Origin of the sequence: Amycolatopsis sp. NPDC004169, from assembly GCF_040610315.1 — a bacterium.
GTDB lineage: Bacteria > Actinomycetota > Actinomycetes > Mycobacteriales > Pseudonocardiaceae > Amycolatopsis.
The window spans coordinates 1-57,034 of sequence record NZ_JBEXMD010000042.1; the positions used below are offsets into that span (position 1 = coordinate 1).

The following is a 57,034-nucleotide window of genomic DNA, read 5'->3' on the forward strand; positions in this document are numbered from 1 at the left end:
CGCCTTAGTGTCTGGTGTTCAGTCGTGTGCTGTTCCGTTCTCTTGACAACGTGCCGCCGGCCGTGTTGGGGCTTCGGATCGGGGTTGCGGGGGGTCTGGGCTCCGTGTTGCCGCTTTGGGGTGCTTCGGCTGCCGGTTTTTGTGTTGGTTCGGCCGCCGGTTTGTGGGTGGTCTTCTGCTACTGAACTGGTGCCGGGGTTGTTGCCCGTACGCCCAGTAGTTCCTCTATTGCCGCCACTGCCAGCGTTGCCGCGTTTCCTTCGCCGTACGGGTTTCCCACGTGGGCTGGGCGCAACTCGCCGCTCAGCAGCCTTGCTGCCAGGTCCACTATTCGCGCGGTGTCGGTTCCTGCCAGCCATGCGCAGCCCGCCTCCACCACCTCTGCGCGCTCCGTCACGTCCCTCAGGACCACCACCGGTGTTCCGAACGTCGGTGCTTCCTCCTGGATGCCGCCCGAATCCGTCAGCACCAGCGCCGCCAGGCGCAGGGCCCTCACCAGGTCCGGGTACTCCAGCGGGTCCGTCACCGTCACCCTGGGCAGGCCACTCAGCGCCGCCTCCACCTGGGCGCGGACCTGCGGGTTCGGGTGCGCCGGGAACAGCACTTGCACGTCCGGGTGCTCGGCCACGATCAGCTGCACCGCCGCCAGTGTTCGCTCCAGCGGCTCGCCCCAGGACTCTCGGCGGTGGGACGTCACCAGCACCAGCCGCTCGCCTGCCTCGGCCAGCTCCATCTCCAGCAACGCCAACGCCGTGTCGCGGGCCGGGACGTCGCGGGCCGCTATCTCCAGCACCGCGTCGACCACCGTGTTGCCCGTGACCGCGATTCGTTGCCTTGCCACGCCTTCCTCGCGCAACGCCGCCGCCGCTCCGAGGGTCGGGGCCAGGTGCAGGGCCGCGATGCGGGACACCATCTGCCTCGCGCCCTCCTCCGGGAACGGTGCCGCGAGGTCGTGGGTGCGCAGCCCGGCCTCCAGGTGGACCACCGGGATGCCCAGCCAGAACGCGGCCAGCGCGCCCGCGAGCGTCGTCGTCGTGTCGCCCTGGACGACCAGTGCCGCCGGTGCGGTGCGGCGCAGCACGTCGTCGAGGGCCGGGAGCAGGCCCGCCACCAGCTCGGCCTGGCCGCCGGTCACGCGCGGGGGTACGGCGAGCCATTCGTCCACCGTCAGCCCGAACGGCTCCAGCGCCTGCTCGACCATGCCCGGGTGCTGGCCGCTGTGGACCACGACCGGGCGCAGCACCGGGTGCGCCGCCAGCGCCAGGGCCAGCGGCGCGAGCTTGACGGCCTCCGGCCGCGTCCCGGCCAGCAACATCACGTCCACCCCGTGCCGCCCCTTCTCCACATCGTCCAGTCTCCGGCAAATTCCCGGCAATGGGTGCCGCCGGCGGGGGCCGCCGGCGTGCGAGGGGCACACGCCGGCGGCCCGCTTCTCATTCCCGCGCCCGGGAAAGACGGCGGTTGCGGCGGTGGACGGCGATCAGCGCGACGGTCCCGAGCAGGACCAGGAGCACGCCCAGCGCGAGCCACCACCCGATGTCGGCACCGGTGGCGGCGAGGGTGCCCACCCCGCCACCGGCCACGCCGACCCCGGCGCCCGGCATCCTGTACATCCGGACCTCACTCAGGCTCGAGCGGAACGGCGGCGGGAGATGCGGGTGCCGACCGGCACCGCGATGGCGCCGAGCAGGCCGAGCCCGATCCACAGCCCGGGGCCGGACGCCAGCGGCATCGGCGGTGCGGCCGGGCCGCAGGTCGCCGACGACACGATCACGTCACCCGAGCCGAGCGCCTGCAGCCCTTCGCCGAGCAGCTTCACGTGGACGGCGTTGACCGTGAGGCTGCCGTCGGCGTTCTTGACCTGCTCGTTCAGGGTGATCGTCGCGACGTTGAGCGCGCCGAGGCCGACCTTGATCTGCGTGTTCGCCGCCGGGGTGGCGTCGACCGCGCCGACGCTGCCGAGGTCGGCGCCGACCAGTTTCGTGCTGCCTTCGACGCCCTTCTGGGTCGCGGTGCAGACGGCCTCGACGAGCTTGATGCCGACGTTGCCGAGCGCCGCCTTCAGCAGCGGCAGCCCGACGTCGGCGGTGCTCGCCTTCGCCGTCACCGCACCGGAGTTCTCGTCGCGCTTGGCTTCGGTGTTGATCGCGCCGGCGGTGAGGATGCCCTTCAGGTCGACCTTCGCCAGGCTGCTGCTGGTCGGCCCCGCGGTGTTCGCGGCCGCGAACGGGCCCGCCTTCACCGCGTCCTGGCCGAGCAGCTTGACGTCGACCTTGACGCCGTACGCGGACCCGTCGCCGGGGGCCGCCGAGGCGGGGGCCGCGCCGGCGAGCACGACGCTCGCCACGACCGCGGCGAGCAGTCCGCCGCGGCGCACGAGGGAGCTCTTCATCAAGTGGTCCTCCGAATTCGCTGGATTGATCGGGGGTGCGTGACGGCGGCGCGGATCGAACCGGCTTGCCTCGACTCGGCACGCGGATCGACTATCGCGAAGACCGGCCGGAATAGCACACAAAATTTCCCGAATCACCGGATCGGGTAAGGCTGGACGTCGTTTTCGCTGGTCATTTCGACATCACTCGGATGGCGTAACAAGTTCGCCACAGGTCCAGCCGATTGGGGCGGCTTTTCCACCCCTCCGAGTGGAAAGGCGTGGCACACATGTCCTACGCTCGCCCGGGGTCCGCAGCTTGGTCGGAAAATCGACACCGAGAGGAACGTCGTGGCGGTAGCGAGCGCTCCGAACTCAGGGATGACACGGTTTCCGCTGGTAGTGGCGCTGAGTGCGCTGGCCGCCGCGGGGGTCGTGGTGGTGCTGGCCGAGCGGTTCTACCGCGAGCTGGAAGTGCGTCTCGCCGGCGCGATCCTCGATCTGTTCACTGCATCGGGTGTCTATGTGGCACCCGATCGGGAGTCCGTTTACTTTGGGTTGACCAGTGCTACTCCGTTCGGGTTGAGAATGACGCCGGAATGCTCTTCGGCGTTCCTTTTGCTCCCGCTGCTCGTTGTGACGATGGCCATGGTGTACTTCCGCCCGTCGAATGCGCGGCGGTTGTTCTTTTCGCTCGGCATTTCGGCGGTCGTCGTCGTGCTGGTGAACCAGCTGCGCATTCTGACGATCGTCGGGCTCGTGCACTCCCTCGGCACCGACGAGGGCTACTACTGGGGTCACACGCTGCTCGGTTCGATGGTGAGCGTGTTCGGCGGCGCCGTCTCGATCGTCCTGTTCGTCTGGCTGGCCACCCGGAAGAAGAAGGCATGAGCGTCAAGGTCCTGCTGGCCATCACGCAGGCGTTCGCGCTGACGATGAGCGTGGCGTTCCTCGTCTACGTCGTGGTGATCGTGGTGCCGTACCTGCGCCGCAAACCCGGCCCGGTCGGCGATCCGGCGGACTTCACGTGGCACTTCTTCGTGCCGTGCCGCGACGAGCAGACGGTGATCCGCGAGACCATCCGCTACCTGCGGACCACGTTCCGCCGGGCGCACGTCTGGGTCGTCGACGACGACTCGGAGGACCGCACCGCCCGCGTCGTCCGGATGCTCTGGCGGCGGCACGGCGGCTACGACCCGTACCTGCACCTGGTGCCGCGCGTGCGCCCCGAGGCCCGCACCGGCAAGGGGGACGCGCTGAACGCGGCCTACCGCGCTCTCGACGACTGGATGGGCCCGGACGCGCGCCGCGACGACGTCGTCGTGGTGGTCGTCGACGCCGACGGCCGCCCGGCGCCGAACTGCCTCGAGGTCTGCGCGGCGGACCACCTCTTCGGCGACCCGGAGGTCGGCGCGGTCCAGCTCGACGTGTGGATGGGCAACGCGGGCACGCCACCGCCGAGCCGCCACCCCCTCGGCCGCTGGTTCGGCCTCAAGCTCGCCCAGCTGCAGGACCTGGAGTTCCGCACGGCGATCGCGGCGATCCAGACGTCCCGCGGGTTCACCGGCACGATCTCCATGGGCGGCAACGGCCAGTTCACCCGCCTCACCGCGCTGGACTCGATCGCGGGCGACGCCGAAGAGCCGTGGCGCGGCTCGCTGCTGGAGGACTTCGAGCTCGGCGTCCACCTGCTCACCGCGGGCTGGCGCACCGCGTTCACCCCGGATTCCCACGTGTCGCAGGAAGGTCTGTACAGCCTGCGCCGGTTCCTCGTGCAGCGCACGCGGTGGGGCCAGGGCACCATGCAGTGCGCCCGGTACCTCCGGCGGATCTGGGATTCCCCGCACGTCAGCACGCTCGGCGCGGCGGAGATGATGTACTACCTGGCCCAGCCGTGGCTGCAGCTGCTCGGCTCACTGCTCTACCCGATCCCGTTCATCCTGCTGGTGATCGGCACGACGGGCGACCCGGCACAGATGTGGACGTGGTTCACCGGCGGCGCCTGGATCCTCTTCGCCATCTACGGCTCGTTCGGGCTGCTGCCGTTCCTCGTCTGGGGCCCGATCTACCAGCTGAAGTGCTTGCGCAGCAAGAACATCCTGCGCGGGCTGGGCATGGGCTTCGCCTACGCGCTGTACATCTACACGTTCTACGTGACGTCGTGGCGCGCGCTGTTCCGGCTGGTCCGCGGGCGCAACGGCTGGGCGAAGACGCGCCGCAACACCGAGCAGGCGGCCGGGGTGAAGGTCGCGCTCGACGCGTGAGCGCGACCTCCACCGCCGCGGGTCAGAACGCCGGGACGATCCGGACGTCGTCGGCCTTGACGAAGGCGATCCGGTGCCCGAACTGGATCTGGACGTACTTGAGCTTGCCCTTCACCACCACGTGGTCGGCCGGGTCGAAGGTGGTCGCCCAGTAGTACTCCGAGCCGACCGTGCCGCCCGAGGAGTACTTCTGACCGGCGGCGAGGGTGTACGGCAGCGGCGTGATGGCCTGCACGGTCACGCCGGCCGGGTAGGCCTCCGGCTCGGGGTAGGCGCGGCCGTACACCGGCACGGTCGCCAGGCCGGGCTTCGGCGTCGCGACCCAGCCGATCGCGGGCTTCGCCACCCGGGCACCGCGCGGGTTGTGGAACCAGCCCTTCTGGCCGAGGTACCAGATCGCCGTCCAGTCCCCGCGCACCTCGGCGACGGCGTACCGCTGCCCGGTCGCGGCCCGGCTGCCGACGTCCGAAACGTCCATCGTGGACGGTGAGCCGTCGGTGTGCAGGCCGATGTCCTTCAGCAGCGGCGAAGCCTCACTCGGCTCCGAGTGCAGCACGACGGCTTCCGAGCCGCGCGGGGCGCACGGCGTCCCTGGGCTGTCGCAGCCGGTGAACGCGGGCTGGTTCTTCGCGAAGTCCGGGTCGATGGTGACCAGCGACGAGCCGGGCAGGCCGAACCCGCCGAGCGGCGCGCCCAGCAGGTCGAAGTAGTGCGACCAGTCCCAGTAGGGGCCCGGGTCCCAGTGCATGCCCTTGATGGTCGACGGGACGGTGCCCGGCACGTTGTCGTGGCCGATGATGTGCGCGCGGTCGAGCGGGATGTCGTACTTGCGCGCGAGGTAGCCGACGAGCTTCGCGCTCGAGCGGTACATGGCTTCGGTGTACCAGGTGCCCTTCGCGGCGAAGCCCTCGTGCTCGATGCCGACGGACTTCGCGTTGACGTACCAGTTGCCGGCGTGCCAGGCGACGTCCTTGGTCGGCACGTGCTGCGCGATCAGGCCGTCGTTGGAGCGGATCGTGTAGTGCCAGCTGACGTACGTCGGGTCCTGGGCGAGCTTGAGGACGCTGTCCCAGTAGCCCTCGGTGTCGTGGATGACGATGTGGTCGATCTTCTGGCTGTTCGGCCGGTCGGCCAGGTCGTGGTTGCCGTAGTCGTCGTTCGGCAGCTCCTGGTAGGGGGCCGGGACCGACTCGCACGTCACCCGGCGCGGGCATTCGACGCCCGGCGGGTTCGTCTCGGGGTGCTGGGGGACGACCAGGTCCGGGGCGGCGGCGAGGGTGACCTGCTGGCCGTCGTCGGTGGTCCGGGCGGTGCCGGTCTTGATCGTGTCGAAGACCTCGTCGGCGAAGGTCCGTGCCGCGTCTCCGGTGGACCCGCTGTACTTCGCGACGGCGTCGTACCAGTCGTGGCCGGTGTGGTACTTCGCCAGGAGTGCGGCACCGCCGCGGATGTTCTGGGCCGGGTCGGTGCGCAGCGTCCGCGCGTCGGTCTCGAGGAGCTGGGCGGCCTCGTCGACGGTCTGCAGCGCGGGCGGCGGCACGTCGGGGCCGGCCTGCGGGTGCCGGGCCGGGCGGGCGTCGTCGCCGCGGGGGTCCTCGGTGCCTTCGTCGTGGTGGGTGCCCGTGACACCGGCTTCGCGCAGGTCGGTGAGGTGCATCGGCCCGTAGCCCGCCGACGTGCTCGGCGTGCCGGCGTTGCTGTCCCAGCGCGACTCCAGGTAGGAGACGCCGAGGAGGACGTTCTCCGGGACGCCGAACTCGGCCGCGGCGGCGGCGAAGTCGCGTTGGCGCTGGCCGGTGGGGTCGGCGTGGGCCGGGGCTGCGGCCAGGCCGCTGAGCAGGGCGACGGCGGCCGCGACGGCCGCGGTTCTCGGGATCGGGTGGGACATGGGCGATGAACCCCCAGGGTGCGGGTACCAGAGGTGAGAACCTAACCAGAAACTCACGCCGGAGGTAAGCGGCCGACGGGTGATGGCGGGTCGCGGGTGATGGCCCGCCGGGCGTCCGCCGCGGAGCCGGCGCAGGCTGAAAGAAGCCGGTCAGGCCCGCTGTCCCACGTCGGGTGGACCCTCCTTGCACGACTGGCACTCACGTGGCTAGAGTGCTAATCGCACGGCCCGAACAGCCCCGGCACCCGCGACGGCGGGGGTGGTAGAGCCGTAACCACATCCTGCCAACGCTTTCGACGACCGTGGAGGTCAACCCGGTGAGCGTGAACATCAAGCCGCTCGAGGACAAGATCGTCGTCCAGACGAGCGAGGCCGAGGAGACGACCGCTTCCGGCCTCGTCATCCCCGACACCGCCAAGGAGAAGCCCCAGGAGGGCAAGGTTCTGGCCGTGGGCCCGGGCCGGATCGACGACAAGGGCAACCGCGTCCCGCTCGACGTGAACGTCGGCGACGTCGTCATCTACTCCAAGTACGGCGGCACCGAAGTCAAGTACAACGGCGAGGACTACCTCATCCTCTCCGCCCGCGACGTGCTGGCCGTCATCAACTGACGTCCGCTCCCAGCGCATGACGCCCCGGGCCCCGCACAAGCCGGGGGACGGGGCGTTCTTGCGTTCAAAAGACACCGAAAGGTAAGCGGAACACGCTATGCCCAAGCAGATCAGTTTCGACGAGGACGCTCGTCGCGCGCTGGAGCGCGGGGTGAACAAGCTCGCCGACGCCGTCAAGGTCACCCTCGGCCCGCGCGGCCGCCACGTCGTGCTCGACAAGAAGTTCGGCGGCCCGACCATCACCCTCGACGGTGTCACCGTCGCCCGTGAGATCGAGCTCGACGACCCGTTCGAGAACCTCGGCGCGCAGCTCGCCAAGAGCGTCGCCACCAAGACCAACGACGTCGCGGGCGACGGCACCACCACCGCGACCGTGCTCGCGCAGTCGCTGGTGAAGGTCGGCCTGCGCAACGTCGCGGCCGGCGCGAACCCGACCTCGATCGGCCGCGGCATCGAGGCCGCCGCGGAGAAGGTCATCGAGGTCCTCAAGGCCAAGGCCACCCCGGTCAAGGGCCGCGAGAACATCGCCCAGGTCGGCACCGTGACCTCCCGCGACGCCAACATCGGCGCCCTGCTCGGCGAAGCCGTCGAGAAGGTCGGCGAGGACGGCGTCATCACCATCGAGGAGTCGTCGACCCTGGCGACCGAGCTGGTGATCACCGAGGGCGTCCAGTTCGACAAGGGCTTCCTCTCGGCGCACTTCGCGACCAACCCGGAGGAGCAGAAGGCGATCCTCGAGGACGCCTACGTGCTGCTGCACCGCGAGAAGATCTCGGCGCTGGCCGACCTGCTGCCGGTGCTGGAGAAGGTCGTCGAGGCCAAGAAGCCGCTGCTGATCATCGCCGAGGACGTCGACGGCGAGGCGCTGTCCACCCTCGTGGTGAACTCGCTGCGCAAGACGATCACCGCCGTCGCGGTCAAGGCGCCGTTCTTCGGCGACCGCCGCAAGGCGTTCCTGGACGACCTCGCGGTCGTCACCGGCGGCGAGGTCATCTCCGCGGAGATCGGCCGCAAGCTGTCCGACGTCGACCTCGGCGCGCTGGGCAAGGCCCGCCGGATCGTCGTCACCAAGGACGACACCACGATCGTCGACGGTGCCGGCTCCAAGGACGCCATCGCCGGGCGGGTCGCGCAGATCCGCAAGGAGATCGAGACGACCGACTCCGACTGGGACCGCGAGAAGCTGCAGGAGCGGCTCGCGAAGCTCGGCGGCGGCGTCGCGGTCATCAAGGTCGGCGCGGCCACCGAGACCGAGCTGAACGAGCGCAAGCACCGCATCGAGGACGCCGTGGCTTCGACCAAGGCGGCCGTCGAGGAGGGCATCCTGCCCGGTGGCGGGTCGGCGCTGGTCCACGCGGTCAAGGAGCTCGAGGGCGGCCTTGGCCTCACCGGTGACGAAGCCACCGGCGTCCGGATCGTGAAGGACGCGCTGACGGCGCCGCTGTTCTGGATCGCGACCAACGCGGGCCACGAGGGCGCGGTCATCGTCAACAAGGTGCAGGAGCAGGGCTGGGGCCAGGGCTTCAACGCCGCCACCGGCGAGCTGACCGACCTGCTGGCCGCCGGCATCGTCGACCCGGTCAAGGTGACCCGGTCCGCGGTGGCGAACGCCGCTTCGATCGCGCGGCTCGTGCTGACGACGGAGTCGTCGGTCGTCGAGAAGCCGGCCGAGGAAGAGCCCGCCGCGGCGGGCCACGGCCACTCGCACTGACGCGGTTCCACGGGAACGGGGCGGTACCTCTCGCGAGGTGCCGCCCCGTTTTCGTCTGCCACGCCGACCGGCATGACGACACCAGCGTGGGACGAGGTGGCCGCCGCGATCGCTGCGGCGCCCTACCCGGTGACCGTGCTCGAAACCGACGGCGGCCGCGCGGCCCACTGCCTGCGTGAACTGCGGATCACGACAACGTCGTGGCTGGGCGCCGTCGTCGGCCACACCGGCGGCCTGCTGATCGACCACGGGTGGCTGCGGGTACTCGGCAGCGGTGCGGGCGCGCTGCCCGGCATCCTCGAGCGCGCCGAACCCGGGTCCGGCATCCTGCCGGTGGCTTACGACGTCCTCGGCGGCTCCTACGTCTGGGCCGCGAACCCGGAGGGCCGGCCGACCGTCCACTACTTCGGGCCGGACGTCCTCGAGTGGCAGGACCTCGGCCAGGGCTACGCCGCCTGGCTGCACGCGGTGCTGGCCGGCTCGCTCGACCGGTTCTACGAAACCTTGCGCTGGCCCGGCTGGCCGGACGAGGTCGGCGCGGTCGCCGCCGACCAGGGCATCCACACTTTCCCGCCACCGTGGACAGTCGAAGGCAAGGACCTTGCGACGGTGTCTCGGGCCGTCGTCCCGCTGCCGGAGCTGGTCTCCGTGCACCAGCACGCCGCCCGGCAGCTCTGACCCCTGAACGGCACGGAGGGCGGCACCCCACCCGGTGCCGCCCTCCGATGTCTGTGTTGTGTCCAGCCCGTGGCGCGCTCAGCCGCCGGACATGCTGAGAGCGCGTTTGTCCGACTTGATGATGTGTTCCCGCTCGGACTCCGAGAGCCCGCCCCAGATGCCGTACGGCTCGTGCACGGCCAGCGCGTGGCTGCGGCACATCTCGAGAACCGGGCAGCTCAGGCAGACGGCCTTCGCTCTGGCTTCCCGCCGTGCCCGCGCCGGGCCGCGCTCGCCGTCCGGGTGAAAGAAGGACGCGCTGTCCATCCCCCGGCACGACCCTTCGAGCTGCCAGTCCCACATGTCGGCGTTGGGTCCTGGGAGCCTGCGCGTGTCTGCCATCCTGACCGCCTCCGTCATTCGGTCGATGCCGCTAGCTGCTCTGCTGTGGAGTCGATACTCCATTCGGTGCAACGGCGGTAACGTTAGAAGCGCGCCAATAGTTGTTCAAGCGATTCGGTTCGATTCAGCCGTTAGGCATCCCCCGGATGTGTGAGCAGGGCTTTCGCCTCCGGTTGCCGACGGCGCTGGGTGCCTGGATATTGAGGCTCGTGGGAGCTGGGTCGGGCACCGAAGAACCCACCCTGCCGGTGGCCTCGGTCGCCCGCCGGCTCGGGGTCGCGCCGTCCACCCTCCGAACCTGGGACCGCCGCTACGGACTGGGGCCCAGCCGCCACACGGACGGCCGTCACCGCCGCTACGGCACCTCCGACATCGGCCGCCTCGAACTGATGCAGCGTGCGTTGCTGAGCGGCGCGTCGACGGCCGAGGCGGCGCGCTACGCCCTGGAGCAGATCCCGCGTTCCGGGCCGCCCCAGCCGGAGGAGCCCGCCTCGCCGTCGGAGTCCGCGGTCGGGGACGACGGTCACGAGGTCCGCTCCCGCCTGGCCCGCCGCCTGAGCACGGCGGCACTGGCGATGGACGTCGGCGCGGTCCAGCGGATGCTCGCCGACACCATCGCCGAGCTGGGGGTGCTCCCGGCGTGGACGGGCGTGATCGAGCCGGTCCTGTCGGCGCTCGGAGCCCGGTGGCGCGGCGCGAGCGCGGGGGCGGAGGTGGAGTACCTGCTCGCGGAGTGCGTGTTCGCGGCACTGGTCCGCGCGACCCCGGTGCTCGACGAGCCCCGCAACACCCGCCCGGTCCTCCTCGGCTGCGTCCCGGACGAGCGCGACTCGATGCCGATGTACGCGCTGGCGGCCTCCCTGGCCGGCCGGCGCATCGGCGCGCAGCTGTTCGGGGTGCCGCTGCCGGCGGAGGTGCTGGCGGTGGCGGTCCGCCGCAGCGCACCGGCGGCGGTGGTGCTGTGGGCCAACGGCCGCGGGGTGGCGGACGCACGGCTGTTCGCGAGGGTCTCGCGGGGGAGGCAGCGCAGCCGGTTGTTCGCGTGCGGCCCGGGCTGGGACGCGGGGTCGCTGCCGGACAAGGTGGAGCTGCTCACGGACCTGCCGGCCGCCGCGGACCGCATCGAGCACGTCCTGGTCGGCGCCCGACGGTAGATCGATCATGTTTTTGTCGGTGTGAACCGCTAGAAAGGACGGGTGCACGAACCCGCCCTGAGGGCCGCCGCGTTCGGGAGTGGCCCGCTGCCCGGTCCCGCGGTCGCGCGCGGCTCCGGCCGCCCGCGGGAACGGCTGCTCGCCGCCGTCGTCCTCGGCGCGCAAGGCCGCTACGCCGCCGCGGCCACGCTCCTGGACTCCCTCCGGCGCGGGCGCGACCCGGTGACCGCCTCCCTCGCCGCGAGCACCCTCGCCTCCCACCGGCGGCAGCTGGGCGGGCACCGCCGCGCCCGCGCTCTCGACGGCGAGGCCTTCGCCAAGGTCGCCCACCTGGCCACCAAGCCCGACCCCGACGGCCCCGAGCCGAAGGCGGCCACTCCCCGCCCGCGGACCGCCGCCGGCCGCGAGCCGGTTGCATCCAGTGCGGAAGCAGCCGCGACCGGCCGTGACCCCGACGGTCTCGACGCCCCGGGCGCCCAGGCTGACGCCCTCCTCGGCCTCGCTGCCGACAACCTCGCCTTGGGCCGCCTCACCGCCGCCCGTCGCCTCGCCGAACGGGCCGCCGCCGCCGACCACGGCTGGCGGGCCACCGTGCGCCGCGGCTGGGTGGGCGCCGAAATCGAGCTCGCCGCAGGTCAGGGCGCCGCCGCCGTGCCGCACGCCCGGCTCGCTTTCGAAACCGCGCGCGCCCGGGGTGCCCGGCGGCACACCGTGAAATCCGGGATTGTGCTGGCCGTCGCGCTGAGCGCGGCCGGGGATCCCGATCACCGGAAGATTTCGGACGAGCTTGTCGGAAATGCAATGGCCACCGCGGAGGAATGCGAACTCCTTTCACTTTCGTGGCCGGCGGCGCTCGTCGCGGCCGACCTGCGCCCAGGACACGCCGAGGAGTATCGATTCAGAGTGGCGCAGGTGTTGCACGCAGTGTTACGAAGCGCAGATCCTTGCGGGAGGAGGGTTGCGGGGGAATCACCATGGGTCCCCGTCCCGGGTGGTTGAGCCGTCGGAATGGGGTGTTCCGGCATCCGGGCTAAGAAAGTTCAAAAAAAGCCACCGGATCGTGTCAAGGTTCGGGCTAAAGCGTCCGATAGGGGAAGTGGAATGTCACCCGGCTGCAGGAAGGAAACCCCGTGACGACGGTCTTGATCTGCGACGACCGACGCAGTGTCCGCGAAGGGCTCACCCGAGTGATGTCCGCGGTCCCTGGGGTCAGTCGCATCGACTGCGTAGCGCACGGTGACGAGCTGCTGGCCCGGTACTCCCGTCAGCCCGTCGACGTCGTGCTTGTCGGGACGCAGCGCGCGGTCCCGACGGGTGTCGAAGCCACCCGGCGGCTCGTCTCGGCCAACCCCCAGGCGAACGTCATCGTCTTCGGCGCCCCGGACGACGCGGGCAGCATCGCCGCCGCGATCGCCGGCGGTGCCCGCGGCTACCTCCGCTGGGACGCGTCCCGGCCGGAGCTGGTCGCCGCGCTGGCCCACACCCTGGCGAGCACCTCGGTGCCCGCGCCCCGTCAGCCGTCCGACCCGGGCGTCCAGCTGACCGAGCGCGAGCTTCAGGTGCTCCGCGGGATGAGCCAGGGCAAGAGCAACGGCCAGATCGGCCGCGAGCTCTACCTGTCCGAGGACACGGTCAAGACGCACGCCCGGCGGCTGTTCCGCAAGCTCGGCGTGCGCGACCGCGCGCAGGCCGTCGCGCACGGCTTCCGCCGCGGCCTGGTCAGCTGACCTGCCGCTCTCCCCGTTCCTGACACGGCCGGTTCCCAGGTGACGACGGGCCAGGGCGTTCCGCCCTGGCCCGCACCCGTGTGGTCCCCATCACGGTCCGGCGTTCGACGTGGCGGATCCCCGCCTCACCACCCCGCCCCTCCGGCGGATCTCGTACCCGCAACCGGGCTCGCTCGTTGAAACGGCGACCCGGACCGCGGGTCTGCAGAGTGAACCGTATTTTCGCGGCCCCCGCCGCCGCGGCGCGCCCGGGTGCACCGCGCGCGCCGGTCCGGTGGGAGCCGACGGTACGGTAACGGTCACCGGTGCGCGGTGGAGGCGACCACGGGCCGGGTTCTCTGCACACCTACACGTAACACTGGGACTGTTGTCTGCGATGGCCAATGTGGGGGATGGACTGGATGAGCCGGTCGCCGCTGCTGTCGAGGGAGATCCCCAGGCAGTGGAGCGGCTGCTGGCGGCTATCCGTCCACTGGTAGTGCGGTATTGCCGCGCCCGGGTTGGCAGGCAGGAGCGATCGTTCGCTTCGGCGGACGACGTTGCGCAGGAGGTGTGTCTCGCGGTGCTAACGGCATTGCCCTCGTACCGCGATCAAGGCCGCCCTTTTCTGGCCTTCGTCTACGGGATCGCCCAGCACAAGGTCGCCGACGCGCACCGCGCGGCGGCGCGCAACCGAGCCGAACCGGTGGCCGAGATCCCTGACGAGGTCGAGGGCGGGGTCGGTCCCGAGCAGCGGGCGCTGCAAGGTGAGCTGAACGAGCGGATGTCCCAGTTGTTGCAGGTGCTGCCGGACAAGCAGCGGGAGATCGTGGTGCTGCGCGTGGTCGTCGGCCTGTCGGCGGAGGAGACCGCGGATGCGGTCGGCTCCACCCCCGGCGCCGTCCGCGTCGCCCAGCACCGCGCCCTCGCGCGGCTGAGAAAGGTCCTGGCCGCGGAGGAGGTGATCTGAGTGACCGGTCACGAGAGATTCGATCCGGACGACGTCTTCGGCAGTGGCCTGACGGCGTCGGAGGCGGAGTTCGCCGCCGACCTGTCGGCCGTCCAAGCCGATGACGCGCTGCTCGACGCGCTGGGCGGATCCGACCCGGCGCTGGCCGACGGTCTCGGCGACCAGGAGCTCAACGCGTTGCTGGTGGCGTGGCGAAGAGACATCGACAGCGAGCCGCTGGCCGAGCTCGTCGACGTCGACACCGCCGTGCGCACCGTCAGTACCGCCGCCATGGCCAAGCGGCACGCTTCGAGCGGACGCCGCCGCAGGCTGCTCGTCCCGGTCGCCGTCGCCGCCGCCGTGCTGGCGATCGCGTTCACCGGCACCGGGCTGGCCGCGCGCTCCGCGCAACCCGGCGACACGCTGTGGGGCCTCGCGAAGGTCCTGTACGCCGACCACACCCGTTCCGTCGAGGCGGCTGCCACGGCGAAGCTCGACCTCGAAAAAGCCAACCTCGCCATCGCCGGCGGCAACCTCGACGCCGCCCGCCAGGCCCTCCAGGACGCCCAGGCCGCCCTGTCGCAGGTGACCGACGAGGAGAACCGCGACCAGCTGATGGAGCAGCACCGGCAGCTCGCCGCGCAGCTGCAGAACCCGGAGGCACCGGTACAGGGCCCGATCCAGACCTCGATTCCGACGCCGTCGCCGGGCGCCCCGTCGAGCCAGGTGCCGCCGGCCGGTTCGGCGTCGTCGCTCCCGGGCAGCGGCAGCGGCACCACGAGCCTGCCGGGCAGCGCGAGCGCGACCCCGACGCCCCCGCCGCCGACCACCACGCCGCCCCCGACCACGAGCCCGGCACCGCCGACCACCACCGGCGCCACCGGGAACGAGCCGGGCACGCCGCGCAGCGAGTCCTCGGGTGGCCAGTCGCAGGGCGTCGGCGAGACGCCGTAGGACGGACAGCGAAAAGCCCTGGTGGGGAAACTCACCAGGGCTTTTCTTCGTCTTGTGGGGAGGCGCTCAGTAGGCGCTCTCGTTGGCCGTTACGCCGTCGGCGAACCCGCGGCAGTAGTCCCAGCTGACGTAGTCGCCGGGGTTCGGGTCGTAGGCGGGCTCGTGCGGCCGCATCCGGCCGTCGGCCAGCAGCTGCTCCAGGCTGGCGCGCAGCAGGTGCCAGTCGTGGTAGTGCGGTTCGTCGCATTCACCGCAGTCGACGACGATCCCGCGGACACCGCGGGGTTCGAGCAGGGCCTGGTAGACGGCCAGATCCGAGAGATCGGCCAGCAGTTCGGTGCGTTCGGAGTCGCTGATCGGCTCGTCCAGCCGGTCCTCGGGGTCTCCGAATGCGCGGGCCGGGTCGTCCGGGTCGTCCGCGAACGGGTCTGGAGGCAGGACATCGTGCGCCACGGCCTGCACGGTACCCGGCGGCCCCGCCGGCCCGCCCACCGCCCGGGGCGGGCGGCGAGCGGCGGATATCATGAGGGGAAGGCTCCGAGTCGCCGTTGATCGAACACAGCGACACGCTCATCCCGCGCCAGGAAGGCCCTTCACCCGCTATGACCAGCGACGGCATCTCCGCCCCCGTTCCGGCCAAGTTCGCCATGCTCGGCCTGACCTTCGACGACGTGCTGCTGCTGCCGGCCGAATCGGACGTCGTGCCGAGCACCGTCGACACGAGCTCCCGGCTGACCCGGAACATCACCCTCGGCATCCCGCTGGTGTCCGCGGCGATGGACACCGTCACCGAGGCGCGGATGGCCATCGCGATGGCCCGCCAGGGCGGCATCGGCGTCCTCCAGCGCAACCTGCCGATCGACGAGCAGGCCGCCGCGGTCGAGGTCGTCAAGCGGTCCGAGGCCGGCATGGTCACCGACCCGGTCACCTGCTCGCCGGACGCGACGCTGGCCGAGGTCGACGCCCTGTGCGCGAAGTTCCGCATCTCCGGCGTGCCGGTGACCGACGCGGCCGGGACGCTGGTGGGCATCATCACCAACCGCGACATGCGGTTCGAGGTCGACCACAGCCGCCCGGTGTCCGAGGTGATGACGAAGGCGCCGCTGGTCACCGCCCAGGTCGGGGTGTCGGCGGACGCCGCGCTCGGCCTGCTGCGCCGGCACAAGATCGAAAAGCTGCCGATCGTCGACGGCGCGGGCAAGCTCCGCGGCCTGATCACGGTCAAGGACTTCGTGAAGACCGAGCAGTACCCGAAGGCGACGAAGGACCCGGACGGCCGGCTCATCGTCGGCGCCGCGGTCGGCGTCGGCGTCGACGGGCACAAGCGCGCGATGACGCTCGCCGAAGCCGGCGTCGACGTGCTGATGGTCGACACCGCGCACGGCCACTCCCGCTCGGTCGTCGAAACGGTCTCGCTGCTGAAGAAGGAGCTGGGCGAGTCGGTCGACATCGTCGGCGGCAACGTCGCGACCCGGGCCGGCGCGCAGGCGCTGGTCGACGCGGGCGCGGACGGCATCAAGGTCGGCGTCGGCCCCGGCTCCATCTGCACCACCCGGATCGTGGCGGGCGTCGGCGTCCCGCAGATCTCGGCCATCTACGAGGCCGACCAGGCCGCGCGCCCGGCAGGCATCCCGGTGATCGGCGACGGCGGCATCCAGTACTCGGGCGACATCGCGAAGGCCATCGCGGCCGGCGCGTCCACGGTGATGCTGGGCAGCCTGCTCGCCGGCACCGCCGAGTCGCCGGGCGACCTGATCCTGGTCAACGGCAAGCAGTTCAAGGTCTACCGCGGCATGGGCTCGCTGGGCGCGATGCAGTCCCGCGGCCAGGGCAAGTCCTACTCGAAGGACCGCTACGCCCAGGACGACGTGCTCAACGAGGACAAGCTGGTCCCCGAGGGCATCGAGGGCCGGATCCCGTTCCGCGGCCCGCTGGCCAACGTCGTCCACCAGCTGGTCGGCGGCCTGCGCGCGGGCATGGGGTACGCGGGTGCCGAGACGATCGCGCAGCTGCAGGAGGCGCAGCTGGTCCGGATCACCGCGGCCGGGCTCAAGGAGAGCCACCCGCACGACATCACGATGACCGTGGAAGCGCCCAACTACACGACCCGCTAGGTCTTGGGGGAAGCGCCCACTGTGACACCCACCTGCTGAGACAGCCCGATCGGACATTCCGCCGGCCCTCCTCGATCGCGAAACTGGGTTTCCAGCGATCGAGGAGGGCAGCGGAATGGCGGTTTCGCGACGGGTGGTGGCGGTGGCGGCCGCGTCGGCGGTTCTGGGGCTCGGCGGCGGCGTAGCGGCGTCGGCGGCTCCGAGCACCGCGCAGACGGTCCAGGTGTCGTCTCCCGGGGAGATCTGGAAGCGCACCGAGCTGTTCTTCGGCACCGCCAAGCCGGACGGCACCGAGGTGACCGACAAGGAGTTCGCGGAGTTCTCCGACCGCGAGATCACCCCGGCGTTCCCGGACGGCTTCACCCGCCTCGACGGCAGCGGCCAGTGGCGCGGCGGGTCGGGGACGATCGTGCGGGAGCACACGCACGTGATCGTGCTGCTCTACCCGTTCGCGAACCGGGACGCCGAACGGCAGATCGAAGAGGTCCGCGCCGACTACAAGAAGCAGTTCCGGCAGGAGTCGGTACTGCGTTCGGATTCCGTGGAGAAGGTCTCGTTCTGAGTTCCGGTGACCTAGCGTGCTTACGGTAATCGGCCTATCGCCTTGCGTGGCAGTCGTGGTGTGCACTAGGACACATGACGGTCCTGCGCAGAGGGTTCTTCACGGCCGTCGCCCTGGTGTCCCTCTTCCTCGGCGGCGTGGTGTGCCTGATGTGCCAGGTCCTGGCCGGGCGCGACGCGCCGACCTACCGCGTCGAGGGGCACGTGGTGTCCCACACGCGCGGCGAGCTCCCGGTGGGCGGCTACCAGGACGCGGAGAGCCACACCGTCGAGGTCGACGCCGCGGGCGGCCGGAACTACCGCGTCACGGCGGTGGATTCCGGCCTTGACCTCCCGGTCGGCCAGCCGGTGACGCTCGACGTCTCGACGGCTGACGGCAGCATCGCCTACCTGCGCGCGGGCGGCAGCGTGGTCGACCTGCGCCCGGGCGTGGTCCGCCCGGTCCTGCTGATCGTCGCCAGCCTGCTGGCGCTCGGCGCGGTGTACTTCGGCGCGGTCCGGCTCAACGTGTACCCGCCGGTGGCGACCTGGCTGGCCCTCGCGCTGGGCGCGCTGCTGGCGCCGGTCGCGGTGTTCGTGCGGGTGTAGCCGTGGACAGGGGACTGCCGGCCGCGCTGTGCGGGCTGGCCGCCGGGGCCGTGCTGACCACCGCGACGTGCTGGCTGCTCGAGGCGGCCGGGCCGGTCGAGCGCGAAGAGGCTGTCGTGGTGACGCGGCACCGGGCGCCGCCGGGTGAGCCGGCCGCCTACCGCCTCGTCCTGCGGACGGCCTCCGGCGAGCGCCTCGAGGCCTCGGGCCACGACAAGAACTTCGACCTGCGGCCGGCGCAGCCGGTCCTGCTGGAAATCTCCGAAGTCGGACGGGCGGTGCGGGCGATCGAGGTCGACCGGCACCGCGTGCCGGTCGACGCCGAGGTCCTCCGGATCCTCCTGGCCGCGCTGTTCGGGGCCGGGCTGCTGGCCGGTGCGCTGGTCCTCGTCGCCGACAGCGGCCGTCGAGTGGTCGCGGCGGTGAGCACGGCGGTGGCCCTGGGGGCGGGCGCACTGCCCGTGTTGCTGCTGTTGTAACCCCCGTGCGCGGGTCACCCACGCGGCCTAGCGACAATGGGGCACGGCAGATTGTCGTCGGCGGAGGAGGCTTCACGTGCGGGACCTGGTCGAGATCGGGATGGGCCGCACCGCGCGGCGGGCGTATGACCTCGACGACGTCGAGATCGTGCCGTCGCGGCGGACTCGCTCGTCCTCGGTGGTGTCCACCTCCTGGCAGATCGACGCCTACCGCTTCGACCTGCCGCTCGTCACGCACCCGACCGACGCGATCGTCTCGCCCGGCACCGCGGTCGCCGTCGGCGAGCTCGGCGGCCTGGGCGTGCTCAACGCCGAGGGTCTCTGGGCGCGGCACGCGAACGTCGAGGACGCCATCTTCCAGCTGGTCCGCGCGGCCGAGGACCTCGAGGACCCGACCGCGGTCGGCCGCGTGCTGCAGGAGCTGCACGCCGCGCCGATCCGGCTCGACCTGCTCACCGAGGCGATCAAGACGGTCCGCGAGTCCGGCGTCACGGTGGCCGCGCGGGTCAGCCCGCAGCACGCCGCCGAGCTGACCCCGGACCTGATCGCGGCCGGCGTCGAGATCCTGGTCGTGCAGGGCACGATCATCTCCGCCGAGCACGTCCAGCGCGACGCCGAGCCGCTGAACCTCAAGGAGTTCATCGGCCGCCTCGACGTGCCGGTCATCGCCGGCGGCGTCAGCGACTACCGCACCGCGATGCACCTCATGCGCACCGGCGCGGCCGGTGTCATCGTCGGCCACGGCTACACACCGGGCGTGACGAGCACCGACCGCGTGCTCGGCATCGGCGTCCCGATGGCCACCGCGATCATCGACGCCGCGGCCGCCCGCCGCGACTACCTCGACGAGACCGGCGGCCGGTACGTGCACGTGCTCGCCGACGGCGGCATGACGGTGTCGGGCGACATCGCCAAGGCCATCGCGTGCGGCGCGGACGCCGTCATGCTCGGTTCACCGCTGGCCGCCGCCTCCGACGCGCCCGGGCAGGGCCTGTACTGGACGGCGGCCGCGGCGCACCCGTCCCTGCCGCGCTCCCGCGTGGCGGCGGGCCCCGACTACGCCGTGGACCTCAAAACCCTGCTGTTCGGGCCGTCGTCCGACGCGGAAGGCGTGGTGAACCTGTTCGGGGCGCTCCGCCGCGCGATGGCGAAGACGGGTTACTCGGACCTCAAGGAGTTCCAGCGGGTGGGCCTCACCGTCCGGCGGTGAGGTGGCGGAGGAACGCGGCGAAGGCGGCCGTGGAGTAGACGAGGACCGGCCGGGGCACCGCCTGTTTGGTGTCCCGGACCCCGACCACGCCGGGACCGCCGCCGATCTCGACGCAGGCGTTCTCTTCGAAGTGGCTGTGGCTCGACTTGCGCCAACCGGTGAGCGTTCGTGGGCTCATCTGGTGACTCCCGCCCTTGTGCCCCGACCGGCGGTGATTCGCCGACGTGGACATCGACCACCATTGAGATTACCCACTGTTGTCGTCCGACAACCATAACCGGCGAGTAACTTACCTCTGGTCAGAACGCGGAGCCGGGGTTACGCTCCAGGTGTGACTGCCAGTAACACCACCACCAGTGCGGGTGGCCCCGACTACGACGTCGTCGTGGTGGGGTCGGGGTTCGGCGGCAGCGTCGCGGCGCTGCGGCTCACCGAAAAGGGCTACCGGGTAGCCGTCGTCGAGGCGGGCCGGCGGTTCGCCGACGACGAGTTCGCGAAGACCTCGTGGGACCTCAAGCGCTACCTGTGGGCGCCGCAGGTCGGCTGCTACGGGATCCAGCGCATCCACATGCTCAACGACGTGATGGTGCTGGCCGGCGCCGGCGTCGGCGGTGGTTCGCTGGTCTACGCGAACACGCTGTACCGGCCGCTCAAGCCGTTCTACCGCGACCGGCAGTGGGCGCACATCACCGACTGGGAGGCCGAGCTCGCCCCGCACTACGACCAGGCGAGCCGGATGCTGGGCGTGGTCACGAACCCGACGATCACACCGTCGGACGTCGTGATGCGCGAGGTCGCGAAGGACATGGGGGTCGCGGATTCGTTCCACCCGACGCCGGTCGGGGTGTACTTCGGCAAGCCGGGGGAGCGGGGCGCGGACCCGTACTTCGGCGGCGCCGGCCCCCAGCGCGTGGGCTGCACCGAGTGCGGCTCGTGCATGACCGGCTGCCGCGTCGGGGCGAAGAACACGCTGGTCAAGAACTACCTGTACCTGGCGGAGCAGGACGGCGCCCACGTCATCCCGCTGACCACGGTGACTTCGGTGCGGCCGATCGACGGCGGTTACGAGGTCTCGTTGAAGAAGACGGGGACGACGTCCCGCCGCTTCCGGACGACGATCACGGCCGAGAAGGTCGTCTTCGCCGCGGGGACGTGGGGCACCCAGAACCTGCTGCACAAGCTGAAGGACACGGGCACGCTGCCGCGGTTGTCCCGCAGGCTCGGCGAGCTCACCCGCACGAACTCCGAGGCGATCATCGGCGCGGCCCGGACCGACGTCGACGAGAGCCGGAACTTCAGCCGCGGCGTCGCGATCACGTCGTCGATCCACCCGGACGAAAACACCCACATCGAGCCGGTGCGCTACGGCAAGGGCAGCAACGCGATGAGCCTGCTGCAGACGATCGCGACCGACGGCGCCTCGCCGGTGCCGCGCTGGCGGCAGGCGGTCACGTTCATGCTCAAGCACCCGGTGCAGGCGGCGAAGCTGCTCAACGGCTACCGCTGGAGCGAGCGCACGGTGATCCTGCTGGTGATGCAGAGCCTGGACAACTCGATCACGACGTACACCCGCCGCGGGCTGTTCGGCCGCCGCAAGTACACGTCGAAGCAGGGCCACGGAGAGCCGAACCCGAGCTTCATCCCGGCCGGCCACGAGGCGAACGAGCGCACGGCCGACCACATCGGCGGCATCGCGGGCGGAACGTGGGGCGAGATCTTCGACATCCCCCTGACGGCCCACTTCATCGGCGGCGTCCCGATCGGCGCCACGGCGGAGGAGGGCGTGATCGACCCGTACCACCGCGTGTTCGGCTACCCGGGTTTGTCGGTGGTGGACGGCGCGGCGATCACGGCCAACCTGGGCGTGAACCCATCGCTGACGATCACGGCCCAGGCGGAGCGCGCGTTCTCCCTCTGGCCGAACAAGGGCGAGGAGGACCTGCGGCCTTCGCAGGACGCGCCTTACGTGCGGTTGGAGCCGATCGCACCGAAGAACCCGGCGGTCCCCGCGGACGCCCCGGCGGCCTTGCGACGGTCTTCTTAGTCGCCGCTCTTCGTCGGCGCCGGCTCCGGTCGGGGCTGCTGGAGCGGTGCCGTGCCCGCCGAGGCCGCTCGCTAGGGCCGCGGGCACCCGGCCTGCTCCAGCGCCGTCCGCCGGATCGCGGGGCTCGCGAGTTGGTGCAAGCGCCGCACCGATCCTCCTAGACTCAGCGCCGTGACGGCATCCGAGAAGGCACACGCTCTGCTCGCAGGCATCCGCAAGCTCGACGACGAATGGGCCCGGGTCATCGGCGGCCTCGGCGAGCCCGAGCTGCGCGCCCCCAGCGCGTTGCCCGGCTGGTCGCGGGCTCACGTCCTCGCGCACCTCGCGCGCAACGCCGATGGTCTCCAGAACCTCCTCACCTGGGCGAACACCGGCGTCGAGACCCCGATGTACCCGAGCCCCGAAGCCCGCGACAAGGACATCGAAACCAGCTCCCAGCAGGCCGCCGGTGAGTTGCTCGCCGACTTCGTCGCCTCGGCCGGGCGGTTCGAGCAGTACGCCGCCTCGATGCCGGATGACGCCTGGGCGCGCGAAGCCCGGAACCGGCAGGGTGCTCCCGTCACCGGGACCGTCGTCGCGCGGATGCGGCTGTCCGAACTCACCATCCACCTCGCCGACCTCGATCGCGGTTACGACCTCGACCGGGTGCTCGGGCTGCTCGGCCCGCTCACCGAGGACGTCGTGCAGCACGCCATCACCTCGCGCGGGGCGCACCTGCCCGCTCTCCACCTGGCCGCCGACGGGTTCACCTGGACCATGGGCGCCACCCCGAAGGCGACCGTGCGCGGGTCGGCCGGGGCGCTGCTGGCCTGGCTCAGCGGGCGCTCGGACGGCGCCGCCCTCGATGGGGCCGTGCCGCGGATCCCGGCCTGGGCGTGATCGGTCCGCTCCACCCGGTGACCTCCTTGCGCCCGCTCTACACTGGGCCTCCCCGGCACCGAGGAGTCCGCTGTGGACAGTGAGCACGACCAGGGGCGGCCCGGCGTCGGCCGGAGGGCGTTCCTGCGCATCGCGGGCGTCTCGGCCGCCGGCGCCGTCGCCGCCGCGTGCGGCCCGGAGAAGCCCGCGGCCCCGGTCGCCTCGACCGCCCCGGCGCCCGCGACCTCCACGCCGCCGGCCAGCAGGCTGCCCACTGGCCCGCCCAACTGGGACGACCTGCGCAGCCAGCTGACCGGCAGCCTGCTGCGCCCGGGCACCGACGGCTACGACACCGCCAAGCACGGCTTCAACCAGCTCTTCGACGGCAACAACCCGGTCGCCGTCGCCACCGCGGCCACCGTCCAGGACGTCCAGGCCTGCGTCAAGGCGGCCGCCGGGCGCGTCACCATCGCCGCGCGCAGCGGCGGCCACAGCTACGCCGGCTACTCGGTGCCCCAGGGCGGGCTGGTCGTCGACGTGGCCGCGCTGAACAAGATCGACGTCCAGGGCGGCAAGGCCGTGATCGGCGCCGGTGCGAAGCTGAAGGACGTCTACGCCGCTCTCGCGCGGGCCGGGCGCGCGCTGCCGGCCGGGTCCTGCCCGACGGTCGGGATCGCCGGCCTGACCCTCGGCGGCGGCATCGGCGTGCTCGCCCGCAAGTACGGCCTGACCTGCGACCACCTGAGTTCCGCCCAGGTCGTCGTGGCCGACGGCCGCACCGTCACCGCCTCCGCCGGCTCCGAACCGGACCTGTTCTGGGCTCTGCGCGGCGGGGGCGGCGGCAACTTCGGCATCGTCACCGAGTTCACCTTCGACACCGATCCGGCGCCGCCGCAGCTGACGGTGTTCTCGCTGCACTTCCCGGCCGGATCCGGCGCCGACGTGCTCGCCGCGTGGCAGCAGTGGGTCGCCGCGATGCCGCCGGAACTCTGGTCGAACCTGGTGCTCTCGGGTGGGTCGCCGGTGCAGTGCCGCGTCGGCGGCTGCTACGTCGGGGACACCGCCGGGCTGAACACGCTGCTCAACAACCTCACCACCAACGCGGGCGCCCGGCCGACCCAGCGCGTGGTGCGGACCCTGGACTACCTCGGCGCCATGAAGTACTTCGAGGGCAGCTCGAACCGCCAGTCGTTCGTCGCCTCCTCGCGGATGATCACCGCACCGGTCGACGCCGCGAAGTTCGCCGCGGTCGCCGAAGGCCGCGCGGGCACGGACCTGCTCGTCGACAGCCTCGGCGGCGCGGTGGCCGGCCCGGCCAAGGAGGCCACCGCGTTCTGGCACCGCGACGCGCTGGCGAGCGTGCAGGTCTACGCGCCGGCGACGGCGAAGACCCGGGCGAAGGTCACGCAGTCGGTCGGCGAGGTCGTGGCCGGGCTCGCCGCCGCCGGCGCGGGCGGCGGGTACGTCAACTACATCGACCCCGCCCTGCCCGACTGGAAGACCGCCTACTACGGCGACAACGCCAAGCGGCTGCAGGACGTCGCGAAGAAGTACGACCCGCTCAACGTCTTCCGGTTCGGGCAGGGCGTCGTCAGCTAGAGGTCGATGCCGGTGAAGACGGTGACGCGCTCCTCGGTCAGGTCGTGCATCGCGGCGAGGACGCCTTCGCGCCCGACGCCGGAGCCCTTCACGCCGCCGTAGGGCATCTGGTCGGCGCGGTAGGACGGGACGTCACCGATGATCACGCCGCCGACCTCCAGCTCGGCCGACGCGTGGAACGCCAGCTGGACGTCGGTGGTGAAGACGCCCGCCTGCAGGCCGTACGCCGATTCGTTCACCGAGCGGAAGGCCGCGTCCACACCGTCCACAACGGACACCGCGAGCACCGGGCCGAAGATCTCCTCGCGCCACGCCTTCGTGTCCGGCGGGACGTCGGTGAGCAGCGTCGGGGCGACCGTCGCGCCGTCGCGGGTGCCGCCGGTGAGCACCTTCGCGCCCGCGGCGACGGCTTCGTCGATCCACGCCACGATCCGCTCGGCGGCGGCTTCGTCGACCACCGGGCCGACGTCGGTGTTGCGGTCGTAGGGGTCGCCGGTCCGCTGCGCCTCGACGGCTTCCACCAGTGCGGGCACGAACTCGTCGGCCACGGCGGCGTCGACGATCACCCGCTGCACCGCGATGCAGGACTGGCCGGCCTGGTAGTTGCCGAAGGTGGCGATCCGGTGCGCGGCGCCTTCGGGGTCGGGCCAGTCGCGCAGCACGACGGCGGCGGCGTTGCCGCCGAGCTCGAGCACGACGTGCTTGCGCGGCGCGGCGTCCTTCAGCGACCAGCCGACCGGGCCGGACCCGGTGAACGACACGACCGGTAGCCGCGGGTCGGCAACGAGTGCCTGCGTTTGTTCGTTTCCCAGTGGCAGCACGGAAAACGCGCCTTCCGGCAGGTCCGTCTCGGCCAGGAGCTCGCCGAGGATCAGCGCCGACAACGGCGTCCGCGGGGCCGGCTTGACGATGATCGGCGCCCCGATCGCCAGTGACGGCGCCACCTTGTGCGCCACCAGGTTGAGCGGGAAGTTGAACGGCGCGATGCCGAGCACCGGCCCGCGCGGGACGCGGCGGGTCAGCGCGAGCCGCGCCTCGCCCGCCGGGTCGGTGTCGAGCCGCTGGACGTCACCGGTGAAGCGGCGGGCCTCCTCGGCGGCGATCCGGAACACCGACACCGCGCGCTTGACCTCGGCTTCGGCCCACTTGAGCGGTTTGCCGTTCTCGGCGGTGATCACCTCGGCGATCTCGTCGGCGCGCGCGGCGAGCCCGCGGGAGACGTGCTCGAGCGCGCCCGCCCGGACGTGCGCCGGCGTGCCGCGGAGCTCGCGGGCGACCGACACCGCGGCCGCGACCGCGCGTTCGACCTGGTCCGGCCCGGGCACGGCGACCGTGGCGACCTCGCTGCCGTCGTACGGGTGGTGCACGACGAGGGTGGTGGCGCCCGCTTCGGGGCGGCCGGCGATCCAGGCCGGGCGCGGCTCGGGGGTGATCATGTCCATGCGTACCAACGTAATGCGGGCGGGGTCCCGTTCGGATGACCCCCACCCGGACGGGTCATGGCTTGATGAGCACCTTCAGCGCTTCGCGGTCCGCCATCGCGCGGTAGCCGTCCGGCACGCCTTCGACGTCGATGGCGCGGTCGAAGACCCTGCCGGGCTGGTACCGGCCCTCGAGGACGTCCGGCAGCAGCTCCGGGATGTAGTGCCGGGCCGGGGCGACGCCGCCGGTGACGGTGACGTTGCGCCGGAACACCGCCGGGCCGATCGGGCCCTCCTCGTACTGCGGGACGCCGACGCGGCTGACCGCGCCGCCGGGACGCACGGCGCCGATGGCCATCTCGAACGCGGCCTTCGTGCCGACGCACTCCAGGACGGCGTGGGTGCCTTCGCCGCCGGTCAGCTCCCGCACCTTCTCGATGCCCTCCTCGCCGCGCTCGGCCACGACGTCGGTCGCGCCGAACTCCCGGCCGAGGTCGGTCCGCGCCCGGTGGCGTCCCATGAGGACGATCCGCTCGGCGCCGAGGCGCTTCGCGGCGAGGACGGCGGAGAGGCCCACGGCGCCGTCGCCGATCACGGTGACGTTCTGGCCCCTCGTCACGCGCGCCTTCGTCGCGGCGTGGTGGCCGGTCGGGAAGACGTCCGACAGCGTGAGCAGCGACGCCAGCAGCGCGTCGTCGCCGGTGTGCGGCACCGGTACGAGGGTGCCGTCGGCCTGCGGCACGCGCACCGCCTCGCCCTGCCCGCCGTCGACGCCCTTCGCGCCCCAGAACCCGCCGTGCAGGCAGGACGTCTGCAGGCCTTCGCGGCAGAACACGCAGGTGTTGTCCGACCAGACGAAGGGCGCGATGGCGAGGTCGCCCTTCTTGACGGTGGTGACGTCGGCGCCGGTCTCCTCGACGATCCCGAGGAACTCGTGCCCGATCCGGCGGCCGTGTTCGCTCGGCGCCATGTCTGCGTACGGCCAGAGGTCACTGCCGCAGATGCAGGACCGCACCACCCGCAGGATGACGTCGGTCGGCTCGACCAGCTTCGGGTCCGGGACGGTCTCGACCCGCACGTCTCCGGCACCGTAGATGACTGTCGCTCGCATGCTGGGGGCCTTCCCTGGGCGGGTCGTGACAAACGTCGGGGTGCGACGTCGGCGGCGCCTCCGGATTTTCGTCCATGCCCGCGGCCACCGCACTTCGTAGCCCTTCGCGGCTACCGGCTCCGGTACAGGTCGCGCAGCAGCAGCACCTCGGCGCAGTGGTGGATCATCTCGCGGTGGATGTGCAGCACCAGCGTCGCCATCGGGTACTTCGCGTACGGGCCCTCCGCCGGGCCGCACGGCCGCGCCAGCGCTTCGTCGTCGAGTGACCGCACCCCGGCCACCCATTGCGCGTACAGGTCGTCGAGCTCGGAAAGCGCTTCGGCGGCCGTCCCCGGGTACGGGTAGTCGTCGTAGCCGATCGGCGCCCCGCCGAAGTGCGACCCGATCCGCGCGCCGAGCACGCCGACCAGGAGGTGGCCGAGCCGCCACGCGATCGTCGTGACCGGTGGCGGGCTCGGTTCGGGGTAGGCCCAGTCGATCGTGAACGGACCCGAGCCGGGCTCGTCGGCCGACTTCCGCGGCCGCACCGTCCAGCAGTCCGGGACCGGCTCCCAGAGGTACTCCTCGTCGGTGAGCCCTTCGAGCTTCGGGCGCGTGTGCACCTTCCAGTGGAAGTCGAGCTGGTCGGTCAGTTCCTCGGTCCAGTTCACGGCCATACCGGGCACCGTAGGCCCGGTCGAGGACAGCACCGGCCCTGAATCCGGCGTGACCCGGCCCACCTGGGACGATGGAGACCGAAACCCACCGTTGCCAGGAGGTCGCCAGGTGCCCAACCCCACCGGTCCGGTTCTCGTCGTGGACTTCGGGGCGCAGTACGCGCAGCTGATCGCCCGGCGCGTCCGCGAGGCACAGATCTACTCGGAGGTCGTGCCGCACAGCGCGTCCACCGAAGAGATCCTCGCGAAGAACCCCGCGGCCATCATCCTTTCCGGTGGCCCTTCGAGCGTGTACGCCGAAGGCGCACCGGGCATGGACCCGAAGCTCACCGAAGCCGGCGTGCCGATGTTCGGCATCTGCTACGGCCACCAGCTGCTGGCCAGCGCGCTCGGCGGCGTCGTCGAGCCGACCGGCGTGCGCGAGTTCGGCCGCACCGAGGTCCGCGTCACCGGCGACGGCGGTGTCCTGCACGCCGGCCTGCCCGCGCACCAGCCAGCCTGGATGAGCCACAACGACAGCGTCACCAAGGCCCCGGAGGGCGCGGTCGTCACCGCCTCTTCCGACGGCGCCGCGGTCGCCGGCTTCGAGGACGTCGAGCGTCGCTTCGCCGGCGTGCAGTACCACCCGGAGGTCGCGCACTCGCCGCACGGCCAGGAGGTGCTGCGCCGGTTCCTGCGCGACATCGCCGGGATCGAGCCGCAGTGGACGACGTCGTCGATCGTCGAAGAGCAGGTCAAGCGGATCAGCGAGCAGATCGGCGACGGCCGGGCCATCTGCGGCCTGTCCGGCGGCGTCGACTCGGCCGTGGCGGCCGCACTGGTCCAGCGGGCCATCGGCGACCGGCTGACCTGCGTGTTCGTCGACCACGGCCTGCTGCGCGCGGGGGAGCGCACCCAGGTCGAGCAGGACTTCGTCTCCGCCACCGGCGTCAACCTGGTGACCGTCGACGCGCGCGAGCGGTTCCTCGACGCGCTGGCCGGCGTCACCGACCCGGAGCAGAAGCGCAAGATCATCGGCCGCGAGTTCATCCGCGTGTTCGAGCAGGCCGAGCGCGACCTCAAGGCCCAGGGCGACTACAAGTTCCTGGTCCAGGGGACGCTCTACCCGGACGTCGTCGAGTCCGGCGGCGGCGAGGGCACGGCCAACATCAAGAGCCACCACAACGTCGGCGGCCTGCCGGACGACCTCGAGTTCGAGCTGGTCGAGCCGCTGCGGCTGCTGTTCAAGGACGAGGTCCGCCGGGTCGGCCTGGAGCTGGGCCTGCCCGAGACGATCGTCCAGCGCCAGCCGTTCCCCGGCCCCGGCCTGGGCATCCGGATCATCGGCGCGGTCGACCAGGAGCGTCTCGACACCCTCCGCGCGGCCGACCTGATCGCGCGTGAGGAGCTGACGGCGGCCGGCCTGGACCGCAGCATCTGGCAGTGCCCGGTGGTGCTGCTGGCCGACGTCCGCAGCGTCGGCGTCCAGGGCGACGGCCGGACCTACGGGCACCCGGTGGTGCTGCGGCCGGTGTCGTCGGAGGACGCGATGACCGCGGACTGGACCCGCCTGCCCTACGACGTCCTGGAGCGGATCTCCACGCGCATCACGAACGAGGTCGCGGAGGTCAACCGGGTGGTGCTGGACGTGACGTCCAAGCCGCCGGGCACCATCGAATGGGAGTGACCTCCCGGTGGACAAGGCTCGAGGCCCCGGCGTGGGATCCGGGGCCTCGAGGGTTTCCGGGGGTCAGCGGCGCCGCTTGCCGCCGAACGACGCGGTGAGCAGCAGCAGCCCCACGAACACCGCACCGCCGGCGATCACCCAGCGGAAGTCGAACGAGGGCAGCCAGCTCGCGCCGTCCGAGAGGACGTACGCCGACACCAGCAGCGTCGCGACCCCCATGATCAGGGTGAAGACGTCCACGCCGCGCTTGGCCGGCCGGCTGTCGGCCGGTTCGTCGTAGGCGTAGGGGTTCTGCTCAGTCACGCCGCACCTCCACGTTGCCCACGTTGTTCGAAACCTTCAGGGTGATCTTCTGGCCGCCGGGCCCGTCCGGGCCGTTGTCGGTGCCGACCAGGGCGGGTTCGCCGACACCGTCGCTCGAGCGGCCGAAGCAGGACGTCTCGCCCGCGCCGGTGTGGCAGTCGAAGGTGACGTCGGCGTTCGACGGCACGATGACCGTGGTGTCGCCCGCGCCGTTGGACACGGTCGTCGCGTACGGCGCCCCTTCGGGCAGCTCGGTCAGGTCGAGCCGGATGTCGCCGGCCGCGTGCTGGTAGGCCGGCTGCACCTCGGCAAGCGAGTGCGGGGTCGGCTTGAGGTCGCCGAGGCCGCCGCGGACGTCGAAGTCCTTGAACGGCGCGGTCGTCAGCACCAGCCCGACGATGGCCAGCGGAATCGCCAGCCCGATCAGGCCGCGGCCGCCGCGGGCGAACGCGCCGGCCACCAGTCCGATGCCGACCACGCCGAGCACCAGCCCGACGATGTGCTGCGCGTCGAACCAGGTGGCGCCGTTGAGACCGGCCAGCACGCCGGCCCCGGCGGTCACCACGGCGAGGGCGAACGTGGCCGAGCCGACCTTCGACCGCGGGCCCCGCTGCACCCCGTGGTGGTGTGCCGCCCGCGGCGGCGGGGTGGGCTGCGGTTCGGGAGGCGGCGGCGCGTCGGGCAGGTCCCAGCCGGCCGGGTCGGCGGCGAGGGGATCCCAGCCCCGGGCCGGCGACGGCGCCTCGGCGGTGTCGGTCATGGTGAAGGCTCCGTTTCCGGTGAAGGCCGGGTAGGACGTCCGCGCGGCGACCGGCGCCGGCCGGTTCTCGTGGCCGCGGGCGCGGTGCAGCAGGTAGAGAGCGGCGGCGATGAGCGCGCAGCTGATCAGCCCGCCGCCGTCGAACCACGACCCGGTGATCGAGCCACCGGCGCTGACGACGGTGAGGACCATGAGCACGACCGCGAAGGCGGGCGAAACCGACGACCGGCCGCGCCCGATGAGGCTTTCGAAGCCGGAGACCTCGTCGCTCTCGCCGGGCAGGAACAGCCACCCCAGCAGGTAGAAGGGAACGCCGAACCCGCCGAAGACGGTCGTGACGATCAGCGCAACCCGCACGACGACGGGATCGATCCCGTACCGGTACCCGATGGCCGCGGCCACCCCCGCCAGCTTCCGCCCGGCGTGCGGCCGCCGGGGCCGGCTGACCCAGAAGTCCTTGACGGTCTCCTCGAAGCCGTTCAGGACCCCCGGCTTCTCGCTCGCACCACTCATACCGAGAAGCATGCGGCACCCGCGGTGGCGGGACATCCGGGATGGTCCCTGAGGTTTCCCCTGGCTGATCGGATCAGGGGTTTCCCGGATGGAACCGGGCACCCCTGCGTGTGACCATGGACGGCGTGCAGGAGTCCCTCGACCACGTCACCGCCGAGCAGGCGATCACGCCCGCCGACCCCACCCGGCCGAAGATGTTCCGGCGCCGGTCCGGGCGGGCCATTGCCGGGGTGGCCGGGGGGCTGGCCGATCACCTCGGCGTTCCGGTCGTCTGGGTGCGGACCGCGTTCGCCCTCCTGGCCGCGCTCAACGGCGCCGGGCTGCTCGCCTACGGTCTCCTCTGGGTCTTCGTCCAGCAGCAGACCGAAGAAGGCTCCGAAGCGCCGACCCCGAAGGAACGGCAGCAGGCGTTCGGCCTGATCGCGCTCGGCGTCGGCCTCGCCGTCGCCAGCGGGACGCTCACCGGGTTCATCAGCGGCTGGGTCGCCGTGCCGCTCGCCGTGGCGATGCTCGGGCTCGCCGTCGTCTGGCGGGAGGCGGACGAGTCGCAGCGGCGCCGGTGGCGGGTCGGTGCGAAAGACGGCTTCGCGGGAGCGTTCCTCGGCGGGGGCGGCTGGTCGGCCGCCATCCGGATCGTCGCCGGGGTGGCGCTGGTGATCACCGGCATCACCGTCGTCGTGCTGCGCAGCGGCACCCTCGACCAGGTCCAGTTCGCGCTGATCGCCGTCGTCGCGACGCTCATCGGGGTCGCCGTGCTGACCGTGCCGTTCTGGCTGCGGCTGGTCCGGGACCTCTCCGACGAGCGCAAGGCCCGCATCCGCACCGACGAACGCGCCGAGATCGCCGCCCACCTGCACGACTCCGTCCTGCAGACGCTGGCCCTGATCCAGAAGCAGAGCGAGCAGCCCCGCGAGGTCGCGCGGCTGGCCCGCAGCCAGGAGCGCGAGCTGCGCGGCTGGCTCTACGGCGCAGGCGGCTACGGCAAGCCGGCCGAGGCGGTCGAGGAGACCACCGGCCAGCTCTCCGAGGCCCTCGCGACCGCGTGCGGCGAGGTCGAGGACACCTTCGCGATCTCGGTCGGCCAGGTCGTCGTCGGCGACGCGGAGCTGGACGAATCGCTCGTCGCGCTGGTCCAGGCCGCGCGCGAGGCGATCGTGAACGCGGCCAAGCACGCCGGCGTCGAGGAGGTCAGCGTCTACGCCGAGGTCGAGCCGACGTCGGTCACGGTGTTCGTCCGCGACCGCGGCAAGGGCTTCGACCCCGACCTCGTCCCCGACGACCGCCACGGCCTCGCCGACTCCATCCGCGGCCGGATGACCCGCCACGGCGGCACGTGCAAGGTCCGGACGGCGCCGGGCGAGGGCACCGAGGTGCAGCTCGCCATGCCGGTGAAAGCGGGCAAGGGAGCAGCGTGAGGCGGCTATGCTCGACGACGTGACTGACACCCAGCGCGAACCGGTCAAGGTGTTCCTCGTCGACGACCACGCGCTGTTCCGCGCGGGCGTGCGCACCGAGCTCGACTCGATCACCGACGAGGTCCGCGTGGTCGGCGAGGCCGGCTCGGTCGCCGAAGCGGTGGCCGGCATCGCCCGCACGAAGCCCCAGGTGGTGCTGCTCGACGTCCACATGCCCGACGGCGGCGGCGCCGAGGTCCTGCGCCGGGTCCGCCCCGAGCTGCCGGACGTGGTGTTCCTGGCCCTGTCGGTCTCCGACGCGGCGGAGGACGTGATCGCGGTGATCCGCGCGGGCGCCCGCGGCTACGTGACGAAGACGATCTCGTCGAAGGAACTGGTCCGCGCGGTGGTCCGCGTGGCCGACGGCGACGCGGTGTTCTCGCCGCGCCTGGCCGGTTTCGTGCTGGACGCGTTCGCCGACCGCCCCGGCTCGGCCCCGATCAACGACCCGGAGCTGGACCTGCTGACGCCCCGCGAGCGCGACGTCCTGCGCTTGCTGGCCCGCGGGTACGCGTACAAGGAGATCGCGTCGGAGCTGTTCATCTCGGTGAAGACGGTGGAGACGCACGTTTCGAGCGTCCTGCGGAAGACCCAGCTGTCGAACCGCTACGAGCTCTCCCGCTGGGCCTCCGACCGCCGTCTCGTCTGAGCTTCAGTCCGCCAGGGGAGCGAGCGGCCGCGGCGCGCGCCCGGTGGTGTCGTCACCAAGCCCATCCGCCTGGTCACCCGGCACGGCCACGGCCTCTCGCTCCGGCTTCTGCAGCCGGGTCAGTGCCACACCCCCGAGCACGACCACCATGCCGGCGATCACCCGCAGGTGCAGCTGCTCACCCAGGAACACCGCGCCCAGCAGCACCGAAACCACCGGCAGCAGGTACCCGACGACCGACGCCGCCACCGCGCCTTCGCTCGCCAGCAGCTGGTAGTTCAGCGCGAACGCGATCCCCGTCGACCCGATCCCCAGCACCAGCACCGCCAGCAGCGGCCCGGTGGACACGTGCACCGGCGTGAGCCCGCCGACCGGCAGCGCCAGCACCAGCATCCCGCTGGCCAGGATCATCTGCCCGGCCGAGATCGCGTACGGCGAAGACGTCGGCGAAGAGAGGTACTTGCCCTCGTAGACGAACGCGAAGCCGTAGCTCGCCGCCGCCGCGAGGCAGGCCAGCGCGCCCCAGCTCAGCAGGCCCGACGCCTGCCACGGCGCGAAGATCAGCAGGATCCCGCCGAGACCGACGACCAGCCCGGCCAGCCGCGTCCCCGTCATCCGCGACGACGTCCCCATCAGCGGTGCCGCCAGCAGCACCCACAGCGGCGTCGTCGAGTTCAGCACGCCGGTGATGCCCGAATCGACCGTCGTTTCACCGATCGCGAACAGCAGGAACGGCAGCGCGTTGTGGAAGAACGCGGCGACCGCCAGGTGCCCCCAAGTCCGGCGGTCGCGCGGCAGCCGCGCCCGCTGCAGCCGGCACAGCACCAGCAGCATGGCGGCGCCGAGCACCAGCCGCGCCAGCACCAGCTGCACCGGCGAGAACATCCCCAGCCCCAGCTTGATCCAGAAGAAGCTCGAACCCCACATCAGCGCCAGCGCACCGATCCTGAGCAGGGTCTTCGTCTCGCCCACCCCAGTTCCTCCTTCGAAAGCCGATGCCAGCTTCGCCCGGAGGAGAAGTAAGGACAAGCGAGATTAACTGCATGAACACTTAAGCCGAGCTGTACGATCAAGGGCATGCTCGACGTCCGCCGCATGCAGGTCCTCCGCGCCGTCATCACCAGCGGGTCGATCACCGCCGCGGCCCGCAACCTCGGCTACACGCCGTCCGCGATCAGCCAGCAGCTGTCCACATTGGAACGCGAAGCGGGCACCGAGCTGCTCGAACGCGTCGGCCGCGGCGTCCGGCCGACGGCCGCGGGTGCGCTGCTGTCCGAGCACGCCGAGACGCTGAGCGCCGAACTCGCCCGGGCCGAAGCGGCGCTGACCGAACTCAAGGAGGGCCGCACCGGCCGCGTCTCGATCCGCTACTTCGCCACGGCGGGCGCGTCGCTGGTGCCGCCCGCGATCGCCGCCGTCCGCCGCGAACACCCCGGCGTGCGCCTCGACCTCAAGCTCGTCGAACCGGACGACCCGATGACCGACGTCGAAGCGGGCCGGGCCGACGTCGCGATCACCGTCTTCCCGCGCCGGACCCCGCCCGGCAAGGGCGTCGAGCTGGTGCACCTGCTGGACGACCCGTACCGGGCGGTGCTGCCGAAGGCCCACCCGCTGGCGCGCAAGCGCGTGCTGGACCTGTCGGAGTTCGCCGAAGAGCCGTGGGTCGGCGTCGACGGCCTGCCCGGCGTCTGCCGCGACATCCTCGACAGCGCCTGCGCGTCCGCCGGGTTCGCGCCGAACGTCGTCGTCGAATCCGAGGACTACCAGACGGCGCTGGGCTTCGTCGCGGCCGGCATCGGCGTCGGGCTGATCCCGGAGCTCGGGCTGGGACTCGGCGCGCAGCACCCCGGCGTGGTCGTCCGCCGCCTCCGCAACCCCCAGCCGGTCCGCGCGATCCACGCCGCGGTCGCTTCGCGGGCCTGGGGCCACCCGGCGGTCCACACGCTGCTGGAGGCCATGCGCGCGGCGACCGCCAAGGTGGCCTAGACGAAGAACAGCTCGGTGACGAGGATGCCGACCAGCACCGCGGCCAGGATGGCGGCCACGGTGACCAGCGTCTTCTTCGACACCGGCAGGTTCCAGGCCTGAGCCTGGGCCTGGGGCTGGGCGCCCGGAGCGAGCGGCGGCGCGTACTGCGTCGGCGGCGGGACCGGCTGCATCCGCTGCGTCTGCTCCGCCGCGGAGAAGCCGGGCGCGCCGACCGGGACTTGCTGCTGGAACTGCGGTCCCGACGGCGGCATCGGCGGCCCCGCGGCCGCCAGCCCCGGGTTGAAGGGCGGGGGCGGCGGTGGCGGCATCCCCGGCGCCGTCGGCGGGATGAACGCCGTTTCACGGCCTTCGGTGATGGCCTTCATCGAGTGGACGGTGTCCGCCATCGTCGGCCGCGTGTTCGGGTCCGCGCGCAGCATCTTGCGCAGCGCCTCGGTCAGCACGCCCGAGTTCTGCGGCGGGCGCTCGGACGACTGGCCGTCGTCCCCGAACGGCGGCACGCCCTCCACCGCGGTGTAGAGCGTCGCGCCGAGGGAGAAGACGTCCGCCGCCGGCGTGCCCGGCAGGCCGCGCGCGACCTCGGGTGCCACGTACGCCGGGCTCGGCCCGCCGCCGCTGATCCCGATGTCGGTGAGCTTGACGCCGCCGTCGTCGGCCAGCAGCACGGTGCCCGGCTCGAGGGTGCGGTGCACGAACCCGGCCGCGTGGATGGCGGCGAGGGCGTTGCCGAGCTGGATGCCCAGCTGTGCCGCCTGGTCCGGGGTGAGCCTGCCGTGCTCGGCGAGGAACGTCGCCATGCTGCGCGACGGGATGTACTCCATCACCAGCCAGACGTCCTGGCCGTCCGGCAGCACGTCGAACACCTTGATCGCGCACGGGTGCTCGATCCGGGCCGCGTCCTTGCCCTCCTGCATGGCGGCGGCGCGGGCCTGCTCGGCCCGCTCGCCGGCGCCGACCGGCAGGTACATCCGCTTCATCGCGACGGTGCGGAACAGCCGCGTGTCGAAAGCCAGCCAGACGATGCCGGCGCGGCCGCGGCCGATCGGCTGGTCCAGCCGGAACCGGCCGCCGACGATGGTGCCTTCGGAACTCAACACATACCTCGGGTCACGGCGTGGTGGAAGTGGGCGGCTGCGACGACGGGGGCTCGCTGGTCGGCGGCGGTTCGGAAGTCGTCGGCTTCGTCGGCGTAGTCGTCTTCGGCGTCGTTGTCGTCGGCGGTTCGGTGTTCCGCGACGTCGTCGCCTTCTTCGACGACGAAGTCGACTCGGTCACCGGCGGCGGCACGTCGGCCGTGCTGACCTCGTCCGAGGTCGTCGGCGTCGGCGTCTCCGACGTCGCGACCGGCGACGGCTTGCTGCTGGACACCGGCGCGGCCGGCGCCTCCGGGTTGTTCGGGCTCAGCAGCCACACGACGAGCGCGACCAGGCCCACGACCACGACACCGCCGATGATCGCCGGGCGCTTCCACGCGCCGGGCTTGCCCTCGTCCTCGTCGACCGGGCTCATCTGCGGCCGCGACCGCGCCGGGGGCGGCGGGGCGGACTCGTCGTCGTAGTCGTCGTAATCGTCTTCGTACCCGTGCTCCTGCGGCACCGGCACGGCTCGGGTCGCGGCCAGCCCCGGCGGCACCCCGCCGGCCGCGTGGCGGTCGTCCTCGCGGTAGTGGTCGTACCCGTCGTAGTCGTCCTCCGGGTAGCCGGTGGCCTCCGGGTAGTCGTCCTCGTCGTAGAACGGCACGGCCTGCGTCGGGGCACCGCCGCCGAGCAGCGTGCCCGAGTGGCCGGCGGGGATCTCGTCGAACATCTGCGTCGCGTTCGGGTCGGCGACGGCGGCCGCGCCGAGGACGCCCGCGGACGGCGCCAGCATCGTTTCGTCCGCCGGGCCGCCGAGCGGCGTCTCACCGCGCGCGACGGCCGCGAGCAGCTCCTCGCACTCCTCGGCGGTCGGCCGGTGCTCGATCTCCGGGTGCAGCAGCACGGCCAGCACGCTGGCCAGCGGCCCGGACTGGCGCGGCGGGTTGATCTGCCCGGCCGCGACCGCGTGCAGCAGGCTGAGCGTGTTCTCGGACAGCCCGAACGGCGGCTGGCCCTCGCACGCCGCGTAGAGCGTGGAGCCGAGGGAGAAGACGTCGGACTCCGGCCCCGGCTCGCCGCCGATGGCGACCTCGGGGGCCAGGTAGGCGGGGGTGCCGGCGATCATCCCGGTCTTGGTGACCGTGACGTCGTCCTTGGCCCGCGAGATCCCGAAGTCGGTGATCTTCACGGTGCCGTTGCCGGCGAGCAGGATGTTGCCCGGCTTGATGTCGCGGTGCACGATCCCGACCGCGTGGGCCTCCCGCAGCGCCGCAGCGACCTGGGCACCGATGCGCGCCACCTCGGTCGGCGGCAGCGTGCGGCGCTCCTGCAGCACGGCGGCCAGGCTCGTGGAGTTGAGGTACTCCATGATCAGGCACGGCTGGCCGTTGTCGTCGGTGACGACGTCGAAGACGGAGATCGCGTTGGGGTGGTGCAGCCGGGCCGCGATCCGGCCCTCCCGCATCGTCCGCTGGCGGGCGTCCTCGGCGTCGTGCTGGTCCAGGTGCGGCTGGAGCAGGAGCTGCTTGATGGCCACGGTGCGGCCCAGCACCTCGTCGTGCGCCTTCCAGACGGCCCCCATCGCGCCCGTGCCGATCCGGCCGACGATGCGGTACCGATCGGCGACCAGACGACCCTCGTCGCTCACGCGACCTCCCTTTGGGCTCCGGCTTCACCAGGGCGCGTGGATCGGTGCCTGGTGACGCGGCCGCGAACACGCCGCTTCGCTGGAGCGTATGCACATGTCGTGGGCTCTGGGCCGGCTTTTCCGAGACCGGCCCGTGACAAGGCTAGGCGCTCACTCTGCGCACACGAATTCGGCACGGGCACTTGAACCAGGGGTGAAGGGGTGGTCGCCGTGGGCTACATGTACTGGGCGGAGACGAGCTCGGCTTCGGTGATCAACCCACCGCTGTCGGCCACCCGGAACAGCTGGGTGACGCGCACCAGGGCGCCGTCCGGCCGGTGCAGCGTCGCCACCGCGAGGATCGAGCCGTCCGGGTTGATCTGCGTGTCGGCTTCCTGGACGTCGATGGCGTCCATCGCGCTCCAGGTGCGGACCAGTTCGCCGGCCGTGCTGTCGGCCAGCGCCGGGCTCAGCAGCGCCAGCGCACCCGCCGAGTCCTGGGCGATCTTGGCGTAGAAGTCCTTGACGGCCTGGATCTTGCGGCTCGCGCTGCGCGCGTCGGCGGCCTTGTCCGGGACCGGGTTGGCCGTGGCGGGCGCGGGCTGGCTGCGCGGGGTGCCGTTCGCGGAGTCGGACGGCGTGGTGTCGGCGTGCGGGCCCGGCGTCGCCGGGCTGTGCCGCTCCGGGGCGCTGCCGCCGGCCTGGTGCTGCGGGACGGCGAGACCGCCGAGTTCCGCCGCGCCGCTGAACCCGGCGGGCGTGGACTGGCCGCCGGAGGAGGAGGCGGCGCGGTGCGAACTGGTCAGCATCGGCGCGGCGACCACGGCGCCGGCGACGAGCGCGCCCGCGGCGACCAGCCCGGTCAGCTTCGCGCGGCGCGCGAAGCGGCTTTCCGGCTCGCCGGCGTCTTCGGCCTGCTCCGGCTCGCGGACGGGTTCCGGCCGCGCCGGCAGGAACCGCTGCGGGTCGCGGAAGACCTGCTCGAGGTGGTCGCGGTCGGCGTCGGCGACACCGTCCAGGATCTCGGCCGGGATGACGTCCTCGACGCGGACGGCGTGGGGTGACTCACGCCGTGTGCGCTGCCGATCAAGCACGAAAGTCCTCGCTCTGGGTTCCGGGGACGGGCACTCGGCCGTTCGGCCGGGTTCCCGTTGGTCCGGTCGGCCGACTCGTGGCCGGTCTCCGGATTCGTTGTCGTCAGGTAACCCTGTGCGGACGGCGACCACCAGGCTCTGTCGCCGGAATGCCGTCGCGATACGACGAGCGGCAGCTTATGTCACCCACCCGGACCAGGCATAACCGCTCGGCGCACCGCACGTGCATCAGAACGGGCGAACCGCACGTGCAGGTGCGGTTACTGGCCGTCAGCAGTGATCTTGTCGCCGTCGCCGAACGTCAGCGTGCGCTGCTCGATCGTCTTGGTCCCGTCGGTGTGGGTGACCTCGAGGGTGTTGACGGTGACACCGCGCTGCTGGTCGATGCTGACCTTCTTGACCTCGAAGTAGGCGATGCCGGCGTACCGCTCGGCGAGCGCCTGCGGCCCCTGGTCGTGCAGCCGGCCGGTGGTCACCGACGAAGCCGCGGCCGGGTCGGTGGTGACGGTGTTGAAGAACTTCTCCGAGTTGTCCCCCATGGTCTGGGCGTCCGGCGGGAAGGAGTACCACCACGGCGGTTTGACCGGCGTCTCGCGCTGGGCGGGCGTGACCGGCGGCTTCCGCGGCGCCGCGCTCGGGCCGGCGGGGCCGGTGGTCGGCGTGCCGGTCTCGGTGGTGCCCTCGGTGGGCGGGGGAACGGCGTCGTCGACCGGCCCGGCGCCGCCGCCGGCCGCGGTCCGCCCGGCAGCGTCGTCGTCCGTCCGGGACGTGCTCTCCGGTCCGGCCGCGGAGCCGCCCTGCGTCGGCGGCCGGTGCTCACCGGTGGGATCGGCGAGCGTCGGCACGCCCTGGTAGCCCGGCCAGGAACCCTGCACGGCCTGGTCCATCGGCGGTTTCCCGACCAGGAAGGACCCGGCGCACAGCAGCCCGACGACCACGGCACCGGACGCGCCGGTGGCGAACCAGGCGGCCTTCCGCCAGGTCTTCGGCGGCGTCACCGACGCCGGCACCGACCCGATGGTGAAGCCGCCGAGGCCGTCGAGGGGCGGCGCGGAGTAGATGCGGACGTCTTCCTCGTCGACGTCCACGCACCGGGGCGCGGGCGCGGCCAGCGAGACGCGGGTCCGCCGCGCGACCTGCTCGGCGTGGCTCTCGACGACCGGTGGCTCGTCCGGCTCGGGGTCTTCGAAGGCGTCGAGCGGCAGGCTTCCGTGCGCCGCCGGGAAGAGCGGCGCCGCGGGGCGCCGGTCACGAGGCTGCGGCAACGGGAGCAAGCCGGAGACCGGCGGATCGGGCGGGGCGGCGGGGGCCCGAAAAGGGTGGCTGTCCACCTCCGGCCCGGCCAGCCGGCCGGAGAACCCGCACTCGGCGGGCTCGGCGGGGTGACGGCGGGCGAACGGCCCGCCCGCCGGTGGCCTGCCCGGGGCTTGCTGGGGCAACGCGTAGGCCCTTCCGGTGGGTGCTGCACCCGGCTCGGGGGGCCGGAAACCGGGCTCCGGCGCGGCTCCGGCCGCGCGGTGGCGCACCGGGCGGTGCTGCGGCAGCGGCGGCGTCCAGCTCTCCGCGCCGCCGCGCCGGTGCCGCCCGGGGTGGGCGGACGCCGCGGCGTGTCCGTGGAACTCCGTGCCTTGGCTCATGTGGGCTCGACCACCCGGCGGTGCGGTCCTGACGCCGTCCGGCGGCACGACGACCCGATCGGAGCACCCTCACGCGCGGAATCCTGTTCGGAATCCTGCGCAGATGCACGCGCACGCGACTGGAGGCGCGCGGGGCCACTGCCCCCGCGCGTCCCGCGGGCATCGCCCGACCCAGACGCAAGGGTCCTCACGCCGTCAACCCTAGGAGCATCCGGCGGAGAAAGTCGCCCCCAAACCTGCAAGTTGCAGAGGTTTCACTCGGTCGGGCGCGACCGAACGGGCGATGGTGACGCTGCGAAGTTTCACGCAGCGCCATCGGCCCTGATCAGGCGTTTCAGCCTCCCGTGCGGTAACGGTCCCGGGTGGACTGCAGCGCCTTCGTCGCCACTACGCCGCTACCCGCGGCGACGATGATCGCGACGACGTCCAGCGTCGGTCCCCCGGCCGTGAGCAACCAGGCGAACAGCGAAGCCGCGGTGGTACCGCCGGCAACGGCCCACCTGCTCCGGACGTACTGCGCGACCGGTGCGCCGCCTGCCCGCTTACTCGCAGCGTTGTTCAGCAACGCCAGATACCCCACATGGCCCAGCGCGGCCAGCACGCTCACGAGCGCGACGATGACGGCGATGAGGTTCACGAGCCAGTCCATGTGTCCAGTCTGCCCGTACCCCGGCCGGTGGTGCCTCGGGGAAGACCCCGAATTCACCGCAACCGTTACCGGCCGAGCCGTCCGCGCCCCAGGTTCAGCAGCGCCATCGCCAGCTGCCGGCCGTCCGGGCCGAGTTCGCGGTAGCGGGCGAGCACGTCCATCTCGCGGTTGTAGACGATGCGCGTGCCGCCGGCGGCCATCCGCGCCGCCCCGATCGTCTTGGACACCTCGACCCGGCGTTTCACCAGCCGCAGGATCTCCTTGTCCAGGTGGTCGATCTCCTCGCGGAGCGCGGCGATGTCGTCGCCCGCGGGGGTGTGCTCGGCGGGCTGGCCGTCGGCGTTCGTCGCGTGTGCGTTCATCGGGACCTCTTCCTTGAGACCCGGACCGGCCCCAGGGACGGCGACAGCCCCGGGTCCGTGGACTCCGGGGCTGGCGTGATGGCGGTTCGGGCACTACGCGATCACGGGAGCCGGAGTCCGGGTCCCGTAAAAAAATCGCTCCGCGTGGTGCCGCATGCACTCAGTATGGCACAGCGGCACCGGCCCGCCCCCGGACCGAGCGCACCCGAGCATGAACCAAGAGGCTCACCCCGAGCCAGAACACCGGGAACACCGGCCAGAAGAACCCGGCGCCCAGCACCGCCCAGCGGGCGATCACCAGCACGGCGACGGCGGCCACGACGGCGAGGTGGACGCGCAGCGCGGGATGCCGCCGCAATGCGGCCCGGCTCAGCGGGAAGCCGGGCGGGGCGGGCGCCGGCCGCGGCAGGTCCGCGGTGAGCGCGGAGAGCTCGTCGGTGAAGCGGGCGGCGTAGACGCGGCTGAGGCGCTCTTCGACTTCGTCGAGGGTGAGCCGGCCTTCGGAACCGGCGGTCTGGACGGCGGTGGCGACGCGCTCGCGGTCGGCGTCGGCGGCCCGGATGCGGGCGGAACTGGTGTCTTCCATGTCCGCCGATGGTCCGCGCGCGGCGGCCGCACCGCGTCGGACGGCAGGCGACACCCCGCGGTACGCCTGCCGCCGTAGCCGCTCGCGGAAGGCCCGCACCCATGAACCCCGCGCGCCCGCGCCCGCGCGCGAGGCGCCCGCCCACCGCAGCGTCGCCGACCCACCTCGGCACGCTGTGCCGCACTCCTGCCCACCCGGGGTAGCGTGGACGCCACGATGGACACCCTCTTCGATCTCCCCGCCGCGACCCCTGTGCGCAAGCCCGCCGCCGGCGGGCAGGCCGAGCTGCTCGACGACCTCAACCCCGCCCAGCGCGAAGCCGTCACCCACGCCGGTGGCCCGCTGCTGGTGGTGGCGGGCGCGGGATCGGGCAAGACCCGGGTGCTGACCCGCCGGATCGCCTACCTGCTCGGGCAGCGCCGGGTGCACCCCGGCGAAATCATGGCGATCACGTTCACCAACAAGGCCGCCGCCGAAATGCGCGAGCGCGTCGCCGCGCTCGTCGGGCGCCGCGCGAACGCGATGTGGGTGTCGACCTTCCACTCGATGTGCGTGCGGATCCTGCGCCGTGAAGCCAAAACGCTGGACATGTCGTCGAGCTTCTCCATCTACGACTCCGACGACACCAAGCGGCTGATCACCTTGGTGGCCAGGGATCTCGACATCGACCCGAAGCGCTACGCCGCCCGCACGCTCGCCGTGCACATCTCGAACCTTAAGAACGAGCTCACCGATCCGGAGACGGCGGCGGCGAACGCGGGCAACGACCTCGAGCGCCGCGTCGCCGAGGTCTACGCCGAGTACCAGCGGCGGCTCAACCAGGCCAACGCCTTCGACTTCGACGACCTCATCATGCGCACGGTGTCGCTGCTGCAGGCGTTCCCGGACGTCGCCGAGTACTACCGGCGGCGCTTCCGCCACGTGCTGGTCGACGAGTACCAGGACACGAACCACGCGCAGTACACGCTGGTCCGCGAGCTGGCCGGGACGGCACCCAACGAAGCCGGTGTCGAGCCGGCCGAGCTGGTCGTCGTCGGTGACGCGGACCAGTCGATCTACGCCTTCCGCGGCGCGACGATCCGCAACATCGAGGAGTTCGAGCGGGACTTCCCGAACGCGCACACCATCCTGCTGGAGCAGAACTACCGCTCCACGCAGACGATCCTGTCCGCGGCCAACGCCGTCATCGAGCGCAACCCGAACCGCCGCGCGAAGCGGCTGTGGACGGATTCGGGCGACGGCGAGAAGATCGTCGGCTACGTCGCGGACAACGACCACGACGAAGCCGCGTTCGTCGCGGGCGAAATCGACGCGCTGGCGGAGAAGGGCGAAGCGGACTACTCCGACGTCGCCGTCTTCTACCGCACCAACAACCAGTCCCGCGTCTTCGAAGAGATCTTCATCCGGCTCGGCCTGCCGTACAAGGTCGTCGGCGGCGTGCGGTTCTACGAGCGGCGCGAAGTCCGCGACATGATCGCGTACCTGCGCGTGCTGGCGAACCCGGAGGACACGGTCAGCCTGCGGCGCGTGCTGAACGTGCCCAAGCGCGGCATCGGCGACCGCGCCGAAGCCGTCGTGGCGACGCACGCCGAGCGCGAGCGGATCTCCTTCGCGCAGGCGCTGCGGGACGCGACCGAAGGCAGGGTGCCGCTGCTGAACCCGCGCTCGGTCAAGGCGATCGGCGGCTTCGTCGCGATGCTCGACGAGCTGGGGACGCTGGTTTCCGAAGGCGCCGAGGTGCACGACGTCCTGGAAGCCGTGCTGGACAAGACCGGCTACCGCGTCGAGCTCGAGGAGTCGGAGGACCCGCAGGACCACACGCGGGTGGAGAACCTGGACGAGCTCGTCACGGTGGCGAGGGAGTTCACCGAGATCACCGCCGAGGTGGCCGCGGACGAGAACGCCGAGCTGGTCGTCGAGGAGGGCGTCCCGGCGCCGGGCTCGCTGCCGGCGTTCCTCGAGCGCGTGTCGCTGGTCGCGGACGCGGATTCGGTGCCCTCGCCCGACGGCGGCGAAGAAGGCGACGGCGGCGCGGGCGTGGTCACGCTGATGACCGTGCACACCGCGAAGGGCCTGGAGTACCCGGTGGTGTTCTGCACCGGCTGGGAGGACGGCGTCTTCCCGCACATGCGCGCGCTGGGCGACCCGACGGAGCTGGCCGAGGAACGGCGGCTCGCGTACGTCGCGATCACGCGGGCGCGCAAGCGGCTGTACGTCTCGCGCGCGATCACGCGCTCGGCGTGGGGGCAGCCGTCGATGAACCCGGCTTCGCGGTTCCTCGACGAGCTGCCGCCGGACCTGGTCGACTGGCGGCGGCTGGAGCCGTCCAGCAGCGGCTTCGGTTCGTTCGGCTCCGGTTCGCGAGGCACCCCGCGAGCGGCGACGACCTGGGGCGGCCGTCGGTCTTCGTCGCCGTCTTCGCCGGGCACGCCGTCGTTCGGCAAGGGCTGGAAGGACACGGTGGCGCTGAAGCTGGACGTCGGCGACCGCGTCAGCCACGACAAGTACGGTCTCGGCACGGTGATCTCCTGCGACGGAGTCGGCCCGCGCGCGACGGCCACGATCGACTTCGGCCAGGCGGGCAAGGTCCGCCTGATGCTGATCGGCAGTGTCCCGATGGTGAAGCTCTAGCTCCCGCGCAACCCGTCCGAGTGAATCCGGCGGCGATCTCCCCGATCGCCGCCGGAATCGTCGTACCCACCCGGTAGAACTGACCCTGCGATCGAACAAAGGTTCGACGGAGGGGGTAGTGTGGTGTGGACGCGGTGCTGTTTCACCTGTTGGCCGAGGGGGTACAGAAATACCTGCGAGGAGTCCTGGGGACGACGGTTCCGGATCGGGGTCGGGAACCTGCGGGGGCTTCAGGAAATCCTTCGCGTGCGGGAGCGGAGGCGTGCCGGCTGGCCGCCGCCTGGCGAGCGCTGCTCAGGCAGCACGAGCTCGGCGCGGACGGGCGCTGTGTCACCTGCGGCCGGGGACGCCGCTGGACGACCAGGGCCCGGAGTGCCGCGCGTGTCCGCTCCGCGGGGGGCGCAGGGGGAGGTGTGCCCTGGGGTTGGCTGCCGGTCCGCCGCGGGAGGGCGGAGCTGTGCACGGTGTGGCAGGTGGCGGTGGCGTACTTCATCCGCCGTTTACCGAGCGGACAGCGGTAGGTGGTTCCGGGCCCTGAGGCGCCTGTGGACGGTTTTTCCCGGCCCGGATGAGGTTCCGGTAGCCCGGCAGTCCTCTGGGCGGCTCGGGGCGTTCTGTGACGGTGCCCGGTCGCCTGGCCGTGGTGCCTTGTCGACCGATCCGGCTGCGCGGTGTGTCTCGGGTGCTCGCCGGGTTTTGGCTCGGCTGGCGGCGTTCCTCGCCATGGCTGGGTTGCCCAGCGGCGCTGCTCGCGCGACCGATCCGGCTGCGGGAAGTCACTCCGGCGCTCGCCGGAACTCGCCGGAACCGTTCGCCGACGTCCGGCCGTGGTTGCCTTCACCCGAGTGGGCAGCCTTACCCGATCCGGGCGTTTGTGTTTGGCCCTCAGCGGTGAACCCTGATCTTGTGATCGGATCCAGCTCGCGAGCGGCTCGGCGGAGCGCGTGTCTTCGGCGCCCTTCGTCGGCTTCGGTCGCCCGCGCCTTACCGGCCGAGGCGGGAGGCCGCGGGGCTGGAGTTCCTCTGGTCGAACCTGCTCCGGTGGCCCGAAGGGTGGGGAGGAGCGCGTCGCGCCCTTCGCCGTCGGTCGCTGCGGGCTGCGTCCCGGCCGGAGCGGGTCGCTCTACGGCCGGGTTGCCTGTTCCCGCGGGATCAGATGACGATGCCGCGCTGGGCGAGCCAGGGCCGCGGGTCGATCTTCTTGGTGCCGTTCTGCCACACCTCGAAGTGCAGGTGCGGGCCGGTGCTCTGGCCGCGGTTGCCGATCTCGGCGATCTGCTGGCCGCACTTGACCTTCTGGCCCTCCTTGACGGAGAAGCTGTTCATGTGGCCGTAGACCTGGATCGTGCCGTCGTCGAGCTGCACCCGCACCCAGAGGCCGAAACCGCTGGCGGGGCCAGCCTCGATCACAGTGCCGTCCGAGGCGGCGTAGATCGGGGTGCCGATGGCGTTGGCGATGTCGATGCCGAGGTGACTCGTGCCCCACCGGGCACCGAAGCCCGAGGTGAAGGTGCCGTGCGCGGGCAGGCAGGTCTTGGGCCGAGCGGCTTCTTCGGCGGCCTTCTTGGCGGCGTCGGCTTCGCGCTGCTCGCGGGCCTGCGTGACAGAAGCGCTGTCAGCGAGCTTGGCGGCTTCGGCGGAAGCGTCGACGGCGTGGCCGGTCGGCAGGAGCTCAGGGGCACCCCCGGAGCCCGCACCTCCCGCGGTCAGCGAGGCGCTGGCGTCCTGGCTGTTGGCCAGTGGGGTGACGGCGGTGTCCGAGTCGGTGACTGTCTTGAGGGTCGAGCCCGCAGCAGCGGCGGCGAACGCACCAGCCGCAACAGCGGCAACCACGACACGGCCGCGAAGGGCCGAAGAGGGCGGGGCGATGCGGTGCGCACCCCGGACACGGACGACCGCGCCTTCGAGCGCGTCCTTCAGTGCCGGGGAAGGAGCTTGGCCGCCGGGGGAGCGGTGTGAAGCCAAGACAGGGCCTTCCATCGTCGGGGAGCCGGGTCGAGGACTGCGGGCGGGGGAACCCGGTGAGCCAACCTCGGGGGTGGTTTGCTCGGCGTCCTACTTCGTGACCTGACTGTAATGGGGACCCCGGGACAGTAACGAAGGGGTACCGCTGTCGGCAAGACGTGCCCCCGCTGTCGGCCGATCGGGTGGTGTCGATATCGCGCTCACCTGTGGAAATCACCCAAAGTTAGAGGGGGTTTACGGCGTTCGGTGTGACTTGCCTTACAGGCTGAACGGGTGGTGAAGGTCTGCCGAAGGGCCCAACCGAGGCTCGAGAGGCCCCGCGGGCCGGAATAACGAATTGCGGAGAGGAGTTGAAGCGCTTCCGACGACTCACGCCCGCCGAGCGCTGCGGAATGGTCCGAACTTGCTAGCGTCGCGGGCAAGATGCCCCCACGCGCAGAGCCCCCCACCGGAAGCACCCCCAGCCCCCGCCAGGAACCCCAGGCGCGAGGTTCGGACCGAGCGGTCCCGAGCCCGGAAGCGGCAGGCCCAGCGAACCCCAGCCACCCCGCTCAGAGTGCTCCAGCGCCAGACGCCCCGACCCGCCCCGTGCCGGCCGCGGAGGGTGAGACGCAAGTGTCCGAAGGCCCCGCAGGCACCGAGCGCACTGGCGCCTCCTCACGGTCCGACGCGCCCCACGCGGGTGGGCGGGACGAGCCCGAGACCTCCGCCATCACTGCAGGCGCCGCCGGGTCCGATGCGCCGACCCGGCCAGTCCCGGCCGTCGGCGGTGGCTCCGGCGCGTCCGAAAACTCGGCCTCGGCGAATGAATCCACCGTCCCCGACCCGGCGGATAACCCTTCCCGCCCTGAGCCTGCGCCCGGAAAATCCGCCGAATCCGACGCCCCGACGAGCCCCGTGCCCGCCGCGAGCCGTGTACCCACCGTGCCCGAAAACTCCCCGCGCAGCTCCGCCGAGCCCAAGCCCAGCCGCACCAGCACCAGTCGAGTCGGCAACCCCACCCGATCGACCCCTGCCGAACCCGCCGAACCCTGGACCGACGACACCGAGACCCACCCCTCACCAGCCCTCAAAGCCGCCCTCACCCTGGCCGCCGCCGGCGCGGTCGCCCTCACCGCCGCCGCCTTCACCCCCGTCTCGCCCGCCGCCTCTCCCGGGTTCACCAGCTGGCCCTTCCTCGCCCTCCTCGCCCTCGCCCCCGCAGCCGCCGCCATCTGGCTGGCCCTCTCCGGGAAACCCGCCCTCGGCGGTGGCCTTCTCCTCGGCCTGGCCGCCCTCGCCCCCGGCCGGCTGGTGCTCGACCTCCAGTTCGCCGTCAACGGCCCCCTCACCATCCGGCCCGAGCTCTACCTCCCCGACCGGTTCCTCGGCAGCTCCGCCGTCGGCGGCGGGTTCTGGCTGCTCGTCGCCGGGGACCTGCTGACCGCGGCCGCCGGGGTCGTCGCCTGGCGGGCGCTTCGCAGCCACGACGAACCCGAACGGCGGCGGTGGCGGCTGCTCGTCCCGCTGCTCGCCGTCGTCGCCGGGGCCGGGCTGCTCACCGCTCCCGTCCACTCCGACAACGGCTTCCTGCTCGCCCGCGCCGCCTTCGAAGGCCCCTGGCCCGCCCTCGGCGGGTACCTCCTGCTCGCCGCCGCCCTGCCGTTGGCCGCCGTCCTCGCCCTCGCCGCGCCGTCCGAGCAAACCGCCCGCGGCGCGCTCGGCGGGCTCGCCGCCGGGGCCTTCGGCGTCGCCGCGCCGCCCGTTCTCGCCGGGCTCTTCCGGGACGATCTGCACGTCACCTGGGGACCCGTCCTCACGCTCCTCGCGACGGCCGTCGTCGCCGTCCTCACCGCGACCCGACTCAACGAAAGCGCCGAAACCCCTGACCAAGGCGGCAACGTCGAGCTCCCCGGCCTCTTCTGGTGGCGGCTCACCACCGGCCTGCTCGGCCTCGCCACCGCCGTCGCCGCCCTCGTCGGCGCGTCGGCGCCGCAGGTCGCCGTCACCGCGCTGAACCCGGGCGCCGCCACGCCGGTCAGCGCCGCCGCCGAGAGTCCCGCGCGGTGGTTCCTGCTCGCCGCCGCGCTCGTGCTCGCCGTTCCCGCCGCGCTCGTGCTCGTGCCGAAGACCGCCGCCGTCGCGCGGCCCGTCCTCGGGGTCGCCTGGGCCGGGGTCGTGCTGGCCGGCACCGCCGTCCTCAACACCGCGCTGACCGCCACCCAGGCCGGCAACCTCGCCGGCTTCGGCGGGGCGGCCGCCGCCGCGCCCGTCTTCACCTACGACCTCGGGGCCGGCGCCGCCTGGACGTTCGCCGCGCTCGTGCTGGCCGCGCTGGCCGCGCTCGCCGCCGTCGGCACCGGGGTCGTCGAACGCGAAGACGCAGGCGACACGACGACCCAGAGCGCGAACCTCACGCTCGTCGCGGCCGGCGCGGTCCTGGCCGTCGCCGCGTTCGGGCTGCCCGTCTTCGCCGTCCCCGGCTACGTCGCCGCCGGGCTCTGGTCGCACCTCGACACCCCCTCGTGGGGCCTGCTGACCGCCGCCGTGGTCGTCGTCGGCGCGGCCGCGCTCGCCACGCGGTCCCGGCCGAAGCCCGCGGCCGCCCTGCTCACCGGCGCCGCCCTGCTCACCGCGCTGCACGCCGCCGAACTGCCGCTCGTCGGCGGTTCACTGGGCGGCGCCAGCCCGGCCACCGGGTTCTGGGTCGCCCTCGCCGCCACGGCCGCGCTGCTCGCCGCCGCCGGACTCGCCGTCGCCGGGGGACGCCGTGCGGCGTGAGCGCCCGCGGGTGCTGCTCGTCGAGTTCGGGCGGCCCGACCCGGCCGCCGTCGCGCTGGCCCGCGTCCTGCGCGACGACGGCGTGGAGGTCGTCCACGCCGGCCGGCTGGACACGCTCGAGCAGCTCCGGAGCACGGCCGAACAGGAGGACCCGGACGCCGTCGGCGTGCTCGGCGCCGGGCCGCCGCCCGGGCTCGCCGACGCGTTGAACGGCGTTCTGGTCCTGCCCGCCGAAGCCGCCGGAGACCCCGGAAAAGCCGTGGAATGGTTGCGCGGTGGGCGGTCTCACACCGCGGACGCACCGTCTGACCGCGCACGGTGACCGACTTCACCAGGTGCGGAGTCCCCGGCGTCTGCGCAGGTCGCTAACCTCGACTGGTCCGACAGCGCGGTTCGGCAACGGACCACCACAGTGGCGTGTCGTCAGGAGACTGGAGTAGTGGACCTCTACGAGTACCAGGCGAGGGATCTCTTCGCCGCCCACGGAGTACCGGTTCTGCCGGGCTCGGTGGCTAGCACCCCCGAAGAAGCCAAGACCGCCGCGGAGCAGATCGGCAACCAGGTCGTCGTCAAGGCGCAGGTGAAGGTCGGCGGCCGCGGCAAGGCGGGCGGCGTCAAGCTGGCCCAGACGCCGGACGAGGCGAAGGAGAAGGCGGAAGCCATCCTCGGCCTCGACATCAAGGGCCACATCACGCGTCGCGTGCTGGTGGCCGAAGCCTCGGACATCGCGTCCGAGTACTACTTCTCCTTCCTGCTGGACCGCGCGAACCGCACGTTCCTGGCGATGGCGTCCTCCGAGGGCGGCATGGAGATCGAGCAGCTCGCGGTCGAGCGCCCCGAAGCGCTCGCGAAGATCCCGGTCGACGCGATCGCCGGTGTCGACAAGGCGAAGGCGCTCGAGATCCTGAAGGCCGGCAACTTCCCGGCCGAGATCATCGACGAGGCCGCCGACGTCGTCGTCAAGCTCTGGGAGACCTTCGTCTCCGAGGACGCCACGCTGGTCGAGGTCAACCCGCTGGTCCGCGACCCGCAGGACAAGATCATCGCCCTCGACGGCAAGGTCACCCTCGACGAGAACGCGGACTTCCGCCAGCCGGGCCACGAGGCTCTGGTGGACAAGGACGCGGAGAACCCGCTCGAGGCGAAGGCCAAGGCCAAGAACCTCAACTACGTCAAGCTCGACGGCCAGGTCGGCATCATCGGCAACGGCGCGGGCCTCGTCATGTCCACTTTGGACGTCGTGGCGTACGCGGGCGAGAAGCACGGCGGCGTGAAGCCGGCGAACTTCCTCGACATCGGCGGCGGCGCGTCGGCCGAGGTCATGGCGGCCGGGCTGGACGTCATCCTCAACGACAGCGACGTGAAGAGCGTCTTCGTCAACGTCTTCGGCGGCATCACCGCCTGCGACGCGGTGGCGAACGGCATCGTCGAGGCCCTGAAGATCCTGGGTGACGAGGCCACCAAGCCGCTGGTCGTCCGCCTGGACGGCAACAACGTCGTCGAGGGTCGCCAGATCCTGGCCGACGCGAACCACCCGCTGGTCACCGTGGTGGACACAATGGACAACGCGGCCGACAAGGCTGCCGAGCTCGCCGCGGCAGGTGCGTGAGATGTCGATCTTCCTGAACGAGAACAGCAAGGTCATCGTCCAGGGGCTCACCGGCTCCGAGGGCACGAAGCACGCGACCAAGATGCTGAAGTCCGGCACGAACATCGTGGGCGGCGTCAACGCCCGCAAGGCCGGCCAGACCGTCACCATCGAGGGCAAGGACCTCAAGGTCTTCGGCACCGTCGAAGAGGCGATCAAGGAGACCGGCGCCGACGTGTCGGTCATCTTCGTGCCGCCGAAGTTCGCCAAGGACGCGGTCCTCGAGGCGATCGACGCCGAGATCCCGCTCGCCGTGGTGATCACCGAGGGCATCCCGGTGCACGACTCGGCCTACTTCTGGGCGCACGCCGTCGCCAAGGGCGGCAAGACCCGGATCATCGGCCCGAACTGCCCCGGCGTGATCAGCCCCGGCAAGTCGAACGCCGGCATCATCCCGGCCGACATCACCGGCCCCGGCTCCATCGGCCTGGTGTCGAAGTCCGGCACGCTGACCTACCAGATGATGTACGAGCTGCGGGACATCGGCTTCTCGACCGCGGTCGGCATCGGCGGTGACCCGATCATCGGCACCACGCACATCGACGCCCTCGAGGCGTTCGAGGCCGACCCCGAGACCAAGGTCATCGTGATGATCGGCGAGATCGGCGGCGACGCCGAGGAGCGCGCCGCGGCCTACATCAAGGAGAACGTGACCAAGCCGGTCGTCGGCTACGTCGCGGGCTTCACCGCGCCCGAGGGCAAGACCATGGGCCACGCCGGCGCCATCGTCTCCGGTTCCTCCGGCACGGCCGCCGCGAAGAAGGAGGCCCTCGAGGCCGCCGGCGTCAAGGTCGGCAAGACCCCGAGCGAGACCGCTGTCCTCGCGCGTGAGCTGTACAACAACCTGGGCTGAGCCCGGGACGTAACTCCTGGTCGGGCCGGGCACCCACACGGGTGACCGGCCCGACTTCGTTTCGGCAGGAAACCGGGCGAGGTATTCACACGTCTGGTGGGCTGGCGGCCGCGGAGTGCGCTAGCGTTCTGCCTCACCAGCCGCCTCGTCTTCCCCCGGTCGCCCGTGCGCGCCCGGGGTGCCGGTCGAACCGACAGGAGAGCACCCGATGACCTTCCCCAGCGGTGGGCCCGGCTACCCCCAGCAGGGTGGCGGCCAGCAGCCCCCCGGACCGCCGTCCAGTGGCTTCCCCGCGCAGCAGCCGCCGTCGCATTCGCACCAGGCGCCGTCCGGCGGTGGCGGCCTGCCCCAGAACCTGCCGCTGCTGCTCGCCCTGGTCGTCGCCGGCCTCGGCCTCGTGCAGTACTTCCTCGGCTTCTCCGACAACGGTGAAGTCGGCCTCGGCGGGACGTTCCTGCTCGGCGGTGGCCTGCTCGCCGCGATGCAGCTGCTGCCGAAGGGCCCGAAGACGCTGCCGTTCGCGGCGCTGTTCAGCGTCCTCGGCGCGCTCGAGGTCCTGGACACCCTGGTCGGGATGCAGACCTCGCCGGGCATCGTCACCGTCATCCTGATCCTGGGCATCCTGCAGATGCTCGCCGCGGTCGCCGCGCTGCTCATCGAGCACGACGTCATCAAGCCGCCGTCACCGAAGCCCGCCGCGCCGTCCTACGGCGGCCAGTACGGCCAGCCGGGCCAGCAGTTCGGCCAGCAGGGTCAGCCGGGCCAGCAGTTCGGCCAGCCTGGCCACGGGCCGGGGCCGGTCGCCCCGACCGGTGAGCCGTCGGCGCCGTTCTCGCAGCCGGGCCAGTACGGCTCGCCGAACCCGCCGTCGACCACGCCGCCGCCGGGGCAGCAGGCCACGACGTACGCCCCGCAGCAGGGCCAGTTCTTCCAGCAGCCGCCGCCGGAGAACCCGGGCACGCCGCCCGGTGGCTTCGGCAAGTCCAGCTGACGCTGCTTCCACCGACACCCGCTGTGACGCTCCGTGTCACAGCGGGTGTTGTGCGTCCGGGGCGACCCGGTCGGGTGAGCTCCCGCGGCCCACGGCGGCGTGGCTCACCCGGACGGAGCAGTACGGATGTCAGGGTGCGGACCATGGAGCAGCTCACCGACGACCCCCACGCGCCGGGTGGAGCGGTGGACGACCTCGGCGCCGCACCCGTCCCGGCGTCCCGGCTGCGTGTGCTGCTCGCGGCCGCCATCGGCCCGCTGGTCACCGGTTACACCGCCGTCGCGACCTTGCTGGTCCTGATCGCCCTCACCGCCGGCCGCGCCGCCTTCTCCGACACCGGGGTGTTCCTGGCCGCGGGGCCCGGCTGGCTCGCCGCGCACCAGGTGCGCCTCGGCATCGGCGGCCACCCGCTCGGGGTGCTGCCCCTGCTGCCGACCCTGGGCGCGGTCGCGCTGGCCGCGCGGACGGCGTCCGCCGCCGCCCGCCGCCTCGGCTGCCGCTCGTTCCGCGAAGCCCGGCCGGTGCTGCTCACGATCGCCGGCGCGCACGCGGTGTTCGGGCTGGTCATCGCCCTTTGCGCGCAGGGATCGGCGGTCACGGCGAACCCGGTGACCGCCTTCGCCGTGCCGGGCCTGCTCGCCGCCGCGGCCGCGGCCGCCGGCCTCACCCGCTCGTGCGGGCTGCCGGACGCCGTCGCCGACCGCCTCGACCCGCTCGCGCTGCGCGGCCTGCGGGCCGGCGCGCTGAGCCTGGCCGTCCTGGTGGCTTGCGGTGCCGCCGTGTTCACCGTCGTGACCGGGGTGTCGTGGGCGACGGTGGCCGACACCTTCGAACCCGGGTTCGGCACCAGCTCGGGCCTCTTCCTGCTCTCGGTGCTGTACCTGCCGAACGCCGTCACGGCGGCGCTGTCCTTCGTCACCGGCCCCGGCTTCTCGATCGGGCCGCTGACCGTCGGCATGTTCGGCTACCACGGCGGCGCCGTGCCCGCCGTCCCGCTGCTCGGCGGCCTGCCCGAGCACCACGCGGCCTGGTGGCCGGCGCTGCTGGTGCTGCCCGCGGCGACCGGCGCGCTGGCCGGCTGGACGCTGCGCAAGGCCGACGCCGATCCGGCGCAGCGCATCCGCGCGGTCGCGGTCGCCGGTGCCGTCGTCGCGCTCGGCTGCGTCGTGCTGGGCTCCCTGGCCGGTGGACGGCTGGGCGACGGCCCGTTCGACCCGGTGAGCGTCCCCGTCGGTGTCGCCTCGGTCGTCGCGTTCTGCTGGATCGTCATCCCGGGTTCGTTCGTCGCCTTCTTCGCCGGCGAGCACGAGCCGCCCGCTCCGCCGCCCGAAGCGCTCGAAGAGAACGAAGCCTTCGAGGACGTCGAAGACGTCGACCCCGAAGAAGCGGCCGAAGCCGTCGAGGAGCTCGAAGCGTCCGAAGGGGACGAAGAAGAACCCGACGAAGACGCCGAGTTCGAAGCCGAGGCGGACGCCGAACTCGGCCTCGGCGAACCGGGGGAAACGGTGCCGGATCCGGGCGAGGCTGTGACCGGAGGCACCGAGACCTGCGGCGACGTCGAGCCGGGCGAGGGCGACCGTTAGGGTTTACGTGACCTGGTGAAGCGCCGTGCGCCCGGCTGCGCACCGCCCGCGGCAAGGAGCCCGCTCTGTCTCAACGGTTGGAGCTGCCCACTCCGGTGAAGCTCGTCGTGCTCGCGTCGGGCTCCGGCACCCTCCTGCAGGCGGTGCTGGACGCCACCGGGCGGTCCGGCTTCCCGGCCAAGGTCGTCGCCGTCGGCGCCGACCGCACCGGCATCGAAGCCCTCACCCGCGCCGAGCGACTGAGCATCCCGTCGTTCACCGTCCGCGTCGCCGACCACCCCGACCGCGCCGCGTGGGACAAGGCACTGACCGAGGCCGTCGCCGCGTACCGGCCGGACCTGGTCGTCTCGGCGGGGTTCATGAAGATCCTCGGCGAGCAGTTCCTCGGCCGTTTCACGGTGATCAACACCCACCCCGCGCTGCTGCCGTCCTTCCCCGGGATGCACGCGGTCCGCGACGCCCTCGAAGCCGGTGTCAAGGTCACCGGCTCGACCGTGCACTTCGCGGACGCCGGGGTCGACACCGGGCCGATCATCGCCCAGGAGGCGGTCGTCGTGGAGAGCGACGACACGGAGAACGTCCTGCACGAACGGATCAAGGCCGTCGAACGCAGGCTGCTGGTGGAAACGATCGAGCGACTCGGCCGCGGTGGCTGCACCGTGGACGGACGAAAGGTGACATTTCGTGAGCACTGACCTGGGACGGCGCCCGGTCCGCCGGGCGCTGATCGGCGTCTCGGACAAGGCGGGCCTCCTGGACCTCGCGACCGGCCTGCACGCGGCCGGCGTCGAGATCGTCTCCACCGGCGGGACGGCGAAGGCGATCGCCGACGTCGGCGTCCCGGTCACGCCGGTCGAGCAGGTCACCGGCTTCCCGGAGTCGCTGGACGGCCGCGTGAAGACGCTGCACCCGAACGTGCACGCCGGCCTGCTGGCCGACCAGGGCAACCCCGACCACGTCGAGCAGCTGCGCAAGCTGGACATCGCGGCGTTCGACCTGCTCGTGGTGAACCTGTACCCGTTCGCGCAGACCGTCGCCTCCGGCGCGAGCCCCGAGGACTGCGTCGAGAACATCGACATCGGCGGCCCGGCCATGGTCCGCGCCGCGGCGAAGAACCACGGCAGCGTCGCGGTCGTCGTCGACCCGGCGAGCTACGGCTGGGTGCTCGAGCGCGTCGCCGACGGCGGCTTCGAGTTCGAGGACCGCAAGCGCCTCGCGGCGCGGGCGTACGCGCACACGGCCGCGTACGACACGGCTGTCGCTTCGTGGTTCGCCAGTGCGTACGCGCCCGCGGACGACGCCGGCTTCCCGGACTTCCTCGGCGCCACCTGGGAGCGCGCCGACGTCCTGCGCTACGGCGAGAACCCGCACCAGAAGGCCGCGCTGTACAAGAGCCAGAACCCGGGCCTGGCGCACGCCGAGCAGCTGCACGGCAAGGCCATGTCCTACAACAACTACGTCGACACCGACGCCGCCCGCCGCGCCGCCTACGACTTCGCCGAGCCGGCCGTCGCGATCATCAAGCACGCCAACCCGTGCGGCATCGCGATCGGCGTCGACGTCGCCGAAGCGCACCGCAAGGCGCACGCGTGCGACCCGGTTTCGGCCTACGGCGGCGTCATCGCGACGAACCGGCCGGTCAGCCGCGAGGCCGCCGAGCAGATCGCCGAGATCTTCACCGAGGTCGTGCTGGCCCCGGACTTCGACGCCGAAGCGCTGGAAATCCTGCAGCGCAAGAAGAACATCCGCCTGCTGAAGCTGCCGGCCGCCCCGGCGTTCCCGGTCGAGTTCCGCCCGATCTCCGGCGGCGTCCTGCTGCAGACGGCCGACGCGATCGACGCTCCCGGCGACGACCCCGCCAACTGGACGCTGGCCACCGGGGCCACGGCCGACGAGAGCACCCTGCGCGACCTCGAATTCGCGTGGCGCTCGCTGCGTGCGGTCAAGTCCAACGCCATCCTGCTGGCCGCGGACGGCGCGACCGTCGGCGTCGGCATGGGCCAGGTCAACCGGGTCGACTCGTCGCGGCTCGCGGTGGCCCGCGCGGGTGACCGGGCCAAGGGGTCGGTCGGCGCGTCGGACGCGTTCTTCCCGTTCCCGGACGGCCTGGAGGTGCTGGTCGAGGCGGGGGTCCGCGCGATCGTGCAGCCGGGCGGCTCGGTCCGGGACGCCGAAGTCATCGCGGCCGCGGAAAAGGCGGGCGTCACGATGTACCTGACGGGGACGCGGCACTTCGCGCACTGATCCCCCGCGCTTCGAGAGGGAGGGCTCGATGCAGCAACCGCCGTACGGTCAGGGTCAGCAGGGGTACCCGGGCTATCCGCAACAGCAGCCCGGGTACCCGCCGCAGCAGGGCTACCCACCCGGCTATCCGCCCCCGGGCTACCCGCCCGCCGGGTACGGCGCACCGGTGCCGCCGCCGAAGAAGAAGCGGCTCGGGCTGGTCTTCGGCATCATCGGCGGGGTCGTCGTGCTGCTCGGCGCGGGCATCCCGCTGGGCATCTTCGCGAGCGACTACTACGCGAGCACCGGCGCGGCGCCGTCGTCGTCGCCGGTGCCCGCCGAGTGCCGGGTCCCGGCGCCGGTGCTGGAGAAGGCGGGCTTCCCGAGCTTCGTGCTGGCCGGCCAGGGCACCGAGGGCCTGCCGGGACTCAAGCAGCAGGGCTGCAGCTGGAAACCGGGCCCGGACGAGAACGTCCGCGACGCCACCATGCACGTCCAGATCACGCAGTACTCCGGGTACGGCGCGCGCGAGCAGGCGGACGCCCTGTTCAAGCCGACAGCGCCGCCGATCCCGCCGACGGACGTGCGTGGCATCGGCGACAAGGCGCTCTTGGTCCGGCTCGCCACCGGCAGCGCGTTCAGCGGGTCCCGGCTGCACGTCATGAAGGGCACGACCGTCGTCGTGCTCGAGGTGTCCGGCTGGGACA

Annotated in this window: 53 protein-coding genes (1 of these 53 cut by a window edge); 32 read left to right on the plus strand and 21 right to left on the minus strand. The window is 72.2% G+C overall.

From position 1 onward, the window contains the following. Positions 1-178 precede the first annotated feature (178 nt). From wecB to ABZX11_RS38450, 3 genes are all read right to left on the minus strand, one after another. Positions 179-1,324, minus strand: coding sequence for a UDP-N-acetylglucosamine 2-epimerase (non-hydrolyzing) (wecB, locus tag ABZX11_RS38440; RefSeq protein ID WP_354923012.1), 1,146 nt, complete (start codon positions 1,322-1,324; stop codon positions 179-181). 109 nt (positions 1,325-1,433) lie between these two features. Next, a complete protein-coding gene (locus tag ABZX11_RS38445; RefSeq protein WP_354922874.1) occupies positions 1,434-1,613 on the minus strand; it encodes an LPXTG cell wall anchor domain-containing protein in 180 nt (59 codons plus the stop codon). 11 nt (positions 1,614-1,624) lie between these two features. Beyond that, entirely contained in the window at positions 1,625-2,392 is a 768-nt protein-coding gene (locus tag ABZX11_RS38450; RefSeq protein ID WP_354922877.1) for a choice-of-anchor P family protein, read from the minus strand. A 360-nt stretch (positions 2,393-2,752) separates the two neighbouring features. Between ABZX11_RS38450 and xrtP the strand changes: the two genes are divergently transcribed. Beyond that, the gene (gene xrtP, locus ABZX11_RS38455; protein WP_354923015.1) at positions 2,753-3,262 is read left to right on the plus strand and encodes an exosortase P; all 510 of its coding nucleotides are present in this window, start codon (positions 2,753-2,755) and stop codon (positions 3,260-3,262) included. Then, complete coding sequence (locus tag ABZX11_RS38460; protein WP_354922880.1) at positions 3,259-4,635, plus strand: glycosyltransferase family 2 protein; 1,377 nt, start codon at positions 3,259-3,261, stop codon at positions 4,633-4,635. The genes xrtP and ABZX11_RS38460 overlap by 4 nt, the downstream gene beginning before the upstream one ends. 22 nt (positions 4,636-4,657) lie before the next feature. On the opposite strand, the gene ABZX11_RS38465 is transcribed toward ABZX11_RS38460, so the two are convergent. Then, positions 4,658-6,523, minus strand: coding sequence for an N-acetylmuramoyl-L-alanine amidase (locus ABZX11_RS38465; RefSeq protein ID WP_354922883.1), 1,866 nt, complete (start codon positions 6,521-6,523; stop codon positions 4,658-4,660). A 317-nt stretch (positions 6,524-6,840) separates the two neighbouring features. On the opposite strand from ABZX11_RS38465, the gene groES reads away from it, so the two are divergent. The 3 genes from groES (at position 6,841) to ABZX11_RS38480 (ending at position 9,523) form a co-directional block, all read left to right on the plus strand. Next, positions 6,841-7,134: a co-chaperone GroES gene (gene groES, locus ABZX11_RS38470; RefSeq protein ID WP_004559922.1), complete on the plus strand. Its 294-nt coding sequence runs from the start codon at positions 6,841-6,843 to the stop codon at positions 7,132-7,134. Positions 7,135-7,231: 97 nt separating this feature from the next. After that, positions 7,232-8,845, plus strand: a complete 1,614-nt coding sequence (gene groL, locus ABZX11_RS38475; RefSeq protein WP_176173225.1) for a chaperonin GroEL — start codon at positions 7,232-7,234, stop codon at positions 8,843-8,845. 72 nt (positions 8,846-8,917) lie between these two features. Further along, positions 8,918-9,523: a DUF2625 family protein gene (locus ABZX11_RS38480; RefSeq protein WP_354922886.1), complete on the plus strand. Its 606-nt coding sequence runs from the start codon at positions 8,918-8,920 to the stop codon at positions 9,521-9,523. Between the two features lie 78 nt (positions 9,524-9,601). On the opposite strand, the gene ABZX11_RS38485 is transcribed toward ABZX11_RS38480, so the two are convergent. Continuing rightward, positions 9,602-9,904, minus strand: coding sequence for a WhiB family transcriptional regulator (locus ABZX11_RS38485; protein ID WP_033261506.1), 303 nt, complete (start codon positions 9,902-9,904; stop codon positions 9,602-9,604). Positions 9,905-10,113: 209 nt separating this feature from the next. On the opposite strand from ABZX11_RS38485, the gene ABZX11_RS38490 reads away from it, so the two are divergent. The 5 genes from ABZX11_RS38490 (at position 10,114) to ABZX11_RS38510 (ending at position 14,667) form a co-directional block, all read left to right on the plus strand. Next, the gene (locus ABZX11_RS38490; RefSeq protein WP_254897000.1) at positions 10,114-11,058 is read left to right on the plus strand and encodes a MerR family transcriptional regulator; all 945 of its coding nucleotides are present in this window, start codon (positions 10,114-10,116) and stop codon (positions 11,056-11,058) included. Positions 11,059-11,100: 42 nt separating this feature from the next. After that, positions 11,101-12,057 (plus strand): hypothetical protein, encoded by a 957-nt coding sequence (locus ABZX11_RS38495; RefSeq protein ID WP_354922891.1) that lies wholly within the window; start codon positions 11,101-11,103, stop codon positions 12,055-12,057. Positions 12,058-12,188: 131 nt separating this feature from the next. Beyond that, the gene (locus ABZX11_RS38500) at positions 12,189-12,785 is read left to right on the plus strand and encodes a response regulator transcription factor (protein ID WP_003073605.1); all 597 of its coding nucleotides are present in this window, start codon (positions 12,189-12,191) and stop codon (positions 12,783-12,785) included. A gap of 376 nt (positions 12,786-13,161) precedes the next feature. Continuing rightward, positions 13,162-13,734: a sigma-70 family RNA polymerase sigma factor gene (locus ABZX11_RS38505; protein ID WP_026468912.1), complete on the plus strand. Its 573-nt coding sequence runs from the start codon at positions 13,162-13,164 to the stop codon at positions 13,732-13,734. Then, a complete protein-coding gene (locus tag ABZX11_RS38510; RefSeq protein WP_354922893.1) occupies positions 13,735-14,667 on the plus strand; it encodes an anti-sigma-D factor RsdA in 933 nt (310 codons plus the stop codon). It abuts the gene before it with no gap. A gap of 66 nt (positions 14,668-14,733) precedes the next feature. Here ABZX11_RS38510 and ABZX11_RS38515 read toward each other — a convergent pair whose 3' ends face one another. Continuing rightward, the gene (locus ABZX11_RS38515; RefSeq protein ID WP_003073549.1) at positions 14,734-15,129 is read right to left on the minus strand and encodes a DUF5319 domain-containing protein; all 396 of its coding nucleotides are present in this window, start codon (positions 15,127-15,129) and stop codon (positions 14,734-14,736) included. A gap of 140 nt (positions 15,130-15,269) precedes the next feature. Between ABZX11_RS38515 and guaB the strand changes: the two genes are divergently transcribed. The 5 genes from guaB (at position 15,270) to ABZX11_RS38540 (ending at position 19,619) form a co-directional block, all read left to right on the plus strand. Continuing rightward, positions 15,270-16,781 carry an IMP dehydrogenase gene (gene guaB, locus ABZX11_RS38520; protein ID WP_176173221.1) on the plus strand — a complete coding sequence of 504 codons (1,512 nt, stop codon included), beginning with the start codon at positions 15,270-15,272 and terminating at the stop codon, positions 16,779-16,781. A 115-nt stretch (positions 16,782-16,896) separates the two neighbouring features. Beyond that, positions 16,897-17,343: a DUF3574 domain-containing protein gene (locus ABZX11_RS38525; RefSeq protein ID WP_176173220.1), complete on the plus strand. Its 447-nt coding sequence runs from the start codon at positions 16,897-16,899 to the stop codon at positions 17,341-17,343. A gap of 74 nt (positions 17,344-17,417) precedes the next feature. Then, positions 17,418-17,930 carry a hypothetical protein gene (locus tag ABZX11_RS38530; RefSeq protein ID WP_176173219.1) on the plus strand — a complete coding sequence of 171 codons (513 nt, stop codon included), beginning with the start codon at positions 17,418-17,420 and terminating at the stop codon, positions 17,928-17,930. A gap of 2 nt (positions 17,931-17,932) precedes the next feature. After that, on the plus strand, positions 17,933-18,409 hold the full coding sequence (locus ABZX11_RS38535) for a hypothetical protein (RefSeq protein ID WP_354922898.1): 477 nt from the start codon (positions 17,933-17,935) through the stop codon (positions 18,407-18,409). A gap of 76 nt (positions 18,410-18,485) precedes the next feature. Continuing rightward, complete coding sequence (locus tag ABZX11_RS38540) at positions 18,486-19,619, plus strand: GuaB3 family IMP dehydrogenase-related protein (RefSeq protein ID WP_013222686.1); 1,134 nt, start codon at positions 18,486-18,488, stop codon at positions 19,617-19,619. On the opposite strand, the gene ABZX11_RS38545 is transcribed toward ABZX11_RS38540, so the two are convergent. Then, positions 19,603-19,797, minus strand: a complete 195-nt coding sequence (locus tag ABZX11_RS38545) for a DUF397 domain-containing protein (RefSeq protein ID WP_176173217.1) — start codon at positions 19,795-19,797, stop codon at positions 19,603-19,605. The two genes, ABZX11_RS38540 and ABZX11_RS38545, sit on opposite strands and share 17 nt — an antisense overlap. A gap of 153 nt (positions 19,798-19,950) precedes the next feature. On the opposite strand from ABZX11_RS38545, the gene ABZX11_RS38550 reads away from it, so the two are divergent. The 3 genes from ABZX11_RS38550 (at position 19,951) to ABZX11_RS38560 (ending at position 24,120) form a co-directional block, all read left to right on the plus strand. After that, positions 19,951-21,663 (plus strand): GMC family oxidoreductase, encoded by a 1,713-nt coding sequence (locus ABZX11_RS38550; protein ID WP_354922902.1) that lies wholly within the window; start codon positions 19,951-19,953, stop codon positions 21,661-21,663. A gap of 171 nt (positions 21,664-21,834) precedes the next feature. Further along, positions 21,835-22,542 (plus strand): maleylpyruvate isomerase family mycothiol-dependent enzyme, encoded by a 708-nt coding sequence (locus ABZX11_RS38555; RefSeq protein WP_176173215.1) that lies wholly within the window; start codon positions 21,835-21,837, stop codon positions 22,540-22,542. A gap of 72 nt (positions 22,543-22,614) precedes the next feature. Beyond that, positions 22,615-24,120, plus strand: a complete 1,506-nt coding sequence (locus ABZX11_RS38560; RefSeq protein ID WP_354922905.1) for an FAD-binding oxidoreductase — start codon at positions 22,615-22,617, stop codon at positions 24,118-24,120. Here the strand turns inward: ABZX11_RS38560 and ABZX11_RS38565 are convergent. The 3 genes from ABZX11_RS38565 to ABZX11_RS38575 all read right to left on the minus strand — a co-directional run bounded on the left by ABZX11_RS38565 (position 24,117) and on the right by ABZX11_RS38575 (position 27,308). Then, a complete protein-coding gene (locus ABZX11_RS38565) occupies positions 24,117-25,562 on the minus strand; it encodes an aldehyde dehydrogenase family protein (protein ID WP_354922908.1) in 1,446 nt (481 codons plus the stop codon). The genes ABZX11_RS38560 and ABZX11_RS38565 overlap by 4 nt on opposite strands. A gap of 55 nt (positions 25,563-25,617) precedes the next feature. Then, entirely contained in the window at positions 25,618-26,652 is a 1,035-nt protein-coding gene (locus tag ABZX11_RS38570; protein WP_354922911.1) for an alcohol dehydrogenase catalytic domain-containing protein, read from the minus strand. A 110-nt stretch (positions 26,653-26,762) separates the two neighbouring features. Then, on the minus strand, positions 26,763-27,308 hold the full coding sequence (locus tag ABZX11_RS38575; RefSeq protein ID WP_354922914.1) for a DinB family protein: 546 nt from the start codon (positions 27,306-27,308) through the stop codon (positions 26,763-26,765). Positions 27,309-27,417: 109 nt separating this feature from the next. Between ABZX11_RS38575 and guaA the strand changes: the two genes are divergently transcribed. Then, the gene (gene guaA, locus ABZX11_RS38580; protein WP_176173210.1) at positions 27,418-28,974 is read left to right on the plus strand and encodes a glutamine-hydrolyzing GMP synthase; all 1,557 of its coding nucleotides are present in this window, start codon (positions 27,418-27,420) and stop codon (positions 28,972-28,974) included. Positions 28,975-29,037: 63 nt separating this feature from the next. Here guaA and ABZX11_RS38585 read toward each other — a convergent pair whose 3' ends face one another. Together ABZX11_RS38585 and ABZX11_RS38590 are read right to left on the minus strand one after the other, a co-directional pair. Further along, positions 29,038-29,277: a hypothetical protein gene (locus tag ABZX11_RS38585; protein WP_176173209.1), complete on the minus strand. Its 240-nt coding sequence runs from the start codon at positions 29,275-29,277 to the stop codon at positions 29,038-29,040. Next, positions 29,270-30,550 carry a PspC domain-containing protein gene (locus tag ABZX11_RS38590; RefSeq protein WP_354922918.1) on the minus strand — a complete coding sequence of 427 codons (1,281 nt, stop codon included), beginning with the start codon at positions 30,548-30,550 and terminating at the stop codon, positions 29,270-29,272. Before ABZX11_RS38590 ends, ABZX11_RS38585 begins: the two co-directional genes overlap by 8 nt. 110 nt (positions 30,551-30,660) lie before the next feature. Here ABZX11_RS38590 and ABZX11_RS38595 point away from each other — a divergent pair, with 110 nt between their 5' ends. Together ABZX11_RS38595 and ABZX11_RS38600 are read left to right on the plus strand one after the other, a co-directional pair. Beyond that, a complete protein-coding gene (locus ABZX11_RS38595; RefSeq protein WP_354922921.1) occupies positions 30,661-31,965 on the plus strand; it encodes a PspC domain-containing protein in 1,305 nt (434 codons plus the stop codon). A gap of 7 nt (positions 31,966-31,972) precedes the next feature. Further along, the gene (locus ABZX11_RS38600; RefSeq protein ID WP_176173206.1) at positions 31,973-32,653 is read left to right on the plus strand and encodes a response regulator transcription factor; all 681 of its coding nucleotides are present in this window, start codon (positions 31,973-31,975) and stop codon (positions 32,651-32,653) included. Positions 32,654-32,656: 3 nt separating this feature from the next. Here the strand turns inward: ABZX11_RS38600 and ABZX11_RS38605 are convergent, their stop codons facing one another. Then, positions 32,657-33,625, minus strand: a complete 969-nt coding sequence (locus ABZX11_RS38605) for an EamA family transporter (protein ID WP_254896999.1) — start codon at positions 33,623-33,625, stop codon at positions 32,657-32,659. A 105-nt stretch (positions 33,626-33,730) separates the two neighbouring features. Here ABZX11_RS38605 and ABZX11_RS38610 point away from each other — a divergent pair, with 105 nt between their 5' ends. Then, complete coding sequence (locus tag ABZX11_RS38610) at positions 33,731-34,639, plus strand: LysR family transcriptional regulator (RefSeq protein WP_176173205.1); 909 nt, start codon at positions 33,731-33,733, stop codon at positions 34,637-34,639. Here the strand turns inward: ABZX11_RS38610 and ABZX11_RS38615 are convergent. The 7 genes from ABZX11_RS38615 to ABZX11_RS38645 form a co-directional block, all read right to left on the minus strand. Continuing rightward, positions 34,636-35,736 (minus strand): serine/threonine-protein kinase, encoded by a 1,101-nt coding sequence (locus tag ABZX11_RS38615; RefSeq protein WP_354922926.1) that lies wholly within the window; start codon positions 35,734-35,736, stop codon positions 34,636-34,638. The two genes, ABZX11_RS38610 and ABZX11_RS38615, sit on opposite strands and share 4 nt — an antisense overlap. Before the next feature lie 13 nt (positions 35,737-35,749). Next, on the minus strand, positions 35,750-37,366 hold the full coding sequence (locus tag ABZX11_RS38620; RefSeq protein WP_354922929.1) for a serine/threonine-protein kinase: 1,617 nt from the start codon (positions 37,364-37,366) through the stop codon (positions 35,750-35,752). 215 nt (positions 37,367-37,581) lie between these two features. Further along, positions 37,582-38,439, minus strand: a complete 858-nt coding sequence (locus ABZX11_RS38625) for a hypothetical protein (protein WP_354922932.1) — start codon at positions 38,437-38,439, stop codon at positions 37,582-37,584. A gap of 260 nt (positions 38,440-38,699) precedes the next feature. Beyond that, a complete protein-coding gene (locus ABZX11_RS38630) occupies positions 38,700-40,076 on the minus strand; it encodes a hypothetical protein (protein WP_354922935.1) in 1,377 nt (458 codons plus the stop codon). Between the two features lie 334 nt (positions 40,077-40,410). Continuing rightward, positions 40,411-40,725 carry a hypothetical protein gene (locus ABZX11_RS38635; RefSeq protein WP_354922938.1) on the minus strand — a complete coding sequence of 105 codons (315 nt, stop codon included), beginning with the start codon at positions 40,723-40,725 and terminating at the stop codon, positions 40,411-40,413. A gap of 65 nt (positions 40,726-40,790) precedes the next feature. Further along, a complete protein-coding gene (locus tag ABZX11_RS38640) occupies positions 40,791-41,087 on the minus strand; it encodes a chorismate mutase (protein ID WP_176173200.1) in 297 nt (98 codons plus the stop codon). Between the two features lie 160 nt (positions 41,088-41,247). Beyond that, positions 41,248-41,673, minus strand: coding sequence for a DUF1707 domain-containing protein (locus ABZX11_RS38645; protein WP_354922941.1), 426 nt, complete (start codon positions 41,671-41,673; stop codon positions 41,248-41,250). Between the two features lie 216 nt (positions 41,674-41,889). Here ABZX11_RS38645 and pcrA point away from each other — a divergent pair, with 216 nt between their 5' ends. Beyond that, complete coding sequence (pcrA, locus tag ABZX11_RS38650) at positions 41,890-44,304, plus strand: DNA helicase PcrA (RefSeq protein WP_354922944.1); 2,415 nt, start codon at positions 41,890-41,892, stop codon at positions 44,302-44,304. 1,152 nt (positions 44,305-45,456) lie between these two features. Here the strand turns inward: pcrA and ABZX11_RS38655 are convergent. Further along, a complete protein-coding gene (locus ABZX11_RS38655; RefSeq protein WP_176173197.1) occupies positions 45,457-46,137 on the minus strand; it encodes a M23 family metallopeptidase in 681 nt (226 codons plus the stop codon). A gap of 1,056 nt (positions 46,138-47,193) precedes the next feature. Between ABZX11_RS38655 and ABZX11_RS38660 the strand changes: the two genes are divergently transcribed. The 9 genes from ABZX11_RS38660 to ABZX11_RS38700 form a co-directional block, all read left to right on the plus strand. Next, a complete protein-coding gene (locus ABZX11_RS38660; RefSeq protein ID WP_354922947.1) occupies positions 47,194-49,029 on the plus strand; it encodes a hypothetical protein in 1,836 nt (611 codons plus the stop codon). Further along, complete coding sequence (locus tag ABZX11_RS38665; protein WP_176173195.1) at positions 49,019-49,351, plus strand: hypothetical protein; 333 nt, start codon at positions 49,019-49,021, stop codon at positions 49,349-49,351. Before ABZX11_RS38660 ends, ABZX11_RS38665 begins: the two co-directional genes overlap by 11 nt. A 117-nt stretch (positions 49,352-49,468) precedes the next feature. Next, positions 49,469-50,638 (plus strand): ADP-forming succinate--CoA ligase subunit beta, encoded by a 1,170-nt coding sequence (gene sucC / locus ABZX11_RS38670; RefSeq protein ID WP_176173194.1) that lies wholly within the window; start codon positions 49,469-49,471, stop codon positions 50,636-50,638. A 1-nt stretch (position 50,639) separates the two neighbouring features. Further along, the gene (gene sucD / locus ABZX11_RS38675) at positions 50,640-51,530 is read left to right on the plus strand and encodes a succinate--CoA ligase subunit alpha (RefSeq protein ID WP_176173193.1); all 891 of its coding nucleotides are present in this window, start codon (positions 50,640-50,642) and stop codon (positions 51,528-51,530) included. Between the two features lie 208 nt (positions 51,531-51,738). Then, on the plus strand, positions 51,739-52,521 hold the full coding sequence (locus tag ABZX11_RS38680; protein ID WP_176173192.1) for a DUF5336 domain-containing protein: 783 nt from the start codon (positions 51,739-51,741) through the stop codon (positions 52,519-52,521). A gap of 134 nt (positions 52,522-52,655) precedes the next feature. After that, complete coding sequence (locus tag ABZX11_RS38685; protein WP_354922952.1) at positions 52,656-54,104, plus strand: DUF6350 family protein; 1,449 nt, start codon at positions 52,656-52,658, stop codon at positions 54,102-54,104. Between the two features lie 77 nt (positions 54,105-54,181). After that, positions 54,182-54,799: a phosphoribosylglycinamide formyltransferase gene (gene purN / locus ABZX11_RS38690; protein WP_176173190.1), complete on the plus strand. Its 618-nt coding sequence runs from the start codon at positions 54,182-54,184 to the stop codon at positions 54,797-54,799. Next, on the plus strand, positions 54,789-56,348 hold the full coding sequence (purH, locus tag ABZX11_RS38695; protein WP_354922955.1) for a bifunctional phosphoribosylaminoimidazolecarboxamide formyltransferase/IMP cyclohydrolase: 1,560 nt from the start codon (positions 54,789-54,791) through the stop codon (positions 56,346-56,348). The genes purN and purH overlap by 11 nt, the downstream gene beginning before the upstream one ends. 28 nt (positions 56,349-56,376) lie before the next feature. Further along, positions 56,377-57,034: the 5' portion of a hypothetical protein gene (locus ABZX11_RS38700; protein WP_354922958.1), read on the plus strand. 95 nt of this gene lie beyond the right edge of the window; 658 of the gene's 753 nt are visible here — the first part of the coding sequence; the start codon lies at positions 56,377-56,379; the stop codon falls past the right edge of the window.

What these genes read in the sequence shown, in the direction of transcription:
- ABZX11_RS38525 (WP_176173220.1), top strand. Translation starts at nt 16,897, where the DNA reads ATGGCGGTTTCGCGACGGGTGGTGGCGGTGGCGGCCGCGTCGGCGGTT.
- ABZX11_RS38570 (WP_354922911.1), bottom strand. Translation starts at nt 26,652, where the DNA reads ATGCGAGCGACAGTCATCTACGGTGCCGGAGACGTGCGGGTCGAGACC.
- ABZX11_RS38460 (WP_354922880.1), top strand. Translation starts at nt 3,259, where the DNA reads ATGAGCGTCAAGGTCCTGCTGGCCATCACGCAGGCGTTCGCGCTGACG.
- ABZX11_RS38480 (WP_354922886.1), top strand. Translation starts at nt 8,918, where the DNA reads ATGACGACACCAGCGTGGGACGAGGTGGCCGCCGCGATCGCTGCGGCG.
- sucD (WP_176173193.1), top strand. Translation starts at nt 50,640, where the DNA reads ATGTCGATCTTCCTGAACGAGAACAGCAAGGTCATCGTCCAGGGGCTC.
- ABZX11_RS38680 (WP_176173192.1), top strand. Translation starts at nt 51,739, where the DNA reads ATGACCTTCCCCAGCGGTGGGCCCGGCTACCCCCAGCAGGGTGGCGGC.
- ABZX11_RS38445 (WP_354922874.1), bottom strand. Translation starts at nt 1,613, where the DNA reads ATGTACAGGATGCCGGGCGCCGGGGTCGGCGTGGCCGGTGGCGGGGTG.
- guaB (WP_176173221.1), top strand. Translation starts at nt 15,270, where the DNA reads ATGACCAGCGACGGCATCTCCGCCCCCGTTCCGGCCAAGTTCGCCATG.
- ABZX11_RS38485 (WP_033261506.1), bottom strand. Translation starts at nt 9,904, where the DNA reads ATGGCAGACACGCGCAGGCTCCCAGGACCCAACGCCGACATGTGGGAC.
- ABZX11_RS38565 (WP_354922908.1), bottom strand. Translation starts at nt 25,562, where the DNA reads ATGGACATGATCACCCCCGAGCCGCGCCCGGCCTGGATCGCCGGCCGC.
- ABZX11_RS38530 (WP_176173219.1), top strand. Translation starts at nt 17,418, where the DNA reads ATGACGGTCCTGCGCAGAGGGTTCTTCACGGCCGTCGCCCTGGTGTCC.
- ABZX11_RS38635 (WP_354922938.1), bottom strand. Translation starts at nt 40,725, where the DNA reads ATGGACTGGCTCGTGAACCTCATCGCCGTCATCGTCGCGCTCGTGAGC.
- ABZX11_RS38505 (WP_026468912.1), top strand. Translation starts at nt 13,162, where the DNA reads ATGGCCAATGTGGGGGATGGACTGGATGAGCCGGTCGCCGCTGCTGTC.
- ABZX11_RS38600 (WP_176173206.1), top strand. Translation starts at nt 31,973, where the DNA reads ATGCTCGACGACGTGACTGACACCCAGCGCGAACCGGTCAAGGTGTTC.
- pcrA (WP_354922944.1), top strand. Translation starts at nt 41,890, where the DNA reads ATGGACACCCTCTTCGATCTCCCCGCCGCGACCCCTGTGCGCAAGCCC.
- ABZX11_RS38645 (WP_354922941.1), bottom strand. Translation starts at nt 41,673, where the DNA reads ATGGAAGACACCAGTTCCGCCCGCATCCGGGCCGCCGACGCCGACCGC.
- ABZX11_RS38610 (WP_176173205.1), top strand. Translation starts at nt 33,731, where the DNA reads ATGCTCGACGTCCGCCGCATGCAGGTCCTCCGCGCCGTCATCACCAGC.
- ABZX11_RS38450 (WP_354922877.1), bottom strand. Translation starts at nt 2,392, where the DNA reads ATGAAGAGCTCCCTCGTGCGCCGCGGCGGACTGCTCGCCGCGGTCGTG.
- groL (WP_176173225.1), top strand. Translation starts at nt 7,232, where the DNA reads ATGCCCAAGCAGATCAGTTTCGACGAGGACGCTCGTCGCGCGCTGGAG.
- xrtP (WP_354923015.1), top strand. Translation starts at nt 2,753, where the DNA reads ATGACACGGTTTCCGCTGGTAGTGGCGCTGAGTGCGCTGGCCGCCGCG.
- ABZX11_RS38590 (WP_354922918.1), bottom strand. Translation starts at nt 30,550, where the DNA reads ATGAGTGGTGCGAGCGAGAAGCCGGGGGTCCTGAACGGCTTCGAGGAG.
- ABZX11_RS38465 (WP_354922883.1), bottom strand. Translation starts at nt 6,523, where the DNA reads ATGTCCCACCCGATCCCGAGAACCGCGGCCGTCGCGGCCGCCGTCGCC.
- ABZX11_RS38545 (WP_176173217.1), bottom strand. Translation starts at nt 19,797, where the DNA reads ATGAGCCCACGAACGCTCACCGGTTGGCGCAAGTCGAGCCACAGCCAC.
- ABZX11_RS38575 (WP_354922914.1), bottom strand. Translation starts at nt 27,308, where the DNA reads ATGGCCGTGAACTGGACCGAGGAACTGACCGACCAGCTCGACTTCCAC.
- ABZX11_RS38640 (WP_176173200.1), bottom strand. Translation starts at nt 41,087, where the DNA reads ATGAACGCACACGCGACGAACGCCGACGGCCAGCCCGCCGAGCACACC.
- ABZX11_RS38630 (WP_354922935.1), bottom strand. Translation starts at nt 40,076, where the DNA reads ATGAGCCAAGGCACGGAGTTCCACGGACACGCCGCGGCGTCCGCCCAC.